Raw genomic sequence first — 56,165 nt, forward strand, 5'->3', positions numbered from 1 at the left:
GGCCGAGGTCGTCGAATCCGTCGCCGGACATTCGCTGGCCGCCGAACCCGGGACCCGTACGGAGTACAGCAACACCGGCTACGGGATCCTGGCGCGGATCGTCGAGGTCTCGTCCGGGACGGAGTTCAACGCCTACCTCGGTCAGCGGGTGTTCGCGCCGCTGGGCATGACCTCGACGACGTCGACCAACCTCTGCGACGCGCGCCCCGACGGGCTGACCAACGGCTTCTCCGCCGTGCTGGCCCTCCGGCTCGCGGTGCCCGAGATGCCGGGTACCTGCGCCGGCAGCGGCGGGATCGTCTCCACCGCCACGGACATGGGCCGGTGGCTCGCGTTCCAGCTCGGTGACGGCACCTCCGCCGCGACGGGTGAACGCCTGCTGCGGGAGCCGACGCTGCGATCGATGCACGACGTTCCCGACCGGGCCGGCGAGTACGGCTTCGGCTGGCGCGACACGTCGGCGGAGTCCGACACCGAACCCTTCGTCGGGCACGGCGGCACCCTCGCGACGTACGCCTCCAGTATCGAGTTCTCGCCGCGGACCGGCACGGGCGCGGTGGCGCTGACCAACGCGGCGGGGGAACCGACGCTGCTGACCCACAACGCGATCGCCGCCCTGGACGGCGGGCCACGACAGGCGATCACCAATCCCTACGACGGGGTCAACATCTTCCTGGCGGCGCTGAGCGGTGTCGTGCTGATCCTCGGGTGCGTCGGGCTGCTGCGGGCCCGCCGCTGGGCCGGGCGGCGCACGGACACGACCGGCCGTGGGATCGTCCTGCGCCTGGCACCGCTGGTCCTGTCCGGGCTGCTCGGGACACTGCTGCCGGTGCTGGTCGGGGCGCTGATGGGACTGGTCGACATCGTGTCGTACCGGCTCGTGCTCTGGCTCTTCCCGATGGTCTACGTGCTCGGGACCGCGATCGTGCTGTCCTGTGTGGCCGTTGTCGTGGCGCGGTTGACCCGCCTGCGTGCGGCGCGGCGGGCCGGTGCGGCGGTCGCCGGCCCGCACCCGGTGACACAGACGGTCTGACGGGGGCGACGTCAGCCGCCGGTGGCGTACCGGATCCCGCCGAGCAGGTGGGCCAGCACCGCCGGCTCCTCGTACGACCCGACGGTGTGCCCGAGCCCGGTGTAGAACGACCGGCCGCCGAGATTCTCGTGGCACCAGGCGATCGGGTGGTCGGCGCCCATCCGGCCGCCCTCGTACGACGTCTCGTCGACCCGCAGCAGCACCCGCACCGACGGGCGCGGGTTGGTGCGGAAGTCGTACCACTCGTCGGTGCGTTCCCAGATCGGCGGCAGGTGCGCGGTCGCCGGGTGGTCGTGGTCCTCGACGACGATCCGGCCGGGCTGCACCACCGGGTGCCGGTCGAACCAGGCACCCACCAGGGCGCCGTAGAACGGCCAGTCGTATTCGGTGGTGGCCGCGCCGTGGATGCCGACGTAGCCACCGCCGCCGCGGACGTAGCCTTCCAGCGCCGCCCGGGCGGCCGGGTCGTCGGAGATCGTCCCGCTGGTGCTCAGGAACGCCACCGCGGCGTGGCCGGCGAGCCCCGCCGGGGTCAGGACGGCCGGGTCCTCGGTCGCGACGACCTCGAACCCGTGCCGGCGGCCGAGTGTCGTCAGGGCCGCCACCCCGGCCGGGATCGAGTCGTGCCGGAACCCGCCCGTGCGGCTGTAAACCAGGATCCGCATCGGACGAGCCTAGAGCGTCGGGCCGTCCGGCGTAGCGCCGTCAGATCCGGCGCCGTCAGATCCGGCGCCGTCCGACGCGGGCCCGCCGGCCCGGGCCGCGACGGCGAACGCGTTGACGGCGACGACGATCGCGATGCCGGCCCACTCGTGCGGGTCGAGCACCTGGTGGAGCAGGACCAGGCCGGCGAGCGCGGCCAGCACCGGATGGACGCTCATCACCACGCCGAAGAGGCGCGCGGGCACCCGGCGCAACACGATCAGGTCGGCGGCGTACGGCACGACCGAGCTGAGCAGGCCGGCGACCGCCGCGAACAGGACCCCGCCGCCGTGCAGCCGGCCCTGGACGAGCAGGACGACGGCGACCGGCAGGCAGGCGAGCGCGGACACGGCGGTGGCGGCGGCGGGCGCCTGCAGACCGGGCAGCCGGCTCCCGAGCAGGCGGTTGAGCAGGATGTACGCCGCCCAGCAGGCGCCCGCGAGCAGGCCGAGGCCGACGCCGGGAAGGTCACTGGCGGGTCCGGGCAGCACCAGGAGGTACACCCCGACGGCGGCGCCGGCCACGCAGGCCAGGTCGAGCCGGGTACGCGAGCCGGCCAGGGCGACCGCGAGCGGGCCGAGGAACTCCAGGGTGACGGCCAGGCCGAGCCCGATCCGGTCGACCGCGCTGTAGAGGCTCAGGTTCATCGTGGCGAAGACGACTCCGAGCAGCAGCGTCGGCCACCACTGTGGCCAGGTGAAGCGGCGCAGGTCCGGCCGGACGGCCGGCAGCAGGACGGCGGCCGCGACGAGCTGCCGGACGGCGACGACCCCGGCCGGCCCGACGGTGGCGAACGCCTGCGCGCCGACGGCGGCACCGACCTGGCTGCTGGTCGCGCTGGCGAGCATCGTCGCCAGCCCGCCGAGCGACGGGGTCCGGCCGGTGCCGGTGATCTCGGAGGTCATGCCCCGACTGTCCGCGCGGTCGGCGGGGACCGGAAATGCGTCCGCGTCACAGCTATACGCTGGGCGTATGGATGTCGAGCTGCGGCACCTGCGGGCACTCGTCGCGGTCGTCGACGCGGGCACGTTCACCGGGGCCGCCACGGCGCTGGGCGTGTCGCAGGCCGCGGTCTCGCGTGGCGTCGCCGCCCTGGAGGTGGCGCTCGGCGCCCGGCTGCTCCAGCGCACCACCCGCCACGTCGCGCTGACCGCGACCGGGGCGCAGGTCCTGGCCCGGGCCCGCAGCGTGCTCGACGAGGTGGCCGCCCTGCACCGGATCGTCGAACAGTCCCGCACCGAACTGCGGATCGGCTACGCGTGGGCGGCCCTGGGCCGGCACACCCGGCGGCTGCAGAAGGCGTGGGCGGCGGCGCACCCCCGGCTGCCGCTGGTGTTCGTGCAGTCGCCCACCGCCAGCGCCGGGCTCGCCGAGGGCGCCGCGGACGTGGCGGTGGTCCGCCGGCCCCTGCACGACCCGCGCTTCGACACCGCGCAGGTGGGCGTCGAGGCCCGCTACGCCGCCGTGGCCACCGACAACCGGCTGGCCCGGCGCCGGGCCGTACGGATCGCGGACCTGGCCCGGTACCCGGTGGCGATCGACGACCGCACCGGGACGACCACGCCGGACATGTGGCCGGCCGACGCCGCCCCGACCACCATCCGCATCACGCACAGCGTGGACGAGTGGCTCACCCTGATCGCCGCCGGGCAGGCCGTCGGGATCACCTCCGAGGCCACCGCGAACCAGAATCCCCGGCCGGGGGTGGCGTACCGGCCGCTGCGCGACGCGCCGCCGCTGCCGGTCTGGCTCGCGTGGTGGCGCGACGACCCGCCCGCGTACCTCGGCGACCTGCTCGACCTCGTCCGCGGGACGTACCGGCCGCCGGTTGGTTGACCCGTCTGTCACACCCGCGGCCCCGCCGTCGACAACCGTTGCGGAGGGCATCCCGCCCTCCCGTCGCCCGGGCGGGCGACGCCGGCAAGGTAAGGACGACGATGGCACGCTTGAACATCAGCCAGCACGCGCCGCAGGGCTTCCAGGCCGTGGCGGACCTGGACCGGTACGTGCGGGAAAACCTCGACGACATCCTGTTCGACCTCGTGAAGCTGCGCGCCTCGCAGCTCAACGGCTGCGCGTACTGCGTCGACATGCACGCCACCGACCTGGAGAAGCTGGGCCAGCCCACCCGGCGGATCTACGCGGTCAGCGCCTGGCGGGACACCGGCTTCTTCACCGAGCGGGAGCGGGCGGCGCTGGCCCTGACCGAGGCGATCACCCTGATCGCCACCGGCCTCGACGACGAGGTCTGGGACGAGGCGGCCCGCCTGTTCCCGGAGCGGGAACTGTCCGATCTGGTGCTCGCGATCGGGACGATCAACGTGTGGAACCGCATCTGCGTCAGCACGCTCACGGCCCCGCCGCCCCTGGCCGGCTAGGCGGCCGCCGGATCCGGCGCGACCGGGCCCCGGACGGCACCGTGCTTGTCCGGGTTGGACACGTCGAAGATCCGGTGGATCCGGCCGTCACGCACCTGTATCGAGATGACGTGGACTGCGCCGGCCAGGGTGACGATCGCGCCCGGCGTGCCGTTGACGGTGACCAGCCGCGCGGCGCGCCGGGCGGACATCCCGCTGACCGCGATGACGAAGCGGGCCACCTTCGCCGGACCGAACAGCGGGTTGCGGGCCGCGCGCCGCCGGCCGCCCCCGTCGTTGTACGCGACGACGTCGTCGTGCAGCAGCGCGACGAGCGCGTCGAGATCACCGTCGCGGGCCGCCGACAGGAACGCCACCAGCAGCGACCGCGTGACGGCCTCGTCGCCGGCCCGGTCGACGGCGCCGTTCCCGGTCGGTGCCCCGTGCCGGTCGAGTGTCCGCACAGCCCTGGCGTGGTGTTGCCGGGCGGCCGCCGGGGTGATGTCGAGGACCCCGGCGATCTCGTCGTGGCGGTAGCCCAGCGACCGCAGGACCACGACCGCCCGCTGCGGCGGGGTCAGCGTCTCGGCGATCATCAGGAACGCCGTCGACAGGGTCTCCCCCGCCTCGACCAGGTCGGCGGCCGCCGGCTGCCGGTCGACGACGACCGGCTCGGGCAGCCACGGGCCGACGTAGCTCGACTCACGTTGGCGTCTGCGCAGCGCGTCGATCGCGCGGCGCACCGTCGTCCTCGTCAGCCACCCGCCCGGGTTCGCCACGTCGTCCGCGCCGACCCACCACTCGACCGCGACGTCCTGCACCACGTCCTCGGCGTCGGTCCACGAGCCGAGCATGCGGTAGGCCAGTGCCGTCAGCCGACCCCGCTGTCCCTCGAAAAGCGCCTCACGGCTCACGGAGCGGGACGCCTGGAGACGTGGACCATGTGCCGGACTCTACCGGCGGCCGGATCACCCGGTCGGTCGACGTCGGGTCACTCCCGGGTGAGCGGCTCGTCGCTCCACCGGAACCAGCACTCGCCGGCGCCCATGTGCAGCAGGAACTCGGCGACCGGACCGGACGGCGCCACCAGCGTCATCAGCGTCGTGATGCGGTCGTACGCCGTCTCCCACGCCTCGACGGCGGCCGCGCTGTCGTCGTCCTCGAGCACGGTCGCCAGCGCGACCTCCTCGGCGAACAGGGGTGCGACCTCGGCGAACCCGGGCCGGGCCGCGAAGCAGCCGCCCAGCCAGGGGAAGTCGGCGTCGGTGACTGTGATCTCACCCAGCACCTCGTCGCCCCGACGTAGCTGCCACACCTCGCCGATCCTGCCCACCGGCCCGCCTCCGTACCGCCCGTCACGTTCAACAGAGTCGCCACTATGGCACCCGTCGCCGCCGCGGCGTACCCGGGGTCGGTCGATGTCGGTGGGGTCGCCGTCAACCTGGGACTATCTCCCGGCGGTAGGCCCGCACCCGCGCGCCGTCGGTCAGGATCACCTCGATCCGGCCGTCGGGGTCGAGCGCCCGCCCGACGGAGTGGACCCGCTTGCCGGCGTGGTCGGCACCACCGTCGCGGTGCTCGGGACGGAAGATCCAACCGAGGTGCAAAGGTTCAGCGGAGCGCACAGCCATCCCCCCGAATAGCACAGACGTACGAGCGCACAGTCTAGTCATCCGGCACCGGGCGGCGCCCGCGCGACACGCGAATCCGCGTCGCCACCTGTGCCCACACGGCAGGAGATCCGAGTACGCCGATGTCGTAGGGTCTGAGCTGGGAAAATGGGTGACGGACGCGGGAGGAACCGGGTGACGGCACGGGACAGGCTCGACGCACGGGACAGGCTCGACGCACGGGACAGGCTGGAAACGATCTTCGCCGACGTGGTGCGTCGCAACCCCGGCGAGGCCGAGTTCCACCAGGCGGTGCGCGAGGTGCTGGACAGTGTCGTACCCGCCCTGACCCGGCATCCCGAGTACGCCGACGCGAAGATCATCGAGCGGATCTGCGAACCGGAACGGCAGATCATCTTCCGGGTGCCGTGGGAGGACGACCGCGGCGAGGTGCACATCAACCGCGGGTTCCGGGTGGAGTTCAACAGCGCGCTCGGCCCCTACAAGGGCGGGCTGCGCTTCCACCCGTCGGTCTACCTGGGCATCGTGAAGTTCCTCGGCTTCGAGCAGTTGTTCAAGAACGCGCTGACCGGGATGCCGATCGGCGGCGGCAAGGGCGGCTCGGACTTCGACCCGAAGGGGCGCTCGGACCGTGAGGTGATGCGGTTCTGCCAGTCGTTCATGACCGAGCTGTACCGGCACATCGGCGAGTACACCGACGTGCCCGCCGGTGACATCGGCGTCGGCGGGCGGGAGATCGGATACCTGTTCGGCCAGTACAAGCGCGTCACGAACCGCTACGAGTCCGGGGTGCTGACCGGCAAGGGGCTGACCTACGGCGGTGCCCAGGTGCGCCGGGAGGCGACCGGGTACGGCACGGTGTTCTTCGCCGAGGAGATGCTGCGCGTCACCGGCGACAGCTTCGAGGGCAAGCGGGTCGTGGTATCCGGGTCGGGCAACGTGGCGATCTACGCGATCGAGAAGGTGCGGCAGCTCGGCGGCACCGTCGTGGCGTGTTCGGACTCCTCCGGCTACGTACACGACGACAAGGGCATCGACCTCGACCTGCTCAAGGACCTCAAGGAGGTCCGGCGGGCCCGGATCGACGAGTACGTGACGCACCGCCGGCACGCCTCGTTCGTCGCCGGCCGGTCGGTGTGGGAGGTGCCGTGCGAGGTCGCGCTCCCGAGCGCGACGCAGAACGAGATCGGCGCGGCCGAGGCGGCGGCCCTCATCGACGGCGGCTGCACCATCGTCGTCGAGGGCGCGAACATGCCGACCCGCCCGGACGCGGTCCGCGCGTTCGCCGAGGCCGGCGTCCGGTTCGGGCCGGGCAAGGCCGCCAACGCCGGCGGGGTGGCCGCCAGCGCGCTGGAGATGCAGCAGAACGCGAGCCGCGACTCGTGGACGTTCGCCCACTCCGAGCAGCGGCTGCGGGAGATCATGTCCGACATCCACGCCCGCTGCCACACCACCGCCGAGGAATACGGCATGCCGGGCAACTACGTCGCCGGGGCGAACATCGACGGCTTCCGGCGGGTGGCCGAGGCGATGCTCGCGCACGGCCTCATCTAGGGCGTGTGTCGGACTCACGCGGTTGATCTGGGCGGGAGGGACCTTATCGAGCGTGGACAAGGTCCCTCCCGCCCAGATCAACAACGCCCCATGGGCACCAGGTGTGCCTGCCGCCGGGGCCGTCGTCGGGGAGCGAACGTCGGCTCCCCGGCGCGGGCGGCGGCGTCAGCGGAAGGCGGCGTGGCCGGTCAGGGTCTGCCCGATGACGAGCTGGTGCACCTCGGAGGTGCCCTCGTACGTCAGCACCGACTCCAGGTTGGCGGCGTGCCGCATCACCGGGTAGTCGAGCGTGATGCCCGCCGCGCCGAGGATCGTGCGGCAGGTGTTGGCGATCGCGAGGGCTTCCCGGACGCTGTTGAGCTTGCCGAGGCTGATCTGCCGGTGGTCCAGCGTCCCGGTGTCCTTCAGCCGGCCGAGGTGGAGGGCGAGCAGGAGGCCCTTGCCCAGTTCGACGGTCATGTCGGCCAGCTTGACCTGGGTGATCTGGTGCGCCGCCAGCGGCTTGTCGAAGATCTGCCGGCTCTGGGCGTAGGCGATGGTCGTCTCGAGGCAGTCCCGGGCCGCGCCGAGCGCGCCGAACACGATGCCCATCCGCGCCTCGTTGAGGCAGGACAGCGGTCCGCCCATGCCGGTCACGCCGGGGAGCACCGCGTCGGCCGGCAGCCGTACGCCGTCGAGCACGAGTTCGGAGGTGACCGAGGCGCGCAGGGACAGCTTGCGCTTGATCTCCGGGGCGGTGAAACCCGGGGTGTCGGTGGGTACGACGAACCCGCGGATTCCCTCGTCGGTGTGCGCCCAGACCACGGCGACGTCGGCGATCGAGCCGTTGGTGATCCACATCTTGGTGCCGTCGAGGATCCAGTCGCCGCCGTCGCGGCGGGCCCGGGTACGCATGCCGGCCGGGTCGGAGCCGAAGTCGGGCTCGGTGAGTCCGAAGCAGCCGATGGCCTGGCCGGCCGCCATCCTGGGCAGCCACTCCTGCTTGTGCTCGGCGGAGCCGAACCGCCAGATCGCGTACATCGCGAGCGAGCCCTGCACCGACACCAGGGAACGCAGGCCGGAGTCGCCGGCCTCCAGTTCCAGGCAGGCCAGGCCGTACGCGGTGGCGCTGGTGCCGGCGCAGCCGTACCCGGTCAGGTGCATGCCGAGCACGCCGAGTTCGCCGAGTTCGCGGGCGAGATCGCGGGCCGGCAGGCGGCCGTCCTCGAACCAGGTGGCGACGTGCGGGCGGACGCGCTCGTCGACGAAGTGCCGCACGGCGGCCTGCAGGTCGCGGGTCTCGTCGTCGACCAGGGCGTCGACGCCCAGGTAGTCCAACGGGGCGGCGGGGGTCACCAGGGGCACGGCCGGTCCTTCCGAAAGGGTGTCGCGGGATCGTCACGGGTGGCGCGAGGACGTCGCGCCGGGCTTCACGGGCCGCTCGGGGCGGGGTCCTCCGGGAAGTGGCAGGCGACCTGGTGGCCGGTGCCCGTACCCGCGCCGGCCAGGACCGGCGGGGTCACCTCGCACACGTCCTGGGCCTTCCAGCAGCGGGTCCGGAAGCGGCAGCCGGTGGGCGGGTTGAGCGGGCTCGGTACGTCGCCGGTGAGGATGCGCTGCTCGCGCTCGCGCTCGACGTCGGGGTCGGGAATCGGTACGGCCGACAGCAGCGCCTGGGTGTACGGGTGCTGGGGCCGGGTGTAGAGGCTCTCGCAGTCGGCGACCTCGACGACGGTGCCGAGGTACATCACCGCGATCCGGTCGCAGAGGTGCCGGACGACCGCCAGGTCGTGCGCGATGAACATCATGGTCAGGCCGAGGTCCTCCTGCAGCGACTCCAGCAGGTTGACGATCTGGGCCTGGATGGAGACGTCCAGGGCCGACACCGGCTCGTCGGCGACGATGAACTCGGGGCTGCTCACCAGGGCCCGGGCGATGCCGACCCGCTGCCGCTGCCCGCCGGAGAGTTCGTGCGGGTAGCGGCCGTGCCACTGGCGGCTGATGCCGACCATGTCCATGATCTCCAGGGCTCTGGCGCGGCGTTCGGTGGCGGAGCCGCCGGAGTGGACGAGCAGGGGTTCCTCGATGAGTTCGCCGATGGACATCCGTGGGTTCAGCGACGCGTACGGGTCCTGGAAGATCATCTGCATCCGGCGGCGCATGGCACGCAGGCGGCCGCCGCGCTGGGTGGTGAGTTCGACGCCGTCGAACGTCACGGTTCCCGCGCTGGGTCTGATCAGTTGCAGGATGGCGCGGCCGGTCGTGGACTTGCCGCAGCCGGACTCGCCGACGACGCCGAGGATCTCGCCGCGCAGGATGTCGAGGTCCACTCCGGACACCGCACGCAGGCGGGCCGGCCGCAACGCGCCGCGTACCGGGACCTTGAAGTCCACGGTGAGGTCGCGGGCGCGGACCAGCACGGTGGGGTCGTGCGCCGTCTTGACCAGTGTGTCGCCGGCGGCGGCCAGTGCCTTGGACATCATTTCTCCTCGACGAGTTGGCTGGCGTACCGGTCTTTCGTGGACAGCCAGCCGCCGTGGGAGGCGTCCTGCGTGCCCCAGCATCTGGTCTGTTGGTCGCGTTCGGACGCCTCTCGGGGGGCGGTGAGGCCGGGGGGCGAGTCGAGGCAGACGTCCCGCCGGTGCACGCAGCGGGGCGCGAACCGGCAACCGGACGGCATCGCGGACAGTTCCGGGGGCTGGCCGCCGATCGGGCGCAGCCGGCCGCCGCGGGCCTGGTCGAGTCGCGGGACGGAGCCGAGCAGGCCCCACGTGTACGGCATCTGGGGGCGGCGGAAGAGGTCGGCCGTCTCGGCGCTCTCGACGATCTGGCCGGCGTACATGACGTTGACCCGCTCGGCCATGCCGGCGACGACGCCGAGGTCGTGGGTGATGAACAGGACGGCGGTGCGGGTCTCGGCGGCGAGGTCGCGCAGCAGGGCGAGGATCTGGGCCTGGATGGTGACGTCGAGCGCGGTCGTGATCTCGTCGGCCAGGATCAGGCGCGGGTTGCAGGACAGCGCCATCGCGATCATCACCCGCTGGCGCATGCCGCCGGAGAGCTGGTGGGGGTAGGAACTCAGGCGGGTCGCGGCGGCGGGGATCCGGACCATGTCGAGCAGTTCGACGGCCCGGGCGCGGGCGGCCGCACCGCGCAGCCCCAGGTGCAGCGTCAGCGACTCGGTGAGCTGTCGGCCCACCGTCAGCACCGGGTTCAGCGAGGTCATCGGATCCTGGAAGATCATCGCGATGCCGCTGCCCCGCACCGCCCGCAGCTCGCGCGGGCTCATCCGGAGCAGGTCGCGGCCCTCGAAAAGCACCTGGCCGCCGGCGACCCGGCCGGCCGGCGGAACGATGAGTCCCATGATCGATTGAGCGGTCGCGGACTTCCCGCAGCCGGACTCACCGACCAGGGCCACCATCTCCCCCGCGTCCACAGTGAACGACACACCGTCGACAGCCGTGACCGCCCGGCGTCCCGCGCCGAACTCCGTGCGCAGGTCCCGTACTTCAAGCAAGGCCATCGGAAACCTCTGTTTTCTGTTCGCCGAGTGCCGTTATTCGTCAGCCGGGAGTCTTGCACATCCGATCATCGTCGTCTAGATTCACCGAATCGTCGAAGTACGGCGATATCTGAGACGGGGCGGAATGGCGTCGAAAAGCTCGATCGAGAAGGACCGCAGCATCATCCGGGAACTGGTTCTGGACGCCCGCCAGACAAACGTGGCACTCGCGGCCAAGGTAGGGCTGTCCGAGGGCTCCGTGCGACGGCGGGTCGACCGGTTGGTGACTGAGGGCCAACTTCACTTCGCCGCCATCCCGAGCGCGCCCCTCATGGGGCGCCCGGTGCACACCGTGTTCCAGATCCAGAGCGCGCCCGGCACCACCGACGAACTGATCGAGACCCTGACGGCGATGCCCGAAATGGCCTACGTCTACCACGTGACCGGCCAGTTCGACATCATCGCCGTCGGCTACTTCGCCTCCAGCGAAGACATGCGCCGGTTCTCCACCGAGCGGCTCGGCCACCTGCGCGGCGTGATGGAGATCCGCTCCGTCATGGTCCTGCGGGTCGCCAAGCGTGCCCACGAATGGGCCCGCGACATCGCCAGCGACGACGACTCCGCCGACGCGGACGAGCCGGTGACACCCACGAACTGAGTCCCCCGAGCACCGCGGGTCACACTCACCCCGCAGTCTGGAGTTGACCCTTTGGCCCGCATCATCCTGACCCGCCTGCTCGCGGTCGTGCCGGTACTACTCGGCATCTCGGTCATCTCGTTCTTCGTGATCAGGATGATCCCCGGCGATGTCATCAGCTCCATCATGGGTCAGGACTTCAGCGATCCCAAGCTCGAGGCCGAGATGCGCGCGTACTTCGGCCTCGACATGCCGATCCACGAACAGTTCCTGAGCTGGTTCGGGCGGCTGCTCCACGGCGACCTCGGCACCTCCATGCGCAGCGGGCAGCCCGTCCTGGACGAGATCCTGGAACGGCTGCCCGCCACCATGCTGCTGGCCGTCTCCGCCCTCGTGGTCTCGGTGCTCATCTCGATCCCGTTCGGGGTGCTCAGCGCCACCCGGCGCAACGGCCTGCTGGACGCCGGCTCCCGGCTGGCCTCGCTGATCGGCCTGTCGGTGCCGAACTTCTGGCTCGGCATCCTGCTGGTGTATCTCTTCTCGGTCACCCTGGGCTGGCTGCCGTCACAGGGCGCCGGAAACGGCGAGGGCGGCCTGACCCAACTGAAATACCTCATCCTCCCGGCCGTCACCCTCGGCGCCAGCCTCGCCGCGATCAGCATGCGGATGACCCGGTCCAGCATGCTGGAGGTCCTCAACCAGGACTACGTCCGCACCGCCCGGGCCAAGGGCCTCAGCGAACGCGTCGTCGTCGCGCGGCACGCCCTGCGCAACTCCCTGATCCCGGTGATCACGGTGCTGGGCATCCAGGCCGGCGCCCTGCTCGGCGGCACCGTGGTGGTCGAGCAGGTCTTCTCCTGGCCGGGCCTGGGCACCATGGTGATCCGCGGCATCACCCAGCGGGACTACCCGGTGGTCCAGGGCACGCTGCTCTTCCTGGCCTTCTTCTACGTCGTGGTCAACCTCCTCGTCGACATCATCTACGTCTACCTGGATCCGAGGCTCCGCAGTGGTCACTGAACTCGCTTCCGCGCAACCGCTGCCGCCGGTCCGGCGCCGGCCCGGGATGCGCCTGCTCCAGGCACTCGTACGCGACCGGATCGGCGCGATCGGCCTGGTCCTGGTCGTCACCATGACCCTCGCCGCCGTCCTGGCCCCGCTGATCGCCCCCTACGACCCCACCGCGATGTCCAACCAGCGCCTCGCGCCACCCGGCGGAACCTTCCTCCTCGGCGCCGACGAGGCCGGCCGCGACCTGCTCAGCCGGGCCCTCTACGGCGCCCGGACGTCACTGAGCGTCAGCCTGATCGTGGTGACCGGCGCCGGGATCATCGGCGTCGTCCTCGGCCTGCTCGCCGGGTTCTTCCGGGGCTGGCTGGACGGGGTGATCACCCCCGCGATGGACGTGCTCTTCTCGTTCCCCACCCTGCTGCTGGCACTGGCCGTCGTCGCCGCCCGCGGGCCGGGCACCGAGAACCTCATCCTGGCCCTGATCATCGTGTTCATCCCGAGCTTCGCCCGGATCGTGCGGGGCACCGCGATGACGATCGTCAAGGAGCCGTACGTCGAGTCCGGGCGCGCGGTCGGGCTGAGCAACACCCGCCTCATCTTCAAGTACGTCCTGCCGAACGCGGTGGCACCGATCGCCGTGCAGTTCACCACGAGCCTGGCGTACGCGATCCTGATCGAGGCGTCGCTGGGCTATCTCGGGCTCGGCGTCCAGCCGCCGCAGCCGTCGTGGGGTTCGATGCTGTCGTCCGGCAAGGCGTTCATGGAGATGTCCATGTGGCCCTCGCTGGTGCCCGGCATCTGCATCATGCTCACCGTGCTGGGCTTCAACCTGCTCGGCGACACGATCCGCGACGCGCTGGACCCGCGCCTGCGCGGCCGGGCCGGACGCTGACCGGCAGGGACGGGACGCACACCCGATGGAATCCGTCGACGAGCATCTGGTCCGGCACCTCACCGAGTGGTCCACCGGCACTCCCCCGCCCGGCTCCCCCGGCCCGGACGGGACCGGCCCGACCGACCGGCTGCTGCTGGCATACCTCGACGCGCAGCTGGAGAGCCGGCACCTCGACCTCGCGCTGCGCTGGCTGCAATCGCGCGGCGAGGGTTTCTACACGATCGGCTCCAGCGGTCACGAGAGCAACGCCGCCGTCGCCCTCGCCCTGCGCCCCACCGATCCGGCGCTGCTGCACTACCGGTCCGGCGGCTTCTACGCGGCCCGGGCCGGCCAGGTGGCCGGGAGCACCCCGGTCGCCGACGTGCTGCACTCCGCCGCCGCGTCGCGGCACGACCCCATCTCCGGGGGCCGGCACAAGGTGTTCGGCCACCACGGGCTGGCGATCGTGCCACAGACCTCGACCATCTCCTCGCACCTGCCCCGGGCCGTCGGCATGGCGTTCGCGCTCGGCCGGGGGCTGGCGGCCGGCGGGTTCCCCGCCGACGCCGTGGTGGTGGCAAGCTTCGGCGACGCGTCGGCCAACCACTCCACCGCGGTCGGCGCGCTGAACGCGGCCGGCTGGTGCGCGCACCAGGGCATCCCGATGCCGCTGCTGCTGGTGTGCGAGGACAACGGGATCGGGATCAGCACCCGCACGCCCACCGGCTGGACCGGCCGGGCCCTGTCGATGCTGCCCGGCATCGAGTACGTGCCGGTCGACGGCACCGATCCGGCACACCTGCTGACCACCGCCGCCGACGTGGCCCACCGGGTCCGCCGGCAGCGCCGGCCGGTGCTGCTGCACCTGCGTACGGTCCGCTTCATGGGCCACGCCGGCTCCGACGCCGAGCTGGCGTACCGCACCCGGGGCGAGATCGTCGCCGACTACGTACGCGACCCGATCCTGGCCACGGCGGCCCTGCTCGCCCGGCGCGGCATCCTGGACCCGGCGGCGACGCTGGCCCGCTACGAGGCGACCCGGGAGCGGGTGATGGCGCAGGCCCGGGCCATGGTCGGCCGGGTCGAACGACTCGACAGCCCGCAGGCCGTCGTGGCCCCGCTGACCGGACGGCGCCCGGCCGCGGTGAGCGCCGCCGCGGCCCGCGCCGGTACGGGCCGGCAGCGGGCGTTCGGCGGTAAGCCACCGGAGGAGCGCCCGCCGCTCACGCTCGGCCAGTCGATCAACGCCGCGCTGCACGACGCGCTGCTCACCTGGCCCCGGGCGCTGGTGTTCGGCGAGGACGTGGCCCGCAAGGGCGGCGTGTACGGCGTCACCCGCGGGCTGCGGAAGGCGTTCGGCCCGGCCCGGGTCTTCGACACCCTGCTCGACGAACAGACGATCCTCGGTGTCGCGCTGGGCAGCGCGCTGACCGGGGCCCTGCCGATCCCGGAGATCCAGTACCTGGCGTACCTGCACAACGCCGAGGACCAGTTGCGTGGCGAGGCCGCCTCGTTGCGGTTCTTCTCGGCCGGCCGCTACTCCAACGGCATGGTGGTCCGCGTCGCCGGCCTGGCCTACCAGAAGGGGTTCGGCGGGCACTTCCACAACGACAACTCGGTGGCCGTACTGCGCGACATCCCCGGCCTGGCGCTGGCCGTGGCGGCCCACCCGGCCACCGCGCCGGCACTGCTGCGGCAGTGCCTCGCCCTGGCCGAGCAGGAGGGCCGGGTCTGCGTCTTCCTCGAACCGATCGCGCTGTACCACGAGCGCGATTTGCACACCGAGGGCGACGGCGGGTGGCTGGCGCCGTACACGCCGCCGGACGGGTGGGCGGCGGCGGAGCGGCCGCTCGACCGGGTCCGTACGGTCCGCGACGGCGACGACCTGGTGCTGGTGACGTACGGCAACGGGGTACGGATGAGCCTGCGGGTGGCCGAGACGCTGCGCCGGGACGGGATCGGGGCCCGGGTGGTCGACCTCCAGTGGCTGTCGCCGTTGCCGGCCGGGAGCCTGCTCGACGCCGTCGCCGGGGTGCCGCACACCCTCGTCGTCGACGAGGGCCGGGCCAGCGGCGGGGTCGCCGAGGCGGTCGTCACCGCGCTGGTGGACGCCAGGTACGCCGGTACGGTCGGCCGCGTCACCAGCCTCGACAGCTACGTCCCCCTCGGGCCGGCGACCGCGCACGTGCTCCTGCAGGAGGCCGGTGTCCTGGCCGCCGCCCGCGATCTCGTCCGGCGCCGGTAGCCGGACAGTCCACAGACGACGGTGCCCACCCGCCGAGAGGCGGGTGGGCACCGTGGGTGGTTCAGTAGCCGAGGTCGGGCTGTCGCATGGAGCCGACCGGCAGCTCACCGGCGAGGAACCGGTCGAAGTTCGCGCAGAAGTCCTCGTAGAGCCGGTTGATGTTGCCCGCCGCCCGGAACGACGTGTGCGGGGTGACCATCGTGCGGGGCAGCTCCCACAGCCGGCTCCCGGCCGGTAGCGGCTCCTCCTCGAAGACGTCGAGCACCGCGCCCGAGATCGTGCCGCCGGTGACCGCGGCCACGAGGGCGTCCTCGACGACCAGCGCACCGCGCCCCACGTTGATGAGGACCGCGGTCTCCCTCATCGCCGCGAAGTGCTCCGCGTCGAAGAAGCAGCGGTTCTCCGGGGTGAGCGGCATCGCCAGCACCACCCAGTCGGCCTCCGGCAGCACGGCCAGGGCCTGGCCGGCCGGGACCACCCGGTCGAAGCCCTCGACGGCGGCGCCACCGCGGTTGACACCGATCGCCCGGGCCCCGAGCGCCCTGGCCCGCCAGGCGACCTCGCCGCCGATCGAGCCGGTGCCGAAGACCAGCATCGTGCTGCCGATGAAGTCGCGGGCGACCAGCCGTACCCACTCGTGCCGGTCCTGCGCCTCCCGCAGCGCGGGGAAGGCCCGGGCGTGCAGCAGCGCGGACGCGATGACGTACTCGGCGATCGGCACGTTGTAGGAGTGCGGCGACCGGGTGTAGAGCAACCCCTCGGCCAGCCGGCGCTGGAAGAGGTCACCGCCGACCCAGTCGAAGCCGGCCGCGGTGATCTGCACCCAGCGCAGCTTCGGCGCGTGGGCGAGGATGCCGTCGAACATCTCCTCCCCCATCGAGCTGCGCAGCATCACCTCCGCGTCGAAGTACTCCTCGCGCAGCGGCCCGGCGTCCGGCACCGCGGTGAACCGGCAGCCGGGGTAGCGGTCGAGCAGACCGGGCCGCATGCCGGCCAGGTTCTCGCTGATCAGTACATGCGGCCCTGTCATGGGTGACTCACGCCGTCCCTTCGGCCCGGGCCGCGGCCGCGCGCTTGCTGTAGGGGATTCCGCCCTTGGCCCACAGGTCCATCGAGATCTCGTAGAGGATGACCTGGGTGCTCTCCCGCGGCGAGCCGTACTTGACCATCACGTCGGTCAGGTCGGCGATGATCGCCTCACGGGTCTCCTGGTCACGGGCGCCGAGTTCGACACGGATGGTGGCCATCGGATCACTCCTTCACGCTCGCCGGCACGCCGGCGAAATCGGGGTTGCGGGAGAATTCGGCCTGTACGGCCAGATAGGCGAACGCGTGCGCGACGCCCGTACGCAGGACGGCGTCGAAGGTCTCGCGGGCCTTCTCGATGTCGCCGTGGTAGTAGTACCAGTTGCCCAGGCCGTAGCCCTGGGTGGCGGTGCGCAGGTCGTCGCCGGCCACCATCCGCCACAGTTGGTCGGCGGTGAGTTCGCCGGTGTAGAGCCGCATCCGGCTCTCGTAGCCGACGTAGTGGTCCTCGTCGACGAGGTCGATCCGGCGGAACCGGTCCAGCACCTCCTCGGCCTCCGCCGGCCGGCCGAGCCGGCGCAGCGCCATGTACTGCCAGTCCTGCGAGGCGACGGTGCCCTCCTGGTGCCGCGAGCTGCGCTCCGCCTCGCGGAACGACGGCAGGCACGCCGCGAAGTCACCGAGCAGGTACTGCGCGACGCCCAGGTGGTACCAGACCGAGGTGTGCAGAGTGGTGTGGTAGCGGCCGAGTTCCGCCGGGTCCTCCGCCGCCTGCCCCTCGCCGAGGTGCTGCGGCCGTACGTCCTCCGGCCGGCCCAGGACGAGGCTGACCACGTCCTTCTCCACCTCGGGCTGGTACATCTCGTACTCGTCCTCGACACCGGCCAGCCTCACGGCGGCCGTCGTCAGGTCGGCGACGGCGCCGGTGTAGTCACCGGTCGAGATGCGCCGGTGGCCACGGAAACGCAGCAGTCGTACGTTGCCGGGTTCGAGTTCGAGCGCCTCGGTGAGCAGTGCGACGGCGTCGGCGTGCTTGTTCAGGTAACCCTTGAGCCGGGCGGCCATGATGTAGCGGTCGATCAGCGGTACGGACGCCATGGTTTGCCTTTCGGTGGTGGCGTGGCGGTCCCCGGACGGGCCGGGCACGCGGTGGGACGGGATGGGGCCGGGGGTGCCGGCCGGGTGTGCGGCACCCCCGGCGGCCGGTCAGCGGTCGAGCCAGAGGTGGCGGTAGAAGCGGTACGTCGGGGTCGGGTCGCCCTTGTAGCCCTGGACGTCCTTCTTCACCACGTCGAAGTCCGCGTTGAGGAACGTCATCGCCACCGGGCCACGGTCGGCCAGGATCGTCTCGGCCTGCTGGTAGAGCGCGGCCCGCTTCTCACGGTCCAGTTCCGAGCGGGCCTGCACGACCAGCGCCTCGTACTCGGCGTCGTGCCAGTTGCCGTAGTTCAGGCCGCCGCCCTTGAGGAAGCTGGCGCTGAACCGCTCGTCGGGGTCGTACGTCAGCCCGAAGCCGGACTGGTACATGTCGAACTCGCCGGACTTGGTCTTGGTGTCGGCGATGCTCGCCTCGACCGACTCGATGGTGACCTTGATACCGATCTTGGCGAGCTGCTGCTGCTCCACCTCGGCCGACCGCACCTGGAACGCCGACGTCGCGATGACCATGAGGGTCGCCTCGAAGCCGTCGGGGTGGCCGGCCTCGGCCAGCAACGCCTTCGCCTTCTCGATGTCGGCCGTGCCGTAGACGGGCTGGGTCAGCGCGCCGAACCGGTCCGGCGGCAGGTAGCCGGCGTTGAGGGCGGTGCCGTAGCCGGAGTTGGCGACGTTGAGGATCTCCTGCCGGTCGAGGGCGAGGAAGATCGCCTGCCGGACCTTGACGTTGTCGTACGGCGCCTTGGAGGTGTTGAGCCGCAGGTGCAGCGACAGCGAGCCGGAGCCGCCGTACCACTTCAGCGCCTCGTCGGCCTTGAGCGCGTCGATGAACTCGGGGGCCGGCCGCCACAGGAAGTCGACGGTGCCGCTGCGGATGGCCGCGGCGCGCGCGTTGTCGTCGGGGTTGAAGGTGAAGTCGAGGCCGTCGAGGTAGGGAACGCCGGGCTCCCAGTACCTGTCGTGCTTGTCGAGCTTGATGGCCTGGCCGGTGACCCGGGCCGCCATCTTGAACGGGCCGCTGCCGCCGTCGACGCTGCCGTTGAGGCCGGCCGACTCGACGACGGTGCGGTCGACGATGGAGGAGGCGGCGGTGGACAGCAGGGTGAGGATGGCGGCGTTGGGGCTGGACAGGGTGAACACGGCGGTGTGCTCGTCCGGGGTCGCCACCGACGTGATCGACTCGTAGCTGCGGGCCCGCGGGGCCCGGGTCGCCGGGTCCTTGATGCGCTCGATCGAATACTTGACGTCTTCGGCGGTGACTTTGCGGCCGCTGTGGAAGAAGGCGTTGTCCCGCAGCTTGAACGTCAGGGTCAGGCCGTCGGGGCTCTGCTCCCACGATTCGGCGATCGCCGGCTTGATCTCGCCCCGGTACGACTGGACCAGCGACTCGTAGATCTGTTCGTTGATGACGAACGCGGAAGTCTCCGACATGCGGTGCGGGTCGAGTTCGGTGGCGTCGAGCCGGATCATGATGTTCAGCCGGCCACCGGACTTGGGCTGCCCGGCCGGCGGATTCTCGTCCTCGAGGCGGACGTTGGTGCTCAGCCCGTCGTTGGTCGTGCCGCCGTTGTCGGTCGACGGCGGTGCGCCGCCGCCGGAACAGCCGGCCAGCACCGCCACGGCGACCCCGGCCGCGAGGACCTTATGTAGGGTTCGAACTCTCATGCCTTTCTCCTTGCTCGGGTGGAGATTGCAGCGTGGTGGTGGCGGTCCGCCAGGTCTCACCGAAGACCCGCAGCCAGTTGCCGCCGAGGATCCTGGTGACTTCGTCGGGTGCGAACCCGCCGTCGAGGAGTGCCGTGGTGAGGTTCGGGAACTGCGAGGCGTCGTCCATCCCCACCGCCCGACGCTCGCTCCAGGCCCAGTCACCGAGCAGGGTCCGGTGTTCGACGATCTGCTCCTCCCGCATGGCTTCGGTGAGCGTCTCGTCGTAGTCGGTCGCGATGGCGACGTGGTCGACGCCGGCCACCTCGACGACGCGGGCCACGTGCTCGACGAAGCGGGCGAGGTCCGGACGCCGCCGTGGCTCCTCGGGGTAGTAGAGGAAGCCCGACAGGGTGGTGATTCCGATGACGCCGCGCTGTTCGGCGAGCCGGCGCAGGAACGCGTCGTTCTTGGCCCGGATGTGCGGCGACAGTCCGTCGCAGAACGAGTGGGTGACGACGACCGGACGGTCGGAGGCGTCCATCGCGTCGAGGCCGGTGCGCTGGCCGCAGTGTGAGACGTCGACCAGGATGCCGAGTTCGTTCATCGCCCGGACGAAGGCGCGGCCCTGGATCGTCAGGCCGGAGTCGGTGGCCTCGCCGCACCCGGCGCCGAGCAGGTTCTGCCGCTGGTAGGTCAGTTGCAGGATGCGTACGCCCAGGTCGTAGAAGGTGCCGAGCAGGTCCAGGTCGACGCCGATCATCTCGGTGTCCTGCGGGCCGAGGATGACCGCTTCCCGTCCTTCGGCCTTGGCCCGGTGGATGTCGTCGACGGTCAGCGCCAGCAGGGCGGCGTCGGAGTGTTCGTCGAGCCAGCGACGGCAGCTGTTGATCTCGCGCAGGGCGGTGACCGTGTCGGCGTACGGCCGGGTCACCGTGTGGTTGACGGCGGTGACACCGCCGCGGCGGATCCGCTCGAGATGCTCGTCGCTGAGTTCGATGACGGTGCTCCCGTCGACCACGGTGGCGGCGGTATGCAGCTCGTCGGGCGCGAGGACGGCGCGCTCAGTGTTCAACGTCGACTCCAAGTTGTGTGCGCTCGGGAGATGGCCGCGACTCTACGAGGACACGCCAGATCTTGTCTATAGACTCGGGGATATCGTTAGTTGACCACTTTGAAATGACGAATTTCGTCGTATTAGGCTTCGGGCTTGTTGATCGCCGATTCCCGGGCGTACGGCACCGCCGCCGGACCCTCGACGGTCAGGCCGATTCGGCTTCCGCCGCAGGTCAGATGCCGTGTCCGGCGGGACGCGTGCCGCCATAATTGCGCATATGCCGCGGTTTGCCACCGGTCATCCGGCCGAAGTCGGCCGCCGGGCCGCCGGCACTCCCACGGCGTCCGGGTGGCGGGTTCGGACAGTCACCACCCCGGACAGTCACCGCCCCGACAGTCACCGCCCGGACAGTCACCGTGGGGTGCCGCCCGGCGACGGGGCACCGCCACCCGTCGCCGACCGCGGTGTCGTGGTCGCGGGACACGTCGACGCGGCGGCGAGGGTGACTGTCACCCCCGCCGCCGCGGACCGTCCTGATCGGAGGGTCGTGGTCTGGCCGACCGGCGCGCCGCGGCCGCCGGGAACGAACCGACCGTCAGCGGCCGGCCGCCCGCCACAGCCCTCGGGCGATCCAGAGACAGCCGACGCCGAGCAGCACTCCGTGCCCGATCCGGACGGCCGGCGCGGTGAAGAACTGCGGCAGGAACAGCACGAACCCGGCGGCGAACAGAAGGCCGCTCGACCGCGGAACAAGGCCGGACCGCCAGATCGCCACCGCCGCGAGCACCGCCGCGAAGCCCAGCGCGACCAGGCCGATCCCGAACGTCGTCACCGCCACCGGCCCGAACCGCACCGCCTCGGCCAGGGCGAGCACGTCGACGGGCTGCCCGTCGGCGGTCGCGCGCCCGACGGCGTGCAGCCCGAAGTCCTCGGCGCCGTAGTACGGCAGGGTCAGGCCGGCACCGACCCAGCCGATGACGACCGCCGCGAGAGCCGGCGCCTCGGCCCGGGTACGGGCGACCACGCCGTACAGCGCGAGCAGGCCGATCGGCACCAGGACGAAGCCGACCATCGCGAACAGGTGGGAGAAGACCCAGGCGGTGGAGCCCAGCGCCGCGGTCGCGCCGGCGGCCGTGGACTCGTCGTCCCAGGGCCGGGTGGCCGGATACAGGACGAACAGCACCCCGGCGGCGACGAACGCGAGGGCACCGAGACGGACGCGGGACGCGGTCACCAGGGGGCGAGCGGTTCGGCTAGGCTCCATAGCCTAAAAGCTAACCTACCTAGCCAGAGGTGCGCAACACCGGACCGCATCCGGCGGGGTCGACGACCGCCGGTCCCTCTGGCAGTCTGCGTGGTGCTCCCGACGGAAGAGTTCGACCGACGCCATAGGCAGGAGACCGTGTGCCGCCACCGTCACGCCCGGGACTGCTGCGCGACCCCGACTTCCGTCACCTGTTCGCCGCGACCGCGACCGGCCAACTCGGCGACCGGTTCGTCTTCCTCGCCCTGCCACTGATCGCCATCGTCTCGCTCGACGTGAGCGAGTTCGAGGTCGGCGTACTGACCGCCATGACCACGGCCGGTTCGCTGCTCGCCGGCCTGCCCGCCGGCGCCTGGGTCGACCGGTGGCGGAAGCGCTCCGTAATGATCAACACAGATCTGGCGCGCGCCGTCCTGCTGTCGCTGATTCCGGTGCTCTGGTGGGCCGACGCCCTGACCGTCTGGCTGCTGTACGCGGTCGCCCTGGCACACGGCCTGTTCACGGTGTTCTTCGACGTCGCGTACGTCAGCTACCTGCCGTTCCTGGTCGGCCGGGACAATCTCGTGGAGGCCAACTCCAAACTCGCGTCGGTCCGTTCGGCGGTCAGCATCAGCGGGCCGGGACTGGCCGGTCCGCTCGTGGCCTGGCTCGGCGCGCCGTTGACCCTGCTGGCGAGTTCCGTGGGGATGGCGTTCTCGGGACTGCTGGTCGCCCGGATCCGCAAGCGCGAGACCCGACGCCGGGCCGACCCGTCGAGGCACCTGCTGCGCGAGGTCAGGGAGGGCCTGTCGTTCGTGCTCGGCCACCCGCTGCTGCGGCCGGTCGTCGTGGCGGACGGGATGTTCAGCCTCTTCCTGGTCACTTACCAGACCATGCTGCTGGTCTTCCTGTCCCGGGAGGTTGGTCTCGGGTCCTTCGGCATCGGACTGGTCCTGTCGACGATGGCGTGCGGCGGCCTGACCGGCGCCCTGGTCGCCCGTCGGGTGGTCACCCGGATCGGGTCCGGCCCGGTCATCTGGCTGGCCCCACTGTGTACGGCCCCACCGGCCGCCCTGATGCCACTGGCCGAACCGGGCTGGCGGCTCTACCTGGCGGTGCTCGGCCTGATGCTGCTGTCGACCGGCGGCGTGATCCGTCTCGTCGCCCAGGCCGGCCTGCAGCAGTCCGTCACCCCCGACCGGCTGCTCGGCCGGATGAACGCGACCTTCCGCTTCGTCATGTGGGGCAGCATGCCGCTGGCCGGTCTGCTCGGTGGCGCCCTCGGCACCCTCCTCGGCGCGCAGGCGGTGCTGTGGATCGGTGCCGTCGGGATGACGGCGGCCTTCCTGCCGACGCTGCTCTCCCCGCTACGGGCCATACGTGAACTGCCGGTCACCGAGCCGGAATCACAGCCCGCCGACCGGGAGAAGCCCACACCGCAACCTGCGGGGTAGCCGGCCGGCCCCCCGACCCCGACGACGGCTGACGCTCAGTCGAGCCGGTCGACAACCGCGCGGCCACGCGGCGAGAGCCGGTAGCCGGTCTCGAGGCTCTCGGTCAGGCCGAACTCCTTCAGCTTGCGGACGTCGCGCTTGAAGACCTCGGTGGCCGGATAGCCGGCCAGTTCGGCCAGCTCGGCGGCCCGCCGGGCCGGATGCTCCGCGATGATCCGCAGCACCGTCGCGGTCCACGCGCCGCGCGCCCCGGCCCGGTCGAACCGGGCCAGCCGTTCGGTGAGCGCGGCCAACTCCGGCGCGCCGAGCCGATCCTGTTCGCGCAACGCCTCACGCGGATCCGGGCCGGCGTAGCCGACTCCGATCCGGAACAGCCGCAGGTCGCCGCTTCCCGGCAGATCAGCGCGCAACGCCTCGGCGGACCGGTAGCCGGCCCGCCTCGCTTCGGCGTCGGACACCTCCCGCTCGTCGACCGGACCGATCGAGTGGATCTCCACCAGCCCGATCGCGGTCCGCAACCGGCTGCCCGCCCGGACCCGGGGCCGGCTCCAGCGGCGGAACACCAGCGAGACGGTGCCTCGCCGGATGCCGTCGAGGATCTCGCTACGGAACAGCATGTGCGGCACCCTCCCTGTCGGGGTTGTCCCATGCCCCTGATTCTGTCTGCCGAGCGGCGAGCCGGGACGCCGTACGGCCCGGGACGGTGTACTCCCCCTTGACGGTGTACTCCCGCTTGACGACGCCGGGCGGTCGGTTAAGGCCAGCGCCGGGCGACGCTAAAGGAGGGTTAACGGGCGCCGACAACGGCCGACGACCGGGATAACGTGCGTCGTGTGTCGATGGTGCGACCCCTCGGTCCACCCGGCCTGGCAAGGGGTGGGCGATGAGTGTGACCACAGTGGCCAGTGTGGGCCTGGCACTGGCCGCGGTGGCCGTCGCGTTCGCGGCGGTGGTGGCCGCCCGACCGACCGCGCGGCGGCTGCGGGGGATGGAACTCGCGCGGCACGTCCCGGCGTGGGCCCGGGACCGCGTACCGCCGGGTCCGTTCGTCCTCGTCGCCGGCGCGGTCCTGGCGCTCGCGCTGGTCTCCGTCTTCGTGGAGATCCTCGACGCGGTCGTGGACGAGGACGACTTCACGGCCTTCGACCGGCCGGTCGTGGAGTGGGTAGCGCAGCGCCGTACGGGCTGGAGCAGTGCCGTGGTCGTGGCGGTCACCGACATCGGCGGCAAGGCGCTGCTCACCCTCCTGCTCGCCGGGGTCGCGGTCGCGGTGGCGGTCCGGCTGCGGTCGTGGCGCCCGTTCGTGCTGGCCGCGGTGTCCGGTGGCGGCAGTGCGCTACTCGTCGCGGGGAGCAAGCTGCTGATCGCCCGGGACCGTCCCGACCCGCTGCACCGGGCGGTGGTCGAGAGCGGCTTCTCGTTTCCGTCCGGCCACTCGGCCAGCGCCCTGGTCATCCTGGCCACGGTGGCCTGGTTGATCTCGATGGCGACGGGCAGCCGCACCGTCCGGGCCACGGCCTGGGTCGCGGCCGGCATTCTGGCGGTGGCCATCGGTGTGTCCCGGGTCTATCTCGGCGTGCACTACCCGAGCGACGTCGTCGCCGGCTGGGTGCTCGGCGCCACCTGGCTGGTGACGGTGGCGGTGGCGGACCGGCTGCCCGGGTCACCGCCGCTGCCGCTGCCGCGCCGGTGGCGTCGCGCGGACGGCTCTACCGGGTGGCTCGCCCATCGGCCGGTGGCCGTCTTCACCGTCACCGCCACGGCCGGCTTCGCCGCCATCTTCGGGATCGTGAGCGTGGCCGCGCTCGGCGGCTGAGGCGTGTTTCATGAGCCGGCCAGAGCCATTCGGGTAAGAATGGTGATGGTCAGGACGGCTTGGAAGCGGACGGCAAGCTGTTCATAGCGGGTGGCGACGTCGCGGTGGCGTTTGAGTCGGTGTTTCCTCCGGGTAGCTGCTGCCCCGGGGATCGGCGTCCTCGCCGGCCGCCGCGCGCCAGGCGTGCCCATGGTGCCCTGCCTTGCCGACGAGGACCGGCCCTTCGCTCGTCAGCTCGTATTCGTGGATCCGGTCGTCCACACGGGGGCCTGCATCCGTCGATCTGGGCGGGAGGGACCTTATCCCGCGCGGATAGGGTCCCTGCTGCTCAGATCAACTACCTTCCGGCCCTGTGATCCTGCGGCCGGGTCGTCGACCAAGGGTCAAGGTGGGTCTGCCGCGTCGTTCCGTTGTTGATCTGGGCGCCAGCCACCTTATCCGTCGCCGGTCAGGTGGCTGGCGCCCAGATCAACTTGGGTGGCCTGCCTGGCCTGGCTACAGAACAACCGCCGACTCGTACGCCGCTACGAACGCAAAGCCGACCACTTCCAGGCCTTCGCCGACCTCGGCTGCGCCCTACTGCGCTACCGCCGACTCGGCAAGAACAACCAGCTGGGATGAACCCTAAGGTGCGGAGCCACTGGTTGTTGATGGCGATGGGGACGGTGGCTTCGTAGCGGACGGCGAATTTGTCGTACCTGGTGGCCATGGCGCGGTGTTGCTTGAGCTGGCTGATGCCGCACTCGACGGCGGGTCTCTGCCGGTAGATCTTGGGGTCGAAGGCGGGTGGCCGTCCGCCTTTGGCCACCTTGGCCATGCGGTGTGCGTCCTGGTCGGTCTTGCGGGGGATGCAGAGCTTGATCCCGCGGCGGCGGGCGTAGCCACGGTTGCGCTGCTGGCGTATGCCTTGTCGGCCAGGACCAGGTCGGGTCGGGTGCGGGGCCGGCCGCCGCCGTCGCGATGTACCCGACCTTCCGGAGACCTCTTCAGTTGTCGACCACCGCCACGCCGGCCAGTCAACGGGCACTTACGAAACACGGGCCAGGGTCCGGGCGGCCCGAGGGCGGTGGCACGGACACGTACCCCAGGAATTCGGACGTGTCGACGTCCCGGGCTCGTTCCGGCGCCGTGCCCACGGCACCGTCGGGGGCATGGATACCTCTGTGAACTCCACGGTGTCGGCCGGTACCCGGGCCGGCGCCGCGCGTTGGTCGGCGGTGCTGCACCGCTGGCCGAGTGTGCTCGGCCTGGCGGCGGCCACGATGATGCTGGCGACCGGCGCCAACCGGGAGACCCTGTCGGTCATCGTCAGCGTCGCCGCCCTGTGCTACCTCGGTGCCGCCGCGTTCGACCGGCCGTGGATGGGCTGGGCCGGTGTCGGCGCCGCCCCGGTGGTGATCGTCGTGAGTGAGCTGGCCGGCCTGCCGTGGTGGAGCGGCCTGGCCGTCGTCGCCGGTGCCCTGGTCGTGGTCGGCCTGGTCGGCGGGGTTCCGCGTCCGCCGCTGACCGCACAGGCCCTGGCCCTGTTGGGGTACGGCGGGCTCGCGGTCGCCGCGCTCTTCCTCGCCCCGCAGGTCGGGCTGGTGCTGGCCGGGCTGGTGCTGACGGCACACGGCGTCTGGGACGTGATCCACTACCGGCGCGACCAGGTGGTGCCACGGTCACTGGCGGAGTTCTGCGTCCTGCTGGACGTACCGCTGGGTCTCGGTTTCCTGGTCCTCGCCGCCGTCGGCTGAGCCCCGGCCGGCCAGGGATTGCCGGCCGATGGACGTGGTGCTGTACGCGGCACGGTAACGCGACGGGGTGACCCCGTACCGGTCGACGAAGGCCTGGCGTAGCGCCTCGGCGGAGGTGAAGCCACAGCGGACGGCGATGCGGGCCAGCGGCAGCCGGCTGGAGACGAGAAGCTGTGCGGCGGCCTCGGTCCGCACACCGCGTACGAAGCGGGCCGGGGTCTGCCCCGTGTGGGCGACGAACAGCCGCGTGAGGTGCCGCTCGCTGACCGCGGCCCGGGCGGCGAGCGCGGTGAGGCCGAGGTCCGCGTCGGGCGCGTCCCGGATCGCCGCGACCAGGTCGCGGACCACGGCGTCGTCGGGTGCCGGCGCGGCGACGAACATGCTCACCTGGGCCTGGTTGCCGGGCCGTTGCAGATACGTCACCAGGGCGCGGGCGACGTGGCGGGCCAGTTCCGGTCCGTGGTCCTCCTCGACGAAGGCCAGCGCCAGGTCGAGTGCGCTGGTGACCCCGGCGGCGGTGGTCACGTCGCCGTCGCGGATCCAGATCGGGGTCGGGTCGACCCGTACGGCGGGGTGCAGGGTGGCGAGCAGGTCGGCGAACAGCCAGTGGGTGGTGACGCGGCGACCGTCGAGCAGCCCGGCGGCGGCGAGCACGGACGATCCGGTGCAGACCGAGGCGACCCGGCGGGTCTCGCGGGCGAGCCGCCGGACGTGGGCGACGAGTCGCGGGTTGTCCGCGGCGGCCAGGTGTCCCTCGCCCCCAGAGATGATCATCGTGTCGATCGGGCCGCGCAGCCGCTCGACGGCGGCCTGGGCGTGCAGCGTCAGCCCGGACTGGCACCTGATCGGTTTCCCGGCCGGCGTGACGGTGACGACCTCGTAGGCGGGGGTGGCGCCCCGGTTGGCGTAGTCGAACGTCGTGGTGAGGCAGGCGATGTCGAGCAGTTCGGCGCCCGGATAGCCGACGACCGCGACGACCCGGGGCCGCGTCTCCTCCGGCGCGGTCATCGGTTCAGCGTACGGCGGGGTCGCGGTCCGATCGCGCCCTGGCTGGCCAGCCGTGCCCGGCCACGTCGCGGCCCTGCCGGTCGCACCTGCCCGCCCCTCGTGGCGATACCGGCGCGGCCGGCCGGTCGGCGAACAGCCGGGCACTAGGGTGGCCGGGTGAGCCTGCTGCACCGTGACGCCCTGGAGACCCTGCGGAACTGGACGCCGACGCCGGACGGCGCGGACGACTGGCGGCTGACGATGAAGCTGCTGGAGAGCGGCCCCGAGGTGATGTGGCGGGACCACGACGGCGGCCACGTCACCGCCAGTGTGATCATCCTTTCCCACGACCGGCGCCGGGTGCTGCTGTGCCTGCACGGCAAGTTCGACGTCTGGGTGCAACTGGGTGGGCATCTGGAGGCGGGTGACGCGTCGCTGGCCGCCGCCGCGTTGCGGGAGGCGACCGAGGAGAGCGGCATCGCCGGGCTCATCGTTGATCCGGTGCCGGTGGACGTGGACATCCACCAGGTGGTCAACTGCGCCGGGCGGCGGCTCGACCACCACGACGTGATCTTCGCGGTCCACGCGCCGCGGGACGCGGTCGAGCAGGTGAGCGCGGAGTCGCACGCGCTCGGATGGTTCCGGCCGGACGCGCTGCCGGCACCGCTGGGAAGCGACACGCGACGGGTCGTCCGCAACGCGATGCTCCGTGCCGCCGTACGCTGACCCGCCGGCCGTGGGCCGTCGGGTGGCGGTCTTCTCGCTGGGCGGCACGATCGCCATGACCGGCGGCCCGGCCGGCGGCGTGGTGCCGACCCTGACCGCCGCCGATCTCGTCGCGGCCGTGCCGGCCCTGGCGACGACGGGCGTGACGCTCGACGTGCACGACTTCCGCCGGCTGCCCGGTGCCTCGCTCGGCTTCGACGACCTGCTCGCCCTCGTCACCGCCGCCGGGCGCGAGGTGGCCGGCGGGGCCGACGGGGTGGTGGTTACCCAGGGCACGGACACGATCGAGGAGACGTCGTACGCGCTGGACCTGCTGTGGCCGTACGACGCGCCGCTGGTGGTCACCGGTGCGATGCGCAACCCGACCCTGGCCGGCGCCGACGGTCCGGCGAACCTGCTGGCGGCGGTGACGGTCGCCGCCGCGCCGGCCAGCCGGCGGATAGGCTGCCTGGTCGTGCTCGGCGACGAGATCCACGCGGCCCGCTGGGTGCGCAAGACACACACCACCGCGCCCGCCGCCTTCCGCTCCCCCGACATCGGGCCGGTCGGCCTGGTGGCCGAGGGGCGGGCCCGCGTCCTCGCCCGCCCGGCCCGGCATCCGCTCGACCTCCAGGTACGCGACCCGGGGGCGGTGCGTACGGCCGTACTGCCGGTGGTGCTCGGCGACGACGGTGCGACCCTGCGCCGGGCCGGTTCGGGGCTGGACGGGCTGGTGGTCGCCGGCTTCGGGGTCGGCCACGTGCCGGCCGCCACCGTGGCCGTCCTGGGCGAACTGGCGGCCGGGATGCCGGTGGTGCTGGCCTCCCGGGTCGGCGCGGGTCCGGTCCTGACCGCCACGTACGGCTTTCCCGGCTCGGAGTCCGACCTGCTGTCGCGTGGGCTCGTCGCCGCCGGCACGCTCGACTGCTACAAGGCGCGTGTCCTGCTGCACCTGCTGCTGGCGGCCGGCGCCGACCGGGACCGGATCGCGACGGCGTTCGGGACGATCGGCGCGGGCGAAGTGGCCGGCGACTGAGCGGAGGGACAGCCGGCGAAGGGGCGGGCGGCACGGCCGGCAGCTGAGCGGGCGGCACTGCCGGCGGTTGAACCGCCGGCGGTCAGCCGGCGTAGGCCGGTATGCCGGTCTGGAAGGACTCGCGCAGGTGCTGCGCGGCCTCCTGTTGGGCCCGCTGGGCCTTGTCGAGCACCGCGGCGGCGCCGAAGAACTCGTGCATGACCCCGTCGTAGCAGGTCAGCGTGGTCGGGACGCCCGCCGCCTGAAGATGACGGGCGAACTCCTCACCCTGGCTGCGCAGCACGTCCCGCTCGTCGGTGATGACCAGCGCCGGGGGCAGGCCCTTCAGCTGTGTGGCGTCGAGCGAGAGCAGGTCGACCCGGGGGTCCCTGGCGCCGTCGGGCACTCCCTCGAAGGCGTGCATCGCCATCCACGACAGCAGCGGCCGGTTGAGCGGGCGGGCGTCCGCGGCGTCGGTCATCGAGTCGCCGAACTGTTCGCCGGTGGTCAGCGGATACACCAGCACCTGCGCCACCGGCAGCGGCTCGCCGGCCTGCTTGAGCTGCCAGCAGGTGGCCGCGGCCATGTTGCCGCCGACCGACTCGCCGCCGATGGCGACGCGGTCGGGGTCGCCGCCGATCAGGCCGGCGTTGGCGCGTACCCACCGGAAGGTCGCCAGCACGTCGTCGTGGGCGGCCGGGAAGACGTGTTCGGGAGCGCGGCGGTACTCCGGTGACACGACGATCGCGCCGGTCTTGTTGACCAGGCCGCGGCACGAGGCGTCGTACGAGTCGACGGTGAACAGCACCCAGCCGCCGCCGTGGATCCAGACGACGACCGGCACCGGGCCGGTGGCGTCCCGCGGCTTGTAGATCCGCACCGGCAGGTCGCCGCCGGGGCCGGGGATCGTGACGTTCTCGACCGAGCCGACGGGTTCGGGGTCGGTCGACCTGCCGTCCTCGGCGAGGATCCGCCGGACGGCGTCGAACGGGGTGGGCTGTTCCCGGGCCTGGTCCGGGGTGAGGATCTCGAACGGCTGCGGCTTCAGCCCGGAGAAGGCGTCGAGGATCCGTTGCGCCTGCGGGTCGAGGTGCCCGGACGGGTCGGTCGCCAGGTGCTTGATCCGGCCGGACGCCATGTCGCGTACCTTGTCGACCACGAGGGCGGCCGGGTCGGCGAGCTTGTGTCCGGCCCGGCTCGACGGTGCCTTCGGGTGCGGGTACGTCGGCGCGGTCCGTTTGGCGGCCAGGAACTCCTTGCCCATTCCGGCCATCCGGTCGGCGCCGACCAACTGCCGCAGACGGGGCAGGAACTCCCTCTCCTCCTCCGCCACGTGGTGCCGTACGGCGGCGATCAGGGTCGCCAGGGTCTGCTCGAACCCGGCTTCGCCCGGTTGGCTGTCGTGCAGCTTCACCAGGAGTTCCTTCATCTCGTGGTGCTCCTGGCGGGCGTGTTCGGACTCGTCGGGTTCGCCGGCCGCGGCCATCGCCGGGTAGACGACGATCTCCTCGGCGTCGGCGTGCAGCGCCAGTTCGAACGACACCTGGTCGACGAGCACCCGGCGGTCGCCCCGGCCGGCCTCCAGGTGCTGGAACTGGCGCTCCACCACCGCGTGGTCGTCGGCTATGAGGTGGTCGACGTCCCCGGGCAACGTTTCGTACGACAGCGCCATCTCAAGCTCCTGACCTCGGCGGAGAGACGCCGGCCGGCGCCGCCGTCTGGCGTCGGCATACCCGGGGCGCCCGACGGCACTCATACCGGGTGGCCGATCGAACGGATGGCCACCCGGCCACTTCGGCGGCCCGGCCCGCACCGCGTACCGTGGCTCCCCGGGCGCCCGCGCGGGCGCCGACGCGGCCGAGCCAGACCGGAGGACCGGACGATGAGCGGGCAACCCCACGACGACCGCCCCGCCGGCTCCGCACCGGCCGCCGCCGGGCGGGTCCCGACGGCGGCGCAGCAGCGCCTGATCGACCGGGGCACCGAACTCTTCCGCCGGATCGCCCCCGGCGCCGAACTCGGGTACCGGCTGCTGGCCGGCGACGAGGGCGTGGTCGTGTTCCAACCGGTCCGCGGCGGCGGCTCGATCTACGTCGCCGCCGACGGGAGCGTGCTGTTCGCCGCATCGGCGATCCCGCCGCACCGGGCGCTGGAGGCGTTCCGCGCCGGACGCCGGACGCCCGTCGAGAGGTTCACCGGCACCGACCGCCAGTAGATCGACCGGGTTCGTCGACGCCGGCCCGCGCCGGCACCGACCCGCCGCCCGGCCGTCGCCGACGGTCCACACCGGACCGGTCGGGCGCGGCGCGTTGTACGAAAGGCGACAGTGGCCGATCTTCCGGCGCGGCGATCCACCGGTCTACGGTGACTGCGCACGACATGCCACCAAGACGCGACGCAGCGTGGTTCGCCGCCCCGGAGGTAGGTGTTGACTCGCGCGCACGACCACGACGCCGAATTCGGGCGGTTGTTGCGGCGGGTCCGCCGGGCGGCCCGCCTCACCCAGGAGGAACTCGCCGAACGGTCCGGCGTCGCGGCACGCACGATCAGCGACATCGAGCGTGGCAAGGTGCGTACGGCCCAGCGGGAGACCGCCCGGCGGCTGGCCGCCGCGCTGCGGCTCACCGGCACCGACCTGACCGCCTTCGAGGAGACGGCCCGGGGACGTCCGGCCACCGGCGCCGGCCCGCCCACACCGCCCGGCCCGCCCACACCGGCCGGCGCGACCGCGGCACCGGAGACGCCGGCTCCCTCTCCGGTCACGTTCCGCCAGGTCCATCCGCCGCCCACGCCGCTGATCGGCCGGGAGGACGAGAGCCGGGCGGTGGTCGGCACGCTGTCCCGCGAGGACGTACGGATCGTCACGCTGACCGGCACCGGCGGGGTCGGCAAGACCCGGGTGGCGCTCGCGGTGGCCGAAACCGTCGGCGCGGACTTCGCCGACGGGGTGTGCGATGTGGACCTCACCCTCGTCTCCGGCCCGGCGGACGTGGTCACCCACCTCGTCGGTGCCGCCGGCGGCGAGATCCGGCGGGGCGACGTCGCCGAACTCGTCGGCGTGCTCGGCAAGCGGCGGCTGTTGCTGCTGCTGGACAACTTCGAGCACGTCCTGTCGGCCGCGTCGGCGGTCGCCGCCGTGCTGGCCCGCTGCCCGAACCTGAAGGTGCTGGTCACCAGCCGGGTCGCGCTGCACATCCGGGGCGAGCACGAATACCGGCTCGACCCGCTGCCGGTGCCGGACGCCGACCCGCCCCGGGACGCCGCGCTGCTGGCCCGCTCCGCGGCCGTACGGCTGTTCGCCTGGCACGCCGCCGCCCGCCGGTCCGACTGGCGGCTGACCGACGCCAACGCGGCGACGGTGGCCCGGATCTGCCGGCTGCTCGACGGCGTGCCGCTGGCGATCGAGCTGGCCGCGGTGCGGGTCGGCCTGTTCCCGGTGGACGTGATCGCCGACCGGCTGGACCGCCGGCTCGGCCGGCTCCGCCTGCTCACCGCCGGCCCCCGGGACGCGCCGGACCGCCAGCGCACGCTGGCCGCCGCGATCGGCTGGAGCGTCGGCCTGCTGCCGCCGCCCGCCCAGCGGCTGCTCGCCCGGCTCAGCGTGTTCCCGGCCAGATACACGGTCGAGGCCGCCGAACTGGTCTGCGCGGGCGGCGACGCGGATCTCGACGTGCTGGAGGGCCTGGCCGCGATCGGCGACCACCACCTGCACAGCAGCCTGGCCGACGGCCGGTTCGCGATGTACGAGGCGGTCCGCGAATTCGCCGCCGAACGGTTGCGCGAGCTGGGTGAGGAGGATTCGACCGCGGCCCGGCACACCGCGTACGTGGTGGCCGAGGCGGAACAGGCAGCCCTGGGGCTCGCCGGCGCCGAGCAGGAACACTGGCTGGACCGCATGGAGCACCTGCGGTACGACCTGCCGGTGGTACTGGCCCGGGTCCGGGTTGCCGGCGAGCCGGAGACGGCCGTCCAGATCGCCGGCGCGGTGTGGCGGTTCTGGTACGGGCGGGGCGCCATCGCGGACGGCCGGCGCTGGCTGGACGAGGCGCTGGCCGCCGGCGACCCCGATCCGGTGGATCCGACGCTGGCCCGCCACCGGGCCCGGGCGCTCAACGCGGCCGCCGCCCTCGGTCACTACGTCGGCGTCGAGCACGCCGAGGTGGTGGCCCGCTACCGGGCGGCGGTGGTGCTCTGGCGGCGGGCCGGTGACGACGTCGGGCTGGCCGGCACGCTGAGCAACCTGGCCATGTCCCAGCAGTACGCGAACGATCCGGCGGCGGCCCGCCGCACGTACGACGAGGCACTGGCCGCCGCCCGGCGGGCCGGCGACGAGCGGGTGGTGGCGACCGCGCTGTTGAACCTGGGCATCCTGCTGGTGCAGGAGAGCCGGACCGAGCTGGCCGCCCCGGCACTGGACGAGTCGCTGCGGCTGTTCCAGCGGGCGAAGAACGTACGGGCGACCGCCGACGTCTACACGGCGCAGGCGCTGCTGGCGACGGCGACCGGCCGGTACGCGGAGGCGGAACGGCTGGCCGAACGCAGCCGCGATCTGTTCCGGCGGCTGCAGGACGAGCTGGGCGACACCGAGTCGCTGCTGGTGATCGCGCAGGCGGTCGAGTTGTCGGGCGCCGACGACGGGCGGGCCCGGCGGCTGTACGAGTCCGGCCTCGAGACCTGCCGCCGGCTCGGCGACGTCTGGGGTCCCGGGCTGGCCCTGGTCGGCCTGGGCCGGTTGGCGTTGCGCCGGGCGGACCGGTCGGCGGCCGCGGAACTGGCCGAGGCGGCCCTCGCGCACTACCGGTCGCTGGAGTTCCAGACCGGGATACGGATCGCGGAGGCGCTGCGGGCGGCGGTGGCGTCGACGGACGGGCCGGTACCGTCCGCGGACCTCTACGCCCTGCTGCCGCCGTGACCGGGCCGGCGCCGGCCGCCGCATGGCCGCCGGTTCCGTGGGTGGTTCCGTGGGTGCTTCCACATGGTTGCGGCCCCGCCGGGGAGCGACGCTGATCGCAGCGGAGAAACCGCTCCCGGCACCACCGCCGGGAACCCCCGAAAGGACGTGGGTTCCATGTTGGACGACCTCGCCGAGGCCCTGCTGCACGTCGGCAAGCACGTCGTGATCACCGTCGTCGAGCACCTGTTCGACTGAGACCGGCCGATCCCGATGAACCACCTCTGGCCGCACCTGGACGGCGGCGCCGGCTCCTGCTTTCCGCCGGAACCGGAGGGATGCCTGGGGCGCGAGCCGCGCCGGCACCCGATCCCCGGGGGCGCGCCGCCGGTCCTGGCCGTGGCCGCCGTCGTCGGCGCGAACTGCGCCTGACCGCTGACCGCTGGACGGTCCGCGACGAAGCGGCACCGCGCGCCGACCGCCGCCCGATCCGGGCGGCGGCGGTACCCGCACCGCAAGCGATCCGCCGGGCCCGGCGGACTCCCTCCGCCGGGCCCACCATCCGCCGTACCAGGTTCGGAGGAACCGATGAAGATCTCCCGTCTCGCCCCTGTGGTCGCCGCCGCGGCGGCCGCCCTCCTGCTGCTCGCCGGCGCACCCGCGCAGGCCGCCGAGGACCGGACGTCGACCGGTAAGGCCCGGTCCGCCGGTACGCTCGCGGTCACCGGCCCGACGTTCTGGGTCACCATCTCCGGCAACGCCGGCGGCACCGGGTTCACCCGGACCGGCACGCTGGTGCTCGGCCCGACCGTCACGAACGTCACCACGAACGGGATCAACCCGCTCGAGGTCTGCCTCAGCTCCGGCTTCCCGGCCGGGAGCCCGCAGGTCGGCGCGATCCGGTTCGGCTCCAACGCCGACTGCTTCCCGTCGTCGGGCACCTACCTCGACGTCGCGTACGTCTCGGTGTCCGGCGGCACCGTGTACATCGCGCCGGACTCGGCGATCGGCGCCACGTACATCAACAACTTCACCCGCAGTTCCAGCATCACCGCCTGCATCTACACGCCGGTGTCCGGGCAGGCGTCGTACACCTTCTACACCGACGGCAGCGTCTACGGCTCGATCTCGATCACCGGGTACGGCGGTGCGTTCTGCGGATACTCGTCCTACACCGCCTCGGTCAGCGGGTATCAGATCGCCTGACCGACCAGATCACCGGTGCGACGACGGCCGGCGGTTCCGAGGGGGAACCGCCGGCCGGTCCGCGCGTTGGTGGTCGTTCTCCCACGGGAGCGGCGGGTCCCGACGACGACGATCACCGCGTATCGTCGGGCACCCACCTGCCGGGGCCGAATCCGGTCCTGCTCGGTTTCGGCCCGGACGGGCCGCGTGGCGGCGCCATCCACCCCGCGAGTATCTAGCTGTTGCCACCGGTTTGCAACAGGGGTGCGCCCGCCGGCCACGGGGACGCGAGGTCTCCCCCGGCGGCAAGCCGCTCGCACCGCCCGGTCCCCCACTCGCCCAGCGGACGCAGGGCCGCGTTGAGCGACCGGCCGTGTTCGGTCCCCCGGTCACGGTCGTCGGCCTGGGCCCGATGGGCCGGGCGATGGCCGCCGCGCTGCTGCGGGCCGGGCACCCGGTCACGGTGTGGAACCGTACCCCGGGCCGCGCCGCCGGGCTGGTCGCCGAAGGGGCCCCGCTGGCGCCGACGCCCGCCGCGGCCGTGGCGGCCGCCGACCTGATCATCCTCAGCCTCACCGACTACCAGGCGATGTACGACATCCTCGGTCCGGTGGTGACCGACCGGCGGCACGCCGACGCGCTGGCCGGCAAGGTTCTCGTCAACCTCAGCTCCGACACCCCCGACGCCTCCCGCGAGGCGGCGACGTGGGCCGCCGGGCACCGGGCGGCCTTCGTCACCGGCGGGGTGATGGTGCCGGCTCCCATCGTCGGCAACCCCGGCGCGTACGTCTTCTACAGTGGACCGCAGGAGGCGTTCCGCGGCCACGAGCCGGTGTTGGGGCTGCTCGGCGAGCCCCGGTACCTCGGCCCGGATCCCGGCCTGGCCCAGCTCTTCTACCAGGCCAATCTCGCCGTGTTCCTCACCGCGCTGTCGAGCCTCCTGCACGCCACGAGCCTCGTCACCGCGGCGGGTGTCCCGGCGGCCGAGTTCCTGCCCGGTGCCGTGGGCATGCTCACCGGCATCCCGGCGATGGTCGGCGACGGGCTGGAACTGGCCCGTGAACTGGAGGCCGGGAAGTATCCCGGTGACCTGAGCACGGCCCTGATGATGGGCGCCACGGCGGAGCACATCGTACGGACCAGCGAGAAGGCCGGCGTCGACGTCGAATTGCCGAAGGCGGTCAGGTCACACTACGAACGGGCGATCGCCGCCGGCTACGGCACCAGGAACTGGACGGCCCTCTACGAGGTGGTCAGGGCCACGGACGGATAGCCCGGCCCGGTCGTGGCCGCCCGCCACCGGCGGTGGCGGGCGGCCACGGCACGGAAGGCGGCCTCATGCCCGGCGGCCGTACGCCCGGCGCCGGGCGTACGGCCGCCGGGTTTCTTAGCGGACGCATAAATCAACCCGCTGCCGGTCCGCACCTGACCTGGACGGCGATAGTTTGGATTCCAAACTAATGATGGTCTTCGATTCCTGCCCTCGGTGGGAGTCCGGGGACCGCGACCACCGACTGGAGCGTGGATCGAGATGGCTGTGACCCGGCCGGGGCGCCGACCCCGGCACCGCCTGCTGCTTGTGATCGCCGCCGCACTGGCGCTGACGCTGCCGCTCGGGCTGCCGAACCTGCTGCCGCAGGCGTCGGCCGCGACGAAGACGGTGTGGATCCCGGCCCGGTGGACGCAGACCGGCGAGGTGCCGTGGGTCCAGCAGCGGACCCGGGAGTCGGCGAACTTCATCCTGCTGTGGGGCGACCGGTCCGGCACCGATCCGCGCACCGCCCCCGGCGAGTACCGGTTCGACCCGGCCAACATCCTCGACCAGCTCGAGCGGCTGTACTCCTTCTACGTCAACGACATGCGCTTCACCCCGGAGACCGGGCTGCTCGCCCAGCACAAGATCATCGTCATCATCACGCGGACCTGGTCCAACGCCCCGCTGGACGCCTGGGCGACCGGCGGATCGACCGACGGCCGGGTCGGCGTCATCAACATCGCGCCGGGCGCCGCGCAGCCCGGCTCGTGGGGGCTGGCCCACGAACTCGCGCACGTCTTCCAGAACTACACGTTCCTCGGCCGGCCGGGCTACGGCTTCACCCACCAGTCCGCCGGCACCTTCTGGGAGGCCAGCGCCGAGTTCATGGCGATGCAGGTTTACCCCACCACGGCGGCGGGTGACCTGACCCGGTTCATCCGCACCGAGAACCTCGCCTACAGCAGCAGCCGGCACCACTACGGGGCCTGGATGCTGTTGCAGTACATCAAGGAGCGCGACGGGCTGGCGATGTTCAACCGGTTGTGGAACGAGGCCCGCAACACCGAACATCCACTGGAGACGTACCGGCGGATCGCCGGGATCACCCAGACCGAACTCAACCGCAGAGTGGGCGAGTACGCCCAGCGGAACGTCACCTGGGACTACGCCAACCGGGCCGACTTCATGCCGTTCATCAACCGGCTCTACCCCTTCGTCACCGCGTACAACGGGGTGCCGGTCGACGCGGTCAACGCCGCCGCCGGCCACTACCGCGTCCCGGACGCGCTGGCGCCGTCCGACTACGGCTACAACAAGGTCCGGCTGGTGCCGCAGCAGGACGGCGGACTGATCCGGCTGCGGTTGCGCGGGCACGTCAACCAGGCCGCCGGCTCCGGGTGGACCTTCGGCTTCGTCGCGGTCCGCAACGGCGTCCCCCGGTACGGCCCGCTCACCGTCGCCACCGACGCCGAGGTCACGTTCCAGACCCAGCCCGGCGAACGCGACGTCTGGCTGGTGGTCACCGGGACCCCGACGACGGTCCACCGGTACGCGTTCCTGGAGGGCTACCCCCGCAACTACCGCTACCCGTACCAGTTCCGGGTGGCCGGGGCGACCCCGTCCGGCCACGAACCCGGCTACCTCCGCCCGCCCGCACCCGGCGGCGGCCGCTGGCACGCCAACGGCGGCGGCTGGGTCGACAGCCGCGCCAACGTCGCCGCCACCGCGTACGTCGGCCCACGGGCCGCCGTCTACGGCAACAGCACGGTCAGCGGCAATGCCCGCATCGAGGACCTCGCCTGGGTCAACAGCGGCGCCACCGTCGGCGGGAACGCCGTGGTCAAGAACAACGCGATCGTCCAGGGCGGTGCCAACCTCGGCGGCGGCGTCGTCACCGGCGGTGACGCCGAGCCGGCGACCGCCTGCAGCTCCGGAACGTATCTGATCTTCAACCCGGACCGGCGCTGTGACGGCGGGCCGGGCGAGACCGACATCAACCCGCCCTACCAGCTGTTCACCGACGACCAGCTCGCGCTGGGCGGGACCGGCCCGAACCCCACGCCCACCCCGACCGTGCCGCCGACGCCGACGCCGACCACGCCGGCACCGACCACGCCACCGCCGTCGCCCGGGCAGCTCGCCTGCACGGCCGAGTACGCGGTGACCGGGCAGTGGCAGGGCGGGTTCCAGGGCGAGGTCACGGTACGGGCCGGCAGCCGGGCGATCACCGGCTGGACCGTCACCTGGACCTACGCCAACGGGCAGACGATCACCCAGTCCTGGGGCGCCACGGTGACCGGCAGCGGCGCGAACGTGACGGCGACCAACGCCGCCTGGAACGGCGGCCTCGCCGCCGGTGCGGCCACGAGCTTCGGCTTCATCGGCTCGGCCGGGGCGACCAACAGCGGTCCGACCCCGAGCTGTCAGGCCCGCTGACCGGGCCGGGTTGTCCGGGCGGTGACCGGCGCGCCGGTCACCGCCCAGGTGGATCAGTCGACCGGCGGCGCGGCCCAGTCACAGGGCCGCACGCTGAAGACGAGGTATCCGGACTGGACGCCGAGCCGGGCCTCCCGCCCATCGCAGTTGACGCTGAAGCTGCCCCGCCAGACCGTACGCGTCGAGTCGGCGTACCAGGTGTGCAGGCACATGTTGTTGGCCGGGCAGGGGTAGAGGGCGTGGGCCGGGCTGCTGGGAACGAAGAGGGTGACGCCGACGGCGAGTGCCACGGCGACGAGGACGCGACGCAACATGTTGTCTCCCTGTGTCGGCCGCACCCACGCCTCGTGTCCATGTTGGTCGGACGGGTGCGGCCCGCCTTCCTCGGATTGTCCGACAGGAATCGACGTCCGACAATCAGCTGTCCGGTATCGTCGCAAGGGCCCGTGATCCGGAGGGAGTTCGGTGAATCCCACGACCACCCGCTCAGCGCTCGTCGTCCGGGGCGGATGGGAAGGCCACCGGCCGGTCGAGGCCACCGACCTGTTCCTGCCGTTCCTGCACGCGCTGGGCTTCAGCACCCGGATCGAGGACTCCCCCGCCATCTACGCCGACACCGGCTACCTGGCCACCGTCGACCTCGTCGTGCAGTGCGTGACGATGAGCCGGATCGAGGCGGACCAACTCGCCGGGCTGCGCTCGGCGGTCGCGGCCGGCACCGGCCTGGCCGGCTGGCACGGCGGCATCGCCGACTCCTACCGTGACAGCTCCGACTACCTGCACCTGATCGGCGGCCAGTTCGCCTGCCACCCCGGTCGCCCGCCGCACGAGTCGGTCGAGGGCGAGGCGAACAACTTCGTCCCGTACACCGTCAACATCCGCCCCGCCGCGGCGGACCATCCGATCGTCGCCGGACTCGCCGACTTCGATTTGGTCACCGAGCAGTACTGGGTGTTGTCCGACGACTACGTCGACGTGCTGGCCACCACCACCCAGAAGGTCCGGCCGGGCGACCCGTGGCACCGCGAGGTCACCTCCCCCGCCGTGTGGACCCGCCGGTGGGGCCGGGGCCGGATCTTCGTCGCCACCCCCGGCCACAGCCTCGACGTGCTCGGGCATCCGTCCGTACGCACCATCATCGAGCGGGGGATGCTGTGGGCGAGTCGCTGACCCCGCCGGCGCGGATCGGCCTGGTCGGTTGTGGCGCCATCAGCGGCCAGTATCTGACCACGCTGGCGAGGACCGCCGGGCTGGACCTGGTCGCGGTCGCCGACCTCGACCGCACCCGCGCCGACCAGGTGGCCCGGGCCTGGCCCGGGGTGCGCGGCCTGCCCGTCGACGACCTGTTGACCGACCCCGACGTCGACATCGTCCTCAACCTGACCACGCCGGCCGCCCACGCGGACGTCGCCCTGCGGGCGATCGCCGCCGGCAAGGACGTGTACGGGGAGAAGCCGCTGGCCGCGACCACCGCGCAGGGCCGCGAGGTGCTGTCCGCGGCCGTGTCGGCCGGCGTACGGGTCGGCTGCGCCCCCGACACCGTGCTCGGCACCGGCACCCAGACCGCGCGCCGGGCCATCGACGACGGGCTGATCGGGACACCGGTCGCCGCCACCGCGACCATGGTGACCGCCGGCCACGAACGCTGGCATCCCGACCCGGACTTCTACTACCAGGCGGGTGGCGGCCCGCTGCTGGACATGGGCCCCTACTACGTCAGCTGCCTGGTCACCCTGCTCGGCCCGGTCACCGCGGTCGTCGCCGCCGGCAGCCGGACCCGCGACGTACGCGTCATCGGCAGCGGCCCCCGCCGGGGTGAACGGATCCCGGTCGCGGTCGACTCCCACGTCACCGGCGTCCTGACCCATGCCGGTGGGGTGCTGTCCACCCTGGTGATGAGCTTCGACGCCGTCGCGACGAGGGCCGCCCACGTCGAGGTGCACGGCGAACTCGGCTCCCTGGTCGTGCCCGACCCCAACCGGTTCGACGGCGACGTGCGGGTCCGCGGCCCGCACGACCCGGACTGGCGGCCCGTTGCCGAGTCGGCGGGCTACCGCGGCGCCGGGCGTGGCATCGGCCTGGCCGACCTCGCCGGCACCGCGCCCGGGCAGGAGCCCCGGGCCGGCGGTACGTTCGCCTATCACGTCCTGGACGTGCTGGAGTCGATGCTGACCTCGGTGGCCGCCGGCCGGTCGGTCCCGGTCCGGTCCCGGGCCGGGCGGCCGGCGGCGGTGCCGCTCAGCGACGCCCGGTAGCGGCCCCGTCGCCGGTACGGGGTCCGCCGAACTCGGCGACCATCTCCAGCAGGCGGGACAGGACCCGGCCGGAGCCGATGCCGTCGTGCTCGTACTCGTTGGTCACCCAGACCCGGGTGCCGGCGACGTGGGCCGCCGTCGCGAGTTGCAGGTTGGCGTCGACGTACATGTCGTCGAAGTAGACCGCCGCGGCGACGGGGACCTCGTTGGCCGCGAGCCGGTCGAGGTCGTACAGCGGGCTCCAGTCCTCGCGCGCGGCGAGGAGTTCGACCGCCGCCCGGAACGGCCGCAGGGTACGGATCTCCTCGAACATCCACGGGTAGACCATCTCGCCGGTGAACAGCAGCGGCCGGGCGTCCTCGGCGAACCGGGGCAGGCGGTCCCGTTCCGCCTGCCCCGCCCACGCCGTCGCTCCGCTGCCCGGCGCGCCGTAGAGGGTCTCCTGCAGCGCGATGAACAGCGGGTTGTCGGTGTACCCGGTGCGGGCCTCCACCTGGGCGAGGAACGTGTCGCTCGGCTCGTCGTCGCCGGTGGCGAACGCCTCGTCGAGCAGCCAGTGCATGCGCTCGTAGCCGGGCTTCATGCCGAAGTCGAGGCCGAGGTTCTGGAAGCGGCGGACGGTGAGCGGGTCGCCGGACGGCAGTACGACGTCGCCGGCGGCGAGCCGGTCCGCGATACGCGCGACGGTGTCGACGTGGTGCGGGTAGCGGGCGTAGAACTCGCGGTTCTTGGCCTCGACGCGGGGATACGTACGCCGGTAGACCTCGGCGGCGTCCGGCCACACGCTCGGCAGGCCGCCGGTCACGTAGCAGGCGTCGAGCCCTTCCGGTGCGAGCGAGAGGTAGGTCAGCGTCAGGAAGCCGCCGTAGCTCTGCCCGAGCGTCGACCAGCGTCCCCCGCCGAAGACGGTGCGACGCAGGTGCTCGGCGTCGCGGACGATCGAGTCGGCGCGGAAGCGGGTGAGGTGGTCCGCCTGGGCGGAGGCGTCGCCCCGGGCGGCGAGCACCCGGCCGTCGATGCGCGAACTGCGGCCGGTTCCCCGCTGGTCGAGCAGCACGACCCGGTGGCTCTTGAGCGCCTCGCCGATCCAGCCGTCGACGGCGGTCGGGCGTGGGCTCTTGCCGCCGGGACCGCCCTGCAGGAACAGCAGCCGGGGCAGGTCGTCGCGGCGCCGGACCGGGTCGACGAGTTCGCGGGCGAAGACCCGGATGGTGCCGCCGCTGTCCGGGGCCGACCAGTCCAGCGGGACCTCGACCTCGTGGTCGGTGACGTGGATTCCTGGGATCGTGTACTCGGCCGTGATCATTACGTCTGCCCTCCTGCCGCTGTGCGAGGACGACTCTGCCTGATCACCCTGGGGCGCCGAGCGGGGGGTGGCGGTCACCGGGTGCCGACGTCGTACGCGGTGCCCCCGGCGACGGCCCGCAGCTTGTCGGGGTTGGCGACGTTGTGGATGGCGGTGATCCGGCCGTCGGCGTCGAGGTCGAAGGTGACGGTGGCGATCACCCGGTCCGGTCCGCTGAACACCAGGCCCGGCCCACCGTTGATCGCGACCACCGTGGCGCGCATGTCGGCCGGCTCGACGCCGGCGTAGGTGACGGTCCCGATGGCGGCGAACCAGGCGGCCACGGTGGGCGCGCCCACGACCGGGCGCATCGCCTGGCGGACCCTGCCGCCGCCGTCGGTCCACAGCGTGACGTCCGGGGACAGCAGCTCCATGAGCGCGTTGATGTCACCACCGGTCGCCGCGGCGAGGAACCGCTCGGTGACCGCGCGCTGCCGGGAGCGGTCCACGGTGAAACGCGGGCGCCGGGCCCGCACGTGCTCGCGGGCGCGGTGGGCGGCCTGCCGTACGGCGGCCTCCGAACGCTCCACCGCCCGCGCGATCTCGGCGTGGCTGAAGCCGAAGACCTCTCTGAGCACGAACACCGCGCGCTCCAGCGGGCTCAGTGTCTCCAGCACCACCAGCATCGCCGTCGACACCGACTCGGCGTCGACGACGGCGGTGTCGCCGCCGGTCAGGATGGGTTCGGGAAGCCACGGCCCGACGTACGTCTCCCGCCGGTGCCGGGCCGACCGCAGCCGTTCCAGGGCCAGGTTCGACACGATCCGGGCCAGGTACGCCTTCGGGTCGGCCACCTGGGCCCGGCTGGCCGCGGACCACCTGATCCAGGCGTCCTGGACGGCGTCCTCGGCGTCGGCGGCGCCGCCGAGGATGCGGTAGGCCACCGAGAACAACAGGTTGCGGTGCTCGTCGAAGACCTGCTGGTCGGGATTCGCGGGCGGGTGGGTCACGGCGCCTCCCGGGTGAAGCGGCCGCCGCGGGGCCAGAACGCCCCCGAGGCGGGCGCCTTCCTCATCCGGGCGTAGGTCGGCCAGGGCGAGGCCGTGACGGTCTCCTTGTATCGGGCCGCCAGGCGGCCGGTCAGGCACCACCGCCGGGGGCTGCCGTCGGGGCGGGTGAACTGCACCACGGCGTCGTCGCGGCCCAGGCTCACCGGCGTGTGGTAGTAGCCGAACCGGAACGGCCGGGGCTGCCCGCCCCGCAGCGTGCGGACGATCGACACGGCGGCGTGCACACCGGTCGGCATACCGCCCTGGCAGGTGCCGTGCATGACGCCGTAGCGCTGGCGGATCGCGGCGGCGTCGCCGACCGCGTACACGTCCGGGTGGGACACCGACCGCAGCGTGGCGTCGGTGACGACGCGGCCGCGCTCGTCGACGGTCAGCCCGCCGGCGGCCGCCAGCGGCGCCGCCCGCGTGCCGCTCGTCCACAGCACCGCGGCGGCGGCGACGCGTTCCCCGCCGGCCAACTCGACCGCGTCCGGCAGCACCTTCGCCACCTCGACGCCGCCGCGCACCTCGACGCCCAGCCGGTCGAGGGCGGACCGCAGGTACGCCCCGGCCCTGGGGTTCATGGCGGCGCCCGGGGCGTGCCGTCCCAGCAGCACGACGCGCAGTTCCGGATGCCGCTCGGCGATCTCCGCGGCCGACTCGACACCGGTCAGCCCGCTGCCGGCGACCACCACCGTGCCGCTGCCGAGCCGTCCCAGGCGCTCGGCCAGCGACTCGGCGTCGTGCACGCTGTCCAGCGTGTACGCGTGGTCCTCGGCACCGGGCACCGCCACCGTGTCGGCGACGCCGCCCAGGCCGTACACGAGGGTGTCGTAGCGCAGGACCCGGTCGTCGTCGATCCGCACCGTCCTTTCGTCGGCGTCGACCGCGGTCACCCAGCCGCGCACGAACCGCGCGCCCGTACCCTCCAGCAGTCGTGGGATGCTCAGCCGCGCCACCGGCTGCCCGGTCCCCGTCATGTGCAGGCGTAGGCGCTCGGTGAACAGCTCGTTCGCGTTCACCAGGGTCATCCGCACATCCTCGCGTCGCTTGCCCCGGGCCGCGAGCTGGATCGCCGCGGCCATGCCCGCGTATCCCGCGCCCAGGATCAGAACGTGGTGTGGTCCCGCCGTACCGGCTTCGTGCCGTGTGCTCATCGTCCGCCTCCTCCGCGTGTCACCGACGCACACGAGATGCGGACCGCCCGGCGCCCGTGACATCGGGCCGGTGTGACGCGCGGCACTTCGCGGGACGGGCGCCGTACGGGTCAGCGGGCCTGGCGCAGGAATCCGGCGATGTCGGCGGCGATCTCGTCGGGGTGTTCGCCGTTGACGGCGTGGGAGGCGCCCGGGTAGAGGCGTACGGTGCCGTCGGGCAGGACCCGCTCGGCCGTGGCGGCGGCGTGGCCGTCGTGCATGACGGAGTTCCCGGCGATGACCGCCAGGACGGGCATGTCGAGCCCGGTGAGCGCGTCCGGCCCGATCCGGGTGGGTTGGGGCAGGCGGAGCGTGTAGTGCCGCATGCCGGCTTCGATCATGTCCGCGACGGGCACGTCCTCGACCGGTGCGCCGCCGGCGGTCCACGAGTTGAAGCCGTCCCGCCACGACTTCGGCAGCCAGGGCAGCGCGGCCGGCAGCGACCGCAGGATCGTGCCGATCGGCATGTCGGCGAAGACGTAGACCGGGTCGATCACGGTCAGGGTGGCGATCAGTTCCGGTTGGCGGACGGCGAGGTTGACGGCGGTCCAGCCGCCGATGGACAGTCCGACGAGGTGGAAGCGGTCCTCCGGGAGCCCGTCGAGGGTCTGGTGCAGCCACCGCGCCTGGTCGCCGTCGTCGCCGATCGGCCGGTCCTGCACGCTCATCCCCGGTTCGCCGAGCAGGTCCACCGTGTAGACGTCGCCGACGCGCAGCAGCGACGGCAGGTTGTCGGCCCACACCGGCGAGGCGGAGGCCCGGCCCGGCAGGAGAACCAGCGGCGCCGAGGCGTCGCCGCTGCCGGCGAAGCGGTAGACGCGTACGACGCCGAAGTCCGTACGCACGTCGATGGTCCGCTGCGGCACGGGGAGGTCGGCGAAGGCCGCCGCGTACGCCCGGACGAAGCGGTCGCGTCCCGCCGCGCTGTCCCAGTGCCCCACCGGCGACGGGGTGCGTAGCGCGAACACGATGCCGGTGGCGACCACGACGACGGACGTGGCGAGCGCGATGAGCCACCATCGCCCGCGACGCGGGCGTCGCGCCGTCTCGCCGCTCACGACCTCGGTCCGCCCATCCATACCGTCACCCCTTCCAGCCTCCACTAACCGATCGGTAAGTAATTTGACCGTACGGTAGAATCGGCGGCATGGCAAAACGGGCAGACCCGACCGCGCGGAAACCGACGCTCACCGAACGCGCCCGCCGGGGACAACTCGTCGAGGTGACGATCGAACTCGTGGCCGACCACGGCTACGGCGGCACCTCGCTGTCCGGCATCGCCGAGCGGGCCGGCATCACCAAGGCCGCCGTCCTCTACCACTTCAGCTCCAAGGACGCCCTGGTGCGGGCGGCGTACGAGCACGTCCTGTCGGCCCTGACCGGCCACACGGCCGCCGCGGTCGAGGCCGCCGATCCCGCCGGGGCGCCGGCCGCCTACATCCGCGCCATGATCGGGCATCTGCGGACGCACCCCCGGCACACCCGGATGATCATCGAGGCGATGACGCACACCGCGGGCGACCACGAGCCCGCCAGCCGGTGGCGCCCACTGGCCGACCTGATCGACACGGCCCGCGACGCCATCGGCACGCGGCGCGCACTCGACGTACGCACCATCGCCATCGTCGTCGGCGGCGGGATCGACGCGATCGTCGCCGAACAGCTCACCGACCCGGACTACGACACGGCCGGGGCCGCCGAGCAGCTCGTCGACATGCTCGACGCCACGCTGCGGGGATGAGGGGGTCGGGTATGGACGAGCTGCTTGTCGCGAAGGTGATCGTGGCGGTCGTGATGACGGTCTCCGGCGCGGTGATCATCTGGGCCGCGCGGGCCACCGCCTCCGGCCGGCTGGGCCGCAACGAAATCACCGGCATCCGGACCGCCTCGACACTGTCCAGCGACGAGGCGTGGCTCGCCGCGCACCGCGCCGCGCGGTCCGTCACCGAGGCCGGCGGCTGGAGTGTCGTGGCGGCTGCGGTGGCGGTCCTCGCCACGGCGAGCCCGGTCCAGATGGTCGTGGTGGTGGGCGCCGGGACCACCCTCCTGCTCGTCCTCGTCCTGGTCGGTGCGCGCCGGGGCGTCCGGGCCGCCACCGCGCTCCCCCGCCCGGACCGCCCCGCCTGACCGGGGTTCCGGCGGGTTTGGTCAGTGGTCGGGGGCGGTTTCGGCGGCGGGGCGCCGGGGGCAGCCCCACATTGTGTACGCGGCCAGTCCGGTCACCGCCAGGACGGCGGCACAGGCGGTGGCGGCCGTGGTGCCGGCGGGCTGGACCAGCCAGCTGGCCACCTGCGTCGCCGGCTTCGTGCTGGGTCCCACGAACGGCAGGACCGAGATCAGGGTCCAGGTCAGCGGGGCGATCCAGGAGCGGGCGGCGCCGAGCAGCGCGGCGCCCAGGGCGGTGAGGCCGAGCAGACCCGCGGTGTTGCGCAACACGACGGTCAGCGGCTCGAACCGTACGTCGGTGACCGTGGTGAGCAGCAGCGGTGCGACGATCGCGGCGGCGGCGAGCAGCAGATGTACGGCCCGCCGGACCGGCCAGTTGATCGAGGCGGTGTGGTCCAGGGCGTCGTCGGCGCCGCCGAGGGTCGCGGCGAACGCGGCCACCGCGAGCATCACGGTCAGGCTCACCCCCCGGGCGTCGATGGTCCCGGCGTCGGAGTAGACCAGCACCAGAAGCCACACCAGCGCGGCCGTCGCGGTCGAGATGGCCAGGGCGAGGCCGACCCGGCGGGAGCGCAGGTACAACCGGAGCCACCTCACGGAACGTCCTCGCCCATGAGCGACCGCAGGCCGTCGTCCCGGCAGGCGAGCGCGTCGTCGCGGGCCGCCACCATCCGCCGTTGCTGCTCGGCCGGCGGCAACCCGACCAGCGCCTGGTAGGCGCCGGCCACGCCGGCCCGCTCCTCGGGGGTCCACCAGTCCTGCGGGGCGGGCGGTTCGCCGGTCAGCCAGGCGGTGGCGACGACCCGGCCGAACCGGGTGTCGCTGTCGTCGGGCCCGTCGCCGCAGTCCTGCCGCCAGGCCGCCTCGAGCAGGTGTGGCAGGAAATAGTCGCCGGACAGGTCGGCGCGGCCGCTGGGCCCGATCACCGGGGCCTCGAAGACGAGCGTGTCGGCCGGGCGCGGGTCCGGCGCCGGGTCCGCGCCCGACCGCGCCCAGGACTCGACCCGCCGGTCCTCCACCGCCCGGGTCGGTGCCCCGGGCAGTTTCGCCGACATCATCGCCAGCGCCTGCCGGGCCGGGCCGGCGACGTCGGGCAGCAGGGCGGCGTGCACCCGGGCCACGCAGACCTGTGGGCCGGCGTCGTCGCAGACGAGTTCGGCCGCGCCCGGATCGTAGGCCCGGTAGCCGCCGGTGGGCATCAGCGGCAGCGCCACCGCGCCGCCGAGCACCGCCGGGAGCACGGCCAGGGCGACGCCGCGGCGGCGGGCCGCACCCAGCAGGAGCAGCCCGGTCGCGGCGAGGGCGGCCAGCCACAGCGTCTGGGTCAGGTTGACCCGCGCCGTGACCGTCTGGAAGTCGTCCAGGCCGCTGGCGTAGACCGGGCTGAGCAGCAGCGCCGCCGGTGCGGGCCGGTCCGCCACGACCGCGTTGACGGTCATCCAGTCCGGCAGCAGCCCGGCCACGGCGACCCCGGCCACGGCGAGGGCCGGCGCGGTCACCAGCCTGGGTACGGCCCGACCGACGGCCATGCCCACCCAGCCGGCGGCGACCAGCGACAGGGCCCCGACCGCGGTGACGGCGACCGAGGCGGCCGGGAAGTAGCCGGCCGTCGGCACCACCCAGACCGTCCCGACGACGAATATCAGGGTGTACGCGGCCACCAGCGCGACCGCGAGCGCGGCGGCGGTCGGCAGGACCCGCTGCCACCGTGGCCGGCCGGTGCTGGCGAACAGCTCGCCGACCCGGCTACGGGCGTCCCGCCGCCCGAGCCACGCGCCACCGGCGAGGGCCAGTGGCCACAACGCCAGCAACATTCCCCGGCCGGACACCGCCAGTTGCATCCAGCGGCCCGAGAAGCCCTCGGTGTACGACACCAGCAGCCCGGCGCCGATCACGAGCGCGAGCAGCGCCACGCCAACCGCGGCCGAGCGGCGCAGTTCGATCCGGAGTACGCGTCCCATCACGCCGACACCTGCCCGCGGTGGGCGCGCAGCAGCGCCGAGTAGCCGCGTTCGGTGGCGCTGTCCCCGGCGGCGCCGGCGCCGCCCCGGCCGGCCAGCTCCGCCGTGGTGCCCTGCCACACCAGCCGTCCCGCGTTGACCAGCACCACGTCGGTGCAGGCCGCCGCGACGTCCTCGACCAGGTGGGTCGAGACCAGGACGCAGCTGTCCGACCCGATGTCGCGCAGCAGCTCGCGGAAGTCGAGACGCTGCTCGGGGTCGAGGCCGACGGTGGGTTCGTCGAGCAGCAGCACCCGCGGGTCGTTGACGATCGCCTGGGCGATACCGGCCCGCCGCAGCATGCCGCCCGACAGTGTCTTCATCCGCGAGTCGGCGCGGTCGGTGAGGCCGACCCGGTCGATGGCCCGCTGCACCGCGCCGGGGATGTCGCTCTTCGGCATCTCCTTGAGCCAGGCCATGTACTCGACGAACTCCCGCACGGTGAACCGCGGGTAGAACCCGAAGTGCTGCGGCAGGTAGCCCAGGCCGCGCCGCATCCGGCGCAGGTCGCCCCGGCCGGTGACGTCGACGCCGAGCACGCTCAGCCGCCCACCGGCGGGTTTGACCACCGTCGCCAGGGCCCGCATCAGCGTCGTCTTGCCGGCGCCGTTGGGGCCGAGCAGCCCGTGGACGCCGGTGTCGAGCGCCAGGTCCAGCCCGTTGACCGCCAGGTGCCGCCCGGCCCGGACGACCAACTTCTCGGCGTGCACCGCCCACGCGTGGGTGGTCGGTGCGATCTCTGCCGCGCTGACGGCGCGCATCATGTGTTCTCCGTTCGTCGGGTGGCACGACTTGCCACCGGTGTGTCGTCGGTTCGGCCGGCCCCGGCCCGGTGTCGTGGCGCGTGGGCGGATCAGATCTGTCCGGCACCCAGCCGGCGGTGGTCGGCGGCCCGGAAGGCCACCACGGCCACCAGCACCACGGTGACCGCGACCCATCCGGGCCAGCTGCCGGCCGACAGGACGGCCGGCAGCCGGTCGCCGGCCAGACTCGGGATCACCACCGCCCCGGACCAGAGGGCCACCAGGGCGAGCGCGGCCCGGTCGACCCGCACCAGGCCGCCGAGGGCCAGGCTGCCGGCGGTGAAGGCCAGACAGGGCAGCAACCACAGGGCCGGCGAGTGCCCGGTCCACCAGCCCGCCACCGCCAGGATCGGGACGACCGCCGCGAGGACCGCCAGCGTACGGCGCAGCAACAGCCACAACCCGGCGCGTGGCACGGTCGCCAGCAGCTCCCAGGCGGGATCGGTACGACGACTCCACGCCGCCGCCACCGGCAGCAGCGGCGCCACCGGCGCGACCAGCAGCACCAGCGACGGCAGGCTGTGGAAGGTCAGCTCGAAGAGGACCGCGGCCAGCACCAGCCCGGCCGCCACGGCCAGCCAGGGCAGCACCCGTACGGCGACGCCGGTGCGGCGCAGCCGCCGGCGGGGTGCCGGGGCCGGTCCGGCGGTGATCCCGGCCGCGACACCGTCGGCGACCCGGTCCAGCAGGTCGCGGGTTCCCGGGTCGACGGCCCCGGTCAGCAGGGCCCGGCAGGCGGCGCAGGACTCCAGGTGTGCCTCGACCGCCCACACGGTCGCGTCGTCGACGCCGTCGGCGCCCGCGGCGTAGCGGGAGATCAGGGCGGGTGTCGGGTGGGTGGTCATGACAGCGCCCTCCGCAGTGCGATCCGGGCCCGCCGCGCGCGGGTCTTCACGGTCCCTTCCGGCATGCCGAGCAGCAGCGAGGTCTCGCGGGTGGTCAGGCCGTCGAGGACCATCGCGCGCAGCACCTGACGCAGTTCCGGCGGCAACGCCAGCAGGGCCTGTTCCAGGTCGGCGTCGATTCCGCCGGCGAGCGCCTCCTCCTCGGCGGCCGGCGCCACGGTCTCGAAGGTCGGCACCGTGGGCACGCGCTGCTGCCGGGCCCGGTGGCGGAACGCGTCGACGAGCCGGTGGGCGGCGATCGTCCACAGCCAGCCCAGCGCGCTGCCCCCGGCCGACGCGTGGGCCTGGCTGCCGGCCGACCGCCACACCGCCAGGTAGGTCTCCTGGAGCACGTCGGCGACCACGTCCGGGTCGGCGCAGCGCCGCCGGAGCCGTACGGTCAGCCAGGGCGAGGTGCGCCGGTACAACTCGTCGAAGGCACGCCGGTCGCGACGCGCGATGCGGCGCAGCAGCTCACCCTCGTCGACTTCCGCCAAGCTTCGTCTCACATCAGGCAAGACGACGCGCACCCCCGCCCCGGTTCTCCCTCGCCTGTGACGCCCGTCACATCGAAGCTACCGGGTCGACCGGCCTACGGCCGCCGCCGAGCCGTCCCCGACCGGACGCGGCCCGCTCCGGACCGCGTCACTGGGCGAACCGGGCCGGGTCGCCCGCGCCGACCCGGACGATCTCGGGTTCGCCGTCGGAGAAGTCGACCACGGTGGTCGGTACGGTGCCGCAGTCGCCGGAGTCGACGACCGCGTCGATCGCGTGGTCGAGGCGTTCCTTGATCTCCCAGCCCTGGGTCATCGGCTCGTCGTCGCCGGGCAGGACGAGGGTGCTCGACAGCAGCGGCTCGCCGAGTTCGTCGAGGAGTGCCTGGACGACCGGGTGCGCGGGGATCCGTACGCCGACGGTCTTCTTGCGGGGGTGCAGCAGCCGGCGCGGCACCTCCTTCGTGGCCGGCAGGATGAACGTGTAGCTGCCGGGGGTGGCCGCCTTCACCGCGCGGAACACCGCGTTGCCGAGGTGCACGAACTGGCCGAGCTGCGCGAAGTCGCGGCAGACCAGGGTGAGGTGGTGGCCGCTGTCGAGACGGCGGATCTCCCTGATCCGGTCCATGCCGTCCTTGTTGCCCAGCCGGCAGCCGAGGGCGAAGCAGGAGTCCGTCGGGTAGGCGATCAGCCCGTCGCGGCGTACGAGGTCGGCGACCTGGCCCATCGTGCGGGGCTGCGGGTCGTCGGGGTGCACGTCGAAGTACTTCGCCATACGCGAAAGCTTAGGCGCGTCCCCGGCGGCAGCCGCACTCCGTCGGCGCTCGTGGATCAGTCGAGCCAGCGGGCGCGGTCCCCGACACCGACCTGGCCGGGCGCCTCGACCGCCGCGTACACGCCGAGGGCGTTGCCCAGCTCACGGGCGACCCAGCGCAGGACGGCACGGTCGTGCGGAACGGTCGGCGTCTCCTTGGTGATCATCACACACCGGTCGCACGGCTCGGTGAAGCGCAGGCGCAGCGTCCCGATCGCCATCACGCGACCGATCCACCCGTGTTCGGGGTAACCGGTCGCGCCGTCGTCCGGCACCTCGTCCAGCACCAGGTTGGGCCGGAACCGGGAGACGTCGACCGCGCTGTCCGGCAGCGCCGAGGCGAGGGTGCGCAGCGTGGTCGTGGTCATCACGTGCAGTGCGCCCTCGGGCCGGTGCGGCCCGTGCTCGACCAGGGTGACGTCGGCGCCGACCGCGGTGCTGAGCCGGCCGCCGGCGTCCGGCGCGTCGGAACGGAACCGTTCGCCGTCGGGCAGGATCAGTTCGGCCACGCCCGACCCGACGGTGACCGCCCGCACCCGCATGAGTGCCGGCAGCGCCCCCGCCCAGGTGACCTCGTCCCGCTCGTCGCGGACGGCGATGCGCCGGTCACCGTCGATCCCGGACGCGCCGACGCCGGCCACGGTCAGTGGTTCCCCGCCCACCGACTTCACCGGATACCGCCACAACTGGTCGACCCGCATCCGCCGCTCCCTCCCGTCCCGGCGTCGCGACCGTAGCCGGTCGCCGCCGCAAGCTTCCTACGGGTGGGCGGCTTCGGGCCAGGGGCGGGCGGGAATCACGTACGGCGGTCGGCGCCCGGACCGGTCCGGGGTCGTGCCGGCCGGTCACCCACCGGCGGGCGCGGGCCCGTTGTCGACCAGCCGGAAGCCGTCCGCCGGTGGCGCGTCACCCAACTCCTCCAGGATCAGGCCGTGCTGCGCCGAGCCCCGCAGGAGCGCCCCACGGTTGCTGATCTGGAACGTCGGCGTGTCACCACCACCGGTGGTGGTGATCTCGAACTGCTGGCCCGGCTCGTTCTGCTTGCAGGCGGCTCCCTCGACCGAGAGCGGCTGGGTGTTGCGCGGGTTGCGTACCTGCCAGCAGACCGCCTCACCCGGCCCGGAGCCGTGGCTGCTGCCGTAGTACGCCTTGATCAGGTACAGCCCGCCGTCCAGCGGGGTCGGCACGAACAACTGCCGTCCGCTGTCGCCGACGGCCTCGGTCAGGCGTCCCTCGTCGCTCAGCGACACACCCGACTCGAACGCGTCGACCCGCACGATCGTGACCTGACGGGTGCCGGACAGGACGGCCGGGGTGGCGGTCGCCGCCGGTGTGGACGGTGACGTGGAGGTCTCCGCCGGAGCGGCGGCGGTGGAGGTCGGGGCCGGCGTACCCGAGGCGTCCGGGGTCGTACCCGCGCCACAGCCCCCCGCCGCCGCGGCCAGCACCATCAGCCCCGCACCAGCGAGCCATCTGTTCACCGACATGCTCAAGCTCCTCTCCCCATCGCGCCCGGCCGGTCCCGGCCGTCGCGCCCGCGCCGACATCGACCGACATACCCGTGCGGCGCGAAGGCATGCCGCCCGGTCACGATCACGTCGGATGCGCCCGGCGATGCTACCCAACGCGACGCGAGCCGCTGGTAGCGTGAGTCCACAGAAGAAATCGCCGCATCGGCGGCGAACATCCTGATTCGCGGCCACGGGCTCCGGGTACAGCGGGCGTGCGTCATGCGGTACGCCCGGTCCGATCAGTATCGCCACCGCACAACCTGTGAGGCGAGCGTCCGTCCTGGATGGACGGCCGTTCGGCGGGAACTATCGGGGAGGTTCGGCACGGTGTTGTCACGACGTTCTCTTCTGGCCGGCGCGACCGGTCTGGGGGCCACCGCGTTGGTCGGTATGGCCGGCACGGGTGCCCGCGCGGCCGAGCCGGCCGCGCGACCACGGCGCATCCCCCGTACGCTCGCGCGAAAGCGCACGGGAATCGCGAGCCGGACACGTACGGACGCGGCGGAGTTCACCCTGACCCACCTGTCGGTCGCCACGACGGCGGCGGCCGCGGTCCGCCTGCGGGACCGGTCCGGCTGGGGCGACTGGCTGCCGCTCGACTCGTGCGCGGCGGGCCACGACGACCGGTCGCCGACCGCGGTACGGCGCGGGCTGCTCGTCGCACCCGACGTCACCGGATACGAGGTGCAGACCAGCGACGGCAGCCCGGCGACCGTCACCGAACTGAACACGGTCGACGGGCCGGCCGGGCCGGTCGCCGCCGCCGCGACCGACCGGATGCCGCCGGAGACGGGCCGCCGGGGCCGGGGAGCGCGGGGCCGGCGGCGGGACTGCCTGGTGCCGGCGTACCTGTCGCGGGCGGCGTGGGGTGCCGACGAGTCGCTGCGCTTCGACGCCGGGGGCAACGAACTGTGGGTGCCGGCCTACTATCCGGTGCAGACGCTGACGGTGCACCACACCGGGGTGTACGAGCACAACGACGACCCCGATCCGGCCGCGACCGTCCGCGCGATCTACCACACCGACACGGTCTCCGACGGGTACGGCGACGTCGGCTACCACCTGCTGGTCGACGAGGCCGGCCGGGTCTACGAGGGGCGGGTGTCCGGCGCCGACGGGCTGCCCGTCTTCGGCCCGGACCCGTCCCCCGACGGCAGGCCGCAGATGTCCAACGGGGCGCACGTCGGGCAGTTCAACGCCGGCAACGTCGGCGTGGCACTGCTGGGCCGCTTCACCGCCCGGCAGCCCACCCCGGCGGCCCGCGACTCGCTGGTGAAGGTGCTGGCCCTGCTGTCGTACGTCTGCGAACTGGACGCCGCCGGCCGTACCCGGTACGTCAATCCGGTCAACAACCTCGCCGGCGTGACCGACGTGATCTCCGGGCACCGCGACTGGGCGGCACTCGGCGCCGGTGCCACCGAGTGCCCGGGTGACGCCTTCCATCCGGCGCTCGCCTCCGTACGCCGCGACGTCGCCGACCTGCTCGGCCGGTGACCCGGCGCTGACGTGCTCCGCCGGTCACCCGGCGCCGACCGGTGGCCCACGGTCGGCAGGGCGGGCGGGCCGCCCGGCTCACGCCGGCGCCGGCCTCGCCCGCCGGGAGCCCGACCAGCGCCGCCGGCACGACAGGACCACGATGATCAGGATGATGGACGGCAGCGGAAGCGGGTGCCCGAGGACGAGGGCGACCGTCAACTCGGCGAGTCCACCCAGGACGGTGGCGACGAAGATCCACGCCGGCCCGGTCGACGCGCCGGGCCGGCGGCCGCCGCGGACCGTACCCCATGGTTTGCGCACCGACAGCCAGCCCTGGAACGCGATCGCGCCGGCCATCAGCGCGGTCCCGACGACCAGCGCCGGCGTGGGACCGGCGGTGAGCGAGGTCGTCAGCGCCGGTGACAGCACGAAGATGCCGAGATACACCTGGACCATGCTGATGGTGAACTTGGTCAGCACCCACCAGTGGACGAAGAAACCCCAGGGGGTGGCGGCCGCGAGGACGATGCCGGTGCAGGCCGACACCCCGGCCATCGGGGCGAGCAGCCGGCCGTCGATCCGGTGCGCCATGGACGTCGCGGCGTCGCGGACCGCGACGTCGTCCGCCGCGAGACCGACCGCGAGCAGCACGCACAGGGTCATGGCCTGCGCCATCCAGCCGACCGAGGTCAGGGTGTGCAGCCAGACGGTTAGTTGACGCCAGCGTTTCACCACGGGTCCGATCGTCACAGCCGGCGTGCCGGACGGCCATCGGAGGAAACCCGGGAATGGGCCCCGGGGTTCCCCCGGATGCGGTCCCGCCGGGGCGGTCACGGCCGTACGGTGCCGGTGGCCCCGTCGACGGTGACGGTCGCCCCGTCCGGCAGCCGGTCCATCGCTCCGGGCACCCCGAGCACGGCGGGGATGCCCTGTTCGCGGGCGACGATCGCCGCGTGGGACAGTGCCCCGCCGGTCTCGGTCACGACGGCGGCCACGATCCGGAGCAGGGGTGTCCAGGCCGGGTCGGTGAAACGGCAGACGAGGATGTCGCCGGGGCGTACCCGCCCGAAGTCGCCGGGCCCGCGGACGATCCGGGCCGGGC

The 56,165-nt window shown here is 72.9% G+C and carries 56 protein-coding genes and 2 pseudogenes (2 of these 58 only partly in view); 25 read left to right on the top strand and 33 right to left on the bottom strand.

What is annotated here, in order from left to right:
- Window positions 1–1,033 carry the 3' portion of a serine hydrolase domain-containing protein gene (locus tag QCD66_RS22630; protein WP_375733125.1) on the top strand. Its footprint begins 518 nt before the window's first position, so the window shows 1,033 of its 1,551 coding nt (coding positions 519–1,551); its start codon lies beyond the left edge, outside the window; its stop codon occupies window positions 1,031–1,033.
- Window positions 1,034–1,044: 11 nt separating this feature from the next.
- On the opposite strand, the gene QCD66_RS22635 is transcribed toward QCD66_RS22630, so the two are convergent.
- Window positions 1,045–1,698 carry a ThuA domain-containing protein gene (locus QCD66_RS22635; RefSeq protein WP_364212282.1) on the bottom strand — a complete coding sequence of 218 codons (654 nt, stop codon included), beginning with the start codon at window positions 1,696–1,698 and terminating at the stop codon, window positions 1,045–1,047.
- A 9-nt stretch (window positions 1,699–1,707) separates the two neighbouring features.
- Complete coding sequence (locus QCD66_RS22640) at window positions 1,708–2,640, bottom strand: DMT family transporter (RefSeq protein WP_375733124.1); 933 nt, start codon at window positions 2,638–2,640, stop codon at window positions 1,708–1,710.
- A 67-nt stretch (window positions 2,641–2,707) separates the two neighbouring features.
- Here QCD66_RS22640 and QCD66_RS22645 point away from each other — a divergent pair, with 67 nt between their 5' ends.
- Both QCD66_RS22645 and QCD66_RS22650 read left to right on the top strand, forming a co-directional pair.
- On the top strand, window positions 2,708–3,571 hold the full coding sequence (locus QCD66_RS22645) for a LysR family transcriptional regulator (RefSeq protein ID WP_375733123.1): 864 nt from the start codon (window positions 2,708–2,710) through the stop codon (window positions 3,569–3,571).
- A gap of 101 nt (window positions 3,572–3,672) precedes the next feature.
- On the top strand, window positions 3,673–4,113 hold the full coding sequence (locus QCD66_RS22650; RefSeq protein WP_375733122.1) for a carboxymuconolactone decarboxylase family protein: 441 nt from the start codon (window positions 3,673–3,675) through the stop codon (window positions 4,111–4,113).
- Here the strand turns inward: QCD66_RS22650 and QCD66_RS22655 are convergent.
- From QCD66_RS22655 to QCD66_RS22665, 3 genes are all read right to left on the bottom strand, one after another.
- Complete coding sequence (locus tag QCD66_RS22655; protein ID WP_364212291.1) at window positions 4,110–5,006, bottom strand: sigma-70 family RNA polymerase sigma factor; 897 nt, start codon at window positions 5,004–5,006, stop codon at window positions 4,110–4,112. The two genes, QCD66_RS22650 and QCD66_RS22655, sit on opposite strands and share 4 nt — an antisense overlap.
- A 77-nt stretch (window positions 5,007–5,083) precedes the next feature.
- Window positions 5,084–5,425 carry a hypothetical protein gene (locus QCD66_RS22660; protein WP_364212294.1) on the bottom strand — a complete coding sequence of 114 codons (342 nt, stop codon included), beginning with the start codon at window positions 5,423–5,425 and terminating at the stop codon, window positions 5,084–5,086.
- 103 nt (window positions 5,426–5,528) lie between these two features.
- Window positions 5,529–5,699: a hypothetical protein gene (locus tag QCD66_RS22665; RefSeq protein ID WP_375733121.1), complete on the bottom strand. Its 171-nt coding sequence runs from the start codon at window positions 5,697–5,699 to the stop codon at window positions 5,529–5,531.
- A gap of 252 nt (window positions 5,700–5,951) precedes the next feature.
- Between QCD66_RS22665 and gdhA the strand changes: the two genes are divergently transcribed.
- Window positions 5,952–7,277 carry an NADP-specific glutamate dehydrogenase gene (gene gdhA, locus QCD66_RS22670; protein WP_364212841.1) on the top strand — a complete coding sequence of 442 codons (1,326 nt, stop codon included), beginning with the start codon at window positions 5,952–5,954 and terminating at the stop codon, window positions 7,275–7,277.
- Window positions 7,278–7,442: 165 nt separating this feature from the next.
- On the opposite strand, the gene QCD66_RS22675 is transcribed toward gdhA, so the two are convergent.
- The 3 genes from QCD66_RS22675 to QCD66_RS22685 form a co-directional block, all read right to left on the bottom strand.
- Window positions 7,443–8,621 (bottom strand): acyl-CoA dehydrogenase family protein, encoded by a 1,179-nt coding sequence (locus tag QCD66_RS22675; RefSeq protein ID WP_375733120.1) that lies wholly within the window; start codon window positions 8,619–8,621, stop codon window positions 7,443–7,445.
- Between the two features lie 65 nt (window positions 8,622–8,686).
- The gene (locus QCD66_RS22680) at window positions 8,687–9,736 is read right to left on the bottom strand and encodes an ABC transporter ATP-binding protein (protein WP_375733119.1); all 1,050 of its coding nucleotides are present in this window, start codon (window positions 9,734–9,736) and stop codon (window positions 8,687–8,689) included.
- The gene (locus tag QCD66_RS22685) at window positions 9,736–10,779 is read right to left on the bottom strand and encodes an ABC transporter ATP-binding protein (RefSeq protein ID WP_364212306.1); all 1,044 of its coding nucleotides are present in this window, start codon (window positions 10,777–10,779) and stop codon (window positions 9,736–9,738) included. Before QCD66_RS22685 ends, QCD66_RS22680 begins: the two co-directional genes overlap by 1 nt.
- A gap of 124 nt (window positions 10,780–10,903) precedes the next feature.
- Here QCD66_RS22685 and QCD66_RS22690 point away from each other — a divergent pair.
- The 5 genes and pseudogenes from QCD66_RS22690 to QCD66_RS22710 form a co-directional block, all read left to right on the top strand.
- Window positions 10,904–11,041, top strand: a pseudogene (locus QCD66_RS22690) (AsnC family transcriptional regulator); the annotation flags it as partial.
- A gap of 60 nt (window positions 11,042–11,101) precedes the next feature.
- Complete coding sequence (locus QCD66_RS22695) at window positions 11,102–11,416, top strand: Lrp/AsnC ligand binding domain-containing protein (RefSeq protein ID WP_407567255.1); 315 nt, start codon at window positions 11,102–11,104, stop codon at window positions 11,414–11,416.
- Window positions 11,417–11,467: 51 nt separating this feature from the next.
- Window positions 11,468–12,415: a nickel ABC transporter permease gene (nikB, locus tag QCD66_RS22700; RefSeq protein WP_364212312.1), complete on the top strand. Its 948-nt coding sequence runs from the start codon at window positions 11,468–11,470 to the stop codon at window positions 12,413–12,415.
- Complete coding sequence (locus tag QCD66_RS22705; RefSeq protein WP_364212316.1) at window positions 12,405–13,298, top strand: ABC transporter permease; 894 nt, start codon at window positions 12,405–12,407, stop codon at window positions 13,296–13,298. The genes nikB and QCD66_RS22705 overlap by 11 nt, the downstream gene beginning before the upstream one ends.
- A 25-nt stretch (window positions 13,299–13,323) precedes the next feature.
- Window positions 13,324–15,525, top strand: a complete 2,202-nt coding sequence (locus tag QCD66_RS22710) for a thiamine pyrophosphate-dependent enzyme (protein WP_375733118.1) — start codon at window positions 13,324–13,326, stop codon at window positions 15,523–15,525.
- A gap of 61 nt (window positions 15,526–15,586) precedes the next feature.
- Here the strand turns inward: QCD66_RS22710 and QCD66_RS22715 are convergent, their stop codons facing one another.
- The 6 genes from QCD66_RS22715 to QCD66_RS22740 form a co-directional block, all read right to left on the bottom strand.
- Complete coding sequence (locus tag QCD66_RS22715) at window positions 15,587–16,555, bottom strand: D-2-hydroxyacid dehydrogenase (protein ID WP_375733117.1); 969 nt, start codon at window positions 16,553–16,555, stop codon at window positions 15,587–15,589.
- A 7-nt stretch (window positions 16,556–16,562) separates the two neighbouring features.
- Window positions 16,563–16,772 carry a tautomerase family protein gene (locus tag QCD66_RS22720; protein ID WP_212819986.1) on the bottom strand — a complete coding sequence of 70 codons (210 nt, stop codon included), beginning with the start codon at window positions 16,770–16,772 and terminating at the stop codon, window positions 16,563–16,565.
- A gap of 4 nt (window positions 16,773–16,776) precedes the next feature.
- On the bottom strand, window positions 16,777–17,649 hold the full coding sequence (locus tag QCD66_RS22725) for a tetratricopeptide repeat protein (protein WP_375733116.1): 873 nt from the start codon (window positions 17,647–17,649) through the stop codon (window positions 16,777–16,779).
- 108 nt (window positions 17,650–17,757) lie between these two features.
- Entirely contained in the window at window positions 17,758–19,326 is a 1,569-nt protein-coding gene (locus QCD66_RS22730) for an ABC transporter substrate-binding protein (protein ID WP_375733115.1), read from the bottom strand.
- A 22-nt stretch (window positions 19,327–19,348) separates the two neighbouring features.
- Window positions 19,349–20,425 carry a membrane dipeptidase gene (locus QCD66_RS22735; protein ID WP_364212332.1) on the bottom strand — a complete coding sequence of 359 codons (1,077 nt, stop codon included), beginning with the start codon at window positions 20,423–20,425 and terminating at the stop codon, window positions 19,349–19,351.
- A 577-nt stretch (window positions 20,426–21,002) separates the two neighbouring features.
- Entirely contained in the window at window positions 21,003–21,671 is a 669-nt protein-coding gene (locus QCD66_RS22740) for a hypothetical protein (RefSeq protein ID WP_375733114.1), read from the bottom strand.
- A 140-nt stretch (window positions 21,672–21,811) separates the two neighbouring features.
- Between QCD66_RS22740 and QCD66_RS22745 the strand changes: the two genes are divergently transcribed.
- The gene (locus tag QCD66_RS22745; protein WP_375733113.1) at window positions 21,812–23,104 is read left to right on the top strand and encodes an MFS transporter; all 1,293 of its coding nucleotides are present in this window, start codon (window positions 21,812–21,814) and stop codon (window positions 23,102–23,104) included.
- A 35-nt stretch (window positions 23,105–23,139) separates the two neighbouring features.
- On the opposite strand, the gene QCD66_RS22750 is transcribed toward QCD66_RS22745, so the two are convergent.
- Window positions 23,140–23,721, bottom strand: coding sequence for a hypothetical protein (locus QCD66_RS22750; RefSeq protein WP_375733112.1), 582 nt, complete (start codon window positions 23,719–23,721; stop codon window positions 23,140–23,142).
- A gap of 266 nt (window positions 23,722–23,987) precedes the next feature.
- Between QCD66_RS22750 and QCD66_RS22755 the strand changes: the two genes are divergently transcribed.
- Both QCD66_RS22755 and QCD66_RS22760 read left to right on the top strand, forming a co-directional pair.
- On the top strand, window positions 23,988–24,920 hold the full coding sequence (locus QCD66_RS22755) for a phosphatase PAP2 family protein (protein ID WP_375733111.1): 933 nt from the start codon (window positions 23,988–23,990) through the stop codon (window positions 24,918–24,920).
- A gap of 477 nt (window positions 24,921–25,397) precedes the next feature.
- Complete coding sequence (locus tag QCD66_RS22760) at window positions 25,398–25,541, top strand: hypothetical protein (RefSeq protein ID WP_364212859.1); 144 nt, start codon at window positions 25,398–25,400, stop codon at window positions 25,539–25,541.
- Window positions 25,542–25,554: 13 nt separating this feature from the next.
- On the opposite strand, the pseudogene QCD66_RS22765 reads toward QCD66_RS22760, so the two are convergent.
- Window positions 25,555–25,889 (bottom strand): annotated as a pseudogene (locus tag QCD66_RS22765) (transposase); the annotation flags it as partial.
- 182 nt (window positions 25,890–26,071) lie between these two features.
- On the opposite strand from QCD66_RS22765, the gene QCD66_RS22770 reads away from it, so the two are divergent.
- The gene (locus tag QCD66_RS22770) at window positions 26,072–26,656 is read left to right on the top strand and encodes a hypothetical protein (RefSeq protein ID WP_375733110.1); all 585 of its coding nucleotides are present in this window, start codon (window positions 26,072–26,074) and stop codon (window positions 26,654–26,656) included.
- Here QCD66_RS22770 and QCD66_RS22775 read toward each other — a convergent pair.
- Entirely contained in the window at window positions 26,582–27,664 is a 1,083-nt protein-coding gene (locus QCD66_RS22775; protein WP_375733109.1) for a GlxA family transcriptional regulator, read from the bottom strand. The genes QCD66_RS22770 and QCD66_RS22775 overlap by 75 nt on opposite strands.
- Before the next feature lie 156 nt (window positions 27,665–27,820).
- Between QCD66_RS22775 and QCD66_RS22780 the strand changes: the two genes are divergently transcribed.
- Together QCD66_RS22780 and QCD66_RS22785 are read left to right on the top strand one after the other, a co-directional pair.
- Window positions 27,821–28,369, top strand: coding sequence for an NUDIX domain-containing protein (locus QCD66_RS22780; RefSeq protein ID WP_375733108.1), 549 nt, complete (start codon window positions 27,821–27,823; stop codon window positions 28,367–28,369).
- Window positions 28,370–28,379: 10 nt separating this feature from the next.
- Window positions 28,380–29,384, top strand: a complete 1,005-nt coding sequence (locus QCD66_RS22785; RefSeq protein WP_375733107.1) for an asparaginase — start codon at window positions 28,380–28,382, stop codon at window positions 29,382–29,384.
- Between the two features lie 82 nt (window positions 29,385–29,466).
- Here the strand turns inward: QCD66_RS22785 and QCD66_RS22790 are convergent, their stop codons facing one another.
- Window positions 29,467–31,035 (bottom strand): alpha/beta hydrolase fold domain-containing protein, encoded by a 1,569-nt coding sequence (locus QCD66_RS22790; protein WP_364212362.1) that lies wholly within the window; start codon window positions 31,033–31,035, stop codon window positions 29,467–29,469.
- Between the two features lie 210 nt (window positions 31,036–31,245).
- On the opposite strand from QCD66_RS22790, the gene QCD66_RS22795 reads away from it, so the two are divergent.
- From QCD66_RS22795 to QCD66_RS22815, 5 genes are all read left to right on the top strand, one after another.
- On the top strand, window positions 31,246–31,578 hold the full coding sequence (locus QCD66_RS22795) for a hypothetical protein (protein ID WP_375733106.1): 333 nt from the start codon (window positions 31,246–31,248) through the stop codon (window positions 31,576–31,578).
- 210 nt (window positions 31,579–31,788) lie between these two features.
- Window positions 31,789–34,275: a tetratricopeptide repeat protein gene (locus QCD66_RS22800; RefSeq protein WP_375733105.1), complete on the top strand. Its 2,487-nt coding sequence runs from the start codon at window positions 31,789–31,791 to the stop codon at window positions 34,273–34,275.
- 567 nt (window positions 34,276–34,842) lie between these two features.
- On the top strand, window positions 34,843–35,460 hold the full coding sequence (locus tag QCD66_RS22805) for a hypothetical protein (protein WP_357539904.1): 618 nt from the start codon (window positions 34,843–34,845) through the stop codon (window positions 35,458–35,460).
- Window positions 35,461–35,812: 352 nt separating this feature from the next.
- Window positions 35,813–36,712 carry an NAD(P)-dependent oxidoreductase gene (locus QCD66_RS22810; protein ID WP_375733104.1) on the top strand — a complete coding sequence of 300 codons (900 nt, stop codon included), beginning with the start codon at window positions 35,813–35,815 and terminating at the stop codon, window positions 36,710–36,712.
- A gap of 258 nt (window positions 36,713–36,970) precedes the next feature.
- Window positions 36,971–39,130: a DUF6055 domain-containing protein gene (locus QCD66_RS22815; protein WP_375733103.1), complete on the top strand. Its 2,160-nt coding sequence runs from the start codon at window positions 36,971–36,973 to the stop codon at window positions 39,128–39,130.
- A gap of 53 nt (window positions 39,131–39,183) precedes the next feature.
- On the opposite strand, the gene QCD66_RS22820 is transcribed toward QCD66_RS22815, so the two are convergent.
- Window positions 39,184–39,444 (bottom strand): hypothetical protein, encoded by a 261-nt coding sequence (locus tag QCD66_RS22820; protein WP_375733102.1) that lies wholly within the window; start codon window positions 39,442–39,444, stop codon window positions 39,184–39,186.
- Window positions 39,445–39,595: 151 nt separating this feature from the next.
- On the opposite strand from QCD66_RS22820, the gene QCD66_RS22825 reads away from it, so the two are divergent.
- On the top strand, window positions 39,596–40,300 hold the full coding sequence (locus tag QCD66_RS22825; protein ID WP_375733101.1) for a ThuA domain-containing protein: 705 nt from the start codon (window positions 39,596–39,598) through the stop codon (window positions 40,298–40,300).
- Window positions 40,285–41,385, top strand: coding sequence for a Gfo/Idh/MocA family protein (locus tag QCD66_RS22830; RefSeq protein WP_375733100.1), 1,101 nt, complete (start codon window positions 40,285–40,287; stop codon window positions 41,383–41,385). Before QCD66_RS22825 ends, QCD66_RS22830 begins: the two co-directional genes overlap by 16 nt.
- On the opposite strand, the gene QCD66_RS22835 is transcribed toward QCD66_RS22830, so the two are convergent.
- The 4 genes from QCD66_RS22835 to QCD66_RS22850 form a co-directional block, all read right to left on the bottom strand.
- On the bottom strand, window positions 41,369–42,691 hold the full coding sequence (locus tag QCD66_RS22835; RefSeq protein ID WP_375733099.1) for an alpha/beta fold hydrolase: 1,323 nt from the start codon (window positions 42,689–42,691) through the stop codon (window positions 41,369–41,371). The two genes, QCD66_RS22830 and QCD66_RS22835, sit on opposite strands and share 17 nt — an antisense overlap.
- 74 nt (window positions 42,692–42,765) lie before the next feature.
- Window positions 42,766–43,680 (bottom strand): RNA polymerase sigma-70 factor, encoded by a 915-nt coding sequence (locus QCD66_RS22840; protein WP_375733098.1) that lies wholly within the window; start codon window positions 43,678–43,680, stop codon window positions 42,766–42,768.
- Complete coding sequence (locus QCD66_RS22845) at window positions 43,677–44,876, bottom strand: NAD(P)/FAD-dependent oxidoreductase (protein ID WP_375733097.1); 1,200 nt, start codon at window positions 44,874–44,876, stop codon at window positions 43,677–43,679. Before QCD66_RS22845 ends, QCD66_RS22840 begins: the two co-directional genes overlap by 4 nt.
- Window positions 44,877–44,986: 110 nt before the next feature.
- Complete coding sequence (locus QCD66_RS22850) at window positions 44,987–45,994, bottom strand: alpha/beta fold hydrolase (RefSeq protein ID WP_375733096.1); 1,008 nt, start codon at window positions 45,992–45,994, stop codon at window positions 44,987–44,989.
- Window positions 45,995–46,062: 68 nt separating this feature from the next.
- Between QCD66_RS22850 and QCD66_RS22855 the strand changes: the two genes are divergently transcribed.
- The gene (locus QCD66_RS22855; RefSeq protein WP_375733095.1) at window positions 46,063–46,656 is read left to right on the top strand and encodes a TetR/AcrR family transcriptional regulator; all 594 of its coding nucleotides are present in this window, start codon (window positions 46,063–46,065) and stop codon (window positions 46,654–46,656) included.
- Between the two features lie 11 nt (window positions 46,657–46,667).
- On the top strand, window positions 46,668–47,042 hold the full coding sequence (locus tag QCD66_RS22860) for an SdpI family protein (RefSeq protein WP_364212412.1): 375 nt from the start codon (window positions 46,668–46,670) through the stop codon (window positions 47,040–47,042).
- 21 nt (window positions 47,043–47,063) lie between these two features.
- Here the strand turns inward: QCD66_RS22860 and QCD66_RS22865 are convergent, their stop codons facing one another.
- The 8 genes from QCD66_RS22865 to QCD66_RS22900 form a co-directional block, all read right to left on the bottom strand.
- Window positions 47,064–47,678, bottom strand: coding sequence for a hypothetical protein (locus QCD66_RS22865; protein ID WP_364212415.1), 615 nt, complete (start codon window positions 47,676–47,678; stop codon window positions 47,064–47,066).
- A complete protein-coding gene (locus QCD66_RS22870; protein WP_364212418.1) occupies window positions 47,675–49,042 on the bottom strand; it encodes a hypothetical protein in 1,368 nt (455 codons plus the stop codon). The genes QCD66_RS22865 and QCD66_RS22870 overlap by 4 nt, the downstream gene beginning before the upstream one ends.
- Window positions 49,042–49,845 carry an ABC transporter ATP-binding protein gene (locus tag QCD66_RS22875; protein WP_375733094.1) on the bottom strand — a complete coding sequence of 268 codons (804 nt, stop codon included), beginning with the start codon at window positions 49,843–49,845 and terminating at the stop codon, window positions 49,042–49,044. The genes QCD66_RS22870 and QCD66_RS22875 overlap by 1 nt, the downstream gene beginning before the upstream one ends.
- A gap of 89 nt (window positions 49,846–49,934) precedes the next feature.
- Window positions 49,935–50,729: a zf-HC2 domain-containing protein gene (locus QCD66_RS22880; RefSeq protein ID WP_375733093.1), complete on the bottom strand. Its 795-nt coding sequence runs from the start codon at window positions 50,727–50,729 to the stop codon at window positions 49,935–49,937.
- Entirely contained in the window at window positions 50,726–51,265 is a 540-nt protein-coding gene (locus QCD66_RS22885) for an RNA polymerase sigma factor (protein WP_364212427.1), read from the bottom strand. The genes QCD66_RS22880 and QCD66_RS22885 overlap by 4 nt, the downstream gene beginning before the upstream one ends.
- A 148-nt stretch (window positions 51,266–51,413) precedes the next feature.
- Window positions 51,414–52,037: an L-threonylcarbamoyladenylate synthase gene (locus tag QCD66_RS22890; protein WP_364212430.1), complete on the bottom strand. Its 624-nt coding sequence runs from the start codon at window positions 52,035–52,037 to the stop codon at window positions 51,414–51,416.
- A gap of 56 nt (window positions 52,038–52,093) precedes the next feature.
- A complete protein-coding gene (locus tag QCD66_RS22895; RefSeq protein WP_375733092.1) occupies window positions 52,094–52,777 on the bottom strand; it encodes an MOSC domain-containing protein in 684 nt (227 codons plus the stop codon).
- A 144-nt stretch (window positions 52,778–52,921) separates the two neighbouring features.
- A complete protein-coding gene (locus QCD66_RS22900; RefSeq protein ID WP_375733091.1) occupies window positions 52,922–53,563 on the bottom strand; it encodes a hypothetical protein in 642 nt (213 codons plus the stop codon).
- Between the two features lie 351 nt (window positions 53,564–53,914).
- Here QCD66_RS22900 and QCD66_RS22905 point away from each other — a divergent pair, with 351 nt between their 5' ends.
- Entirely contained in the window at window positions 53,915–55,081 is a 1,167-nt protein-coding gene (locus QCD66_RS22905; RefSeq protein ID WP_375733090.1) for a peptidoglycan recognition family protein, read from the top strand.
- Window positions 55,082–55,159: 78 nt separating this feature from the next.
- On the opposite strand, the gene QCD66_RS22910 is transcribed toward QCD66_RS22905, so the two are convergent.
- Complete coding sequence (locus QCD66_RS22910; protein WP_375733089.1) at window positions 55,160–55,798, bottom strand: hypothetical protein; 639 nt, start codon at window positions 55,796–55,798, stop codon at window positions 55,160–55,162.
- A 95-nt stretch (window positions 55,799–55,893) separates the two neighbouring features.
- Window positions 55,894–56,165: the final stretch of a PEP/pyruvate-binding domain-containing protein gene (locus QCD66_RS22915; protein ID WP_375733088.1), read on the bottom strand. Its footprint extends 943 nt past the window's final position; 272 of the gene's 1,215 nt are visible here — the last part of the coding sequence; its start codon lies beyond the right edge, outside the window — the gene reads right to left on this strand; its stop codon occupies window positions 55,894–55,896.

Origin of the sequence: Polymorphospora sp. A560 (genome assembly GCF_045781765.1) — a bacterium.
Lineage (GTDB): Bacteria > Actinomycetota > Actinomycetes > Mycobacteriales > Micromonosporaceae > Polymorphospora > Polymorphospora lycopeni.

Excerpts from the sequence above, each read along its gene's own strand:
- QCD66_RS22635 (WP_364212282.1), bottom strand. The coding sequence starts at position 1,698 with ATGCGGATCCTGGTTTACAGCCGCACGGGCGGGTTCCGGCACGACTCG.
- QCD66_RS22640 (WP_375733124.1), bottom strand. The coding sequence starts at position 2,640 with ATGACCTCCGAGATCACCGGCACCGGCCGGACCCCGTCGCTCGGCGGG.
- QCD66_RS22645 (WP_375733123.1), top strand. The coding sequence starts at position 2,708 with ATGGATGTCGAGCTGCGGCACCTGCGGGCACTCGTCGCGGTCGTCGAC.
- QCD66_RS22650 (WP_375733122.1), top strand. The coding sequence starts at position 3,673 with ATGGCACGCTTGAACATCAGCCAGCACGCGCCGCAGGGCTTCCAGGCC.
- QCD66_RS22680 (WP_375733119.1), bottom strand. The coding sequence starts at position 9,736 with ATGTCCAAGGCACTGGCCGCCGCCGGCGACACACTGGTCAAGACGGCG.
- QCD66_RS22685 (WP_364212306.1), bottom strand. The coding sequence starts at position 10,779 with ATGGCCTTGCTTGAAGTACGGGACCTGCGCACGGAGTTCGGCGCGGGA.
- QCD66_RS22710 (WP_375733118.1), top strand. The coding sequence starts at position 13,324 with ATGGAATCCGTCGACGAGCATCTGGTCCGGCACCTCACCGAGTGGTCC.
- QCD66_RS22715 (WP_375733117.1), bottom strand. The coding sequence starts at position 16,555 with ATGACAGGGCCGCATGTACTGATCAGCGAGAACCTGGCCGGCATGCGG.
- QCD66_RS22720 (WP_212819986.1), bottom strand. The coding sequence starts at position 16,772 with ATGGCCACCATCCGTGTCGAACTCGGCGCCCGTGACCAGGAGACCCGT.
- QCD66_RS22725 (WP_375733116.1), bottom strand. The coding sequence starts at position 17,649 with ATGGCGTCCGTACCGCTGATCGACCGCTACATCATGGCCGCCCGGCTC.
- QCD66_RS22740 (WP_375733114.1), bottom strand. The coding sequence starts at position 21,671 with ATGGAGCCTAGCCGAACCGCTCGCCCCCTGGTGACCGCGTCCCGCGTC.
- QCD66_RS22750 (WP_375733112.1), bottom strand. The coding sequence starts at position 23,721 with ATGCTGTTCCGTAGCGAGATCCTCGACGGCATCCGGCGAGGCACCGTC.
- QCD66_RS22755 (WP_375733111.1), top strand. The coding sequence starts at position 23,988 with ATGAGTGTGACCACAGTGGCCAGTGTGGGCCTGGCACTGGCCGCGGTG.
- QCD66_RS22770 (WP_375733110.1), top strand. The coding sequence starts at position 26,072 with ATGGATACCTCTGTGAACTCCACGGTGTCGGCCGGTACCCGGGCCGGC.
- QCD66_RS22775 (WP_375733109.1), bottom strand. The coding sequence starts at position 27,664 with ATGACCGCGCCGGAGGAGACGCGGCCCCGGGTCGTCGCGGTCGTCGGC.
- QCD66_RS22790 (WP_364212362.1), bottom strand. The coding sequence starts at position 31,035 with ATGGCGCTGTCGTACGAAACGTTGCCCGGGGACGTCGACCACCTCATA.
- QCD66_RS22795 (WP_375733106.1), top strand. The coding sequence starts at position 31,246 with ATGAGCGGGCAACCCCACGACGACCGCCCCGCCGGCTCCGCACCGGCC.
- QCD66_RS22805 (WP_357539904.1), top strand. The coding sequence starts at position 34,843 with ATGAAGATCTCCCGTCTCGCCCCTGTGGTCGCCGCCGCGGCGGCCGCC.
- QCD66_RS22815 (WP_375733103.1), top strand. The coding sequence starts at position 36,971 with ATGGCTGTGACCCGGCCGGGGCGCCGACCCCGGCACCGCCTGCTGCTT.
- QCD66_RS22820 (WP_375733102.1), bottom strand. The coding sequence starts at position 39,444 with ATGTTGCGTCGCGTCCTCGTCGCCGTGGCACTCGCCGTCGGCGTCACC.
- QCD66_RS22835 (WP_375733099.1), bottom strand. The coding sequence starts at position 42,691 with ATGATCACGGCCGAGTACACGATCCCAGGAATCCACGTCACCGACCAC.
- QCD66_RS22845 (WP_375733097.1), bottom strand. The coding sequence starts at position 44,876 with ATGAGCACACGGCACGAAGCCGGTACGGCGGGACCACACCACGTTCTG.
- QCD66_RS22850 (WP_375733096.1), bottom strand. The coding sequence starts at position 45,994 with ATGGATGGGCGGACCGAGGTCGTGAGCGGCGAGACGGCGCGACGCCCG.
- QCD66_RS22855 (WP_375733095.1), top strand. The coding sequence starts at position 46,063 with ATGGCAAAACGGGCAGACCCGACCGCGCGGAAACCGACGCTCACCGAA.
- QCD66_RS22860 (WP_364212412.1), top strand. The coding sequence starts at position 46,668 with ATGGACGAGCTGCTTGTCGCGAAGGTGATCGTGGCGGTCGTGATGACG.
- QCD66_RS22870 (WP_364212418.1), bottom strand. The coding sequence starts at position 49,042 with ATGGGACGCGTACTCCGGATCGAACTGCGCCGCTCGGCCGCGGTTGGC.
- QCD66_RS22875 (WP_375733094.1), bottom strand. The coding sequence starts at position 49,845 with ATGATGCGCGCCGTCAGCGCGGCAGAGATCGCACCGACCACCCACGCG.
- QCD66_RS22880 (WP_375733093.1), bottom strand. The coding sequence starts at position 50,729 with ATGACCACCCACCCGACACCCGCCCTGATCTCCCGCTACGCCGCGGGC.
- QCD66_RS22890 (WP_364212430.1), bottom strand. The coding sequence starts at position 52,037 with ATGGCGAAGTACTTCGACGTGCACCCCGACGACCCGCAGCCCCGCACG.
- QCD66_RS22895 (WP_375733092.1), bottom strand. The coding sequence starts at position 52,777 with ATGCGGGTCGACCAGTTGTGGCGGTATCCGGTGAAGTCGGTGGGCGGG.
- QCD66_RS22900 (WP_375733091.1), bottom strand. The coding sequence starts at position 53,563 with ATGTCGGTGAACAGATGGCTCGCTGGTGCGGGGCTGATGGTGCTGGCC.